The 55,275-nt window shown below is 63.7% G+C and carries 57 protein-coding genes (2 of these 57 cut by a window edge); 24 read left to right on the top strand and 33 right to left on the bottom strand.

Translation table 11 applies throughout. From position 1 onward, the window contains the following. Positions 1–1,401, top strand: the 3' portion of a protein-coding gene (locus FHW83_RS09885; RefSeq protein WP_176646194.1) for a CPBP family intramembrane glutamic endopeptidase. It extends 954 nt beyond the left edge of the window; 1,401 of the gene's 2,355 nt are visible here — the last part of the coding sequence; its start codon lies beyond the left edge, outside the window; it ends in the stop codon at positions 1,399–1,401. Here FHW83_RS09885 and FHW83_RS09880 read toward each other — a convergent pair. Then, positions 1,367–1,765, bottom strand: a complete 399-nt coding sequence (locus FHW83_RS09880; RefSeq protein WP_176646193.1) for a RidA family protein — start codon at positions 1,763–1,765, stop codon at positions 1,367–1,369. The genes FHW83_RS09885 and FHW83_RS09880 overlap by 35 nt on opposite strands. A gap of 111 nt (positions 1,766–1,876) precedes the next feature. Here FHW83_RS09880 and FHW83_RS09875 point away from each other — a divergent pair, with 111 nt between their 5' ends. The 5 genes from FHW83_RS09875 (at position 1,877) to FHW83_RS09855 (ending at position 5,470) form a co-directional block, all read left to right on the top strand. Further along, on the top strand, positions 1,877–2,797 hold the full coding sequence (locus FHW83_RS09875; RefSeq protein ID WP_176646192.1) for a LysR family transcriptional regulator: 921 nt from the start codon (positions 1,877–1,879) through the stop codon (positions 2,795–2,797). Between the two features lie 78 nt (positions 2,798–2,875). After that, positions 2,876–3,172: a hypothetical protein gene (locus FHW83_RS09870; protein ID WP_176646191.1), complete on the top strand. Its 297-nt coding sequence runs from the start codon at positions 2,876–2,878 to the stop codon at positions 3,170–3,172. Then, positions 3,153–4,094, top strand: a complete 942-nt coding sequence (locus tag FHW83_RS09865) for a T6SS immunity protein Tli4 family protein (protein ID WP_176646190.1) — start codon at positions 3,153–3,155, stop codon at positions 4,092–4,094. The genes FHW83_RS09870 and FHW83_RS09865 overlap by 20 nt, the downstream gene beginning before the upstream one ends. A 157-nt stretch (positions 4,095–4,251) precedes the next feature. Continuing rightward, entirely contained in the window at positions 4,252–5,193 is a 942-nt protein-coding gene (locus FHW83_RS09860; RefSeq protein ID WP_176646189.1) for a T6SS immunity protein Tli4 family protein, read from the top strand. Between the two features lie 10 nt (positions 5,194–5,203). Then, a complete protein-coding gene (locus tag FHW83_RS09855; protein WP_176646188.1) occupies positions 5,204–5,470 on the top strand; it encodes a PAAR domain-containing protein in 267 nt (88 codons plus the stop codon). Here FHW83_RS09855 and FHW83_RS09850 read toward each other — a convergent pair. Both FHW83_RS09850 and garD read right to left on the bottom strand, forming a co-directional pair. Further along, a complete protein-coding gene (locus tag FHW83_RS09850) occupies positions 5,467–6,273 on the bottom strand; it encodes an NAD(P)-dependent oxidoreductase (protein ID WP_176646187.1) in 807 nt (268 codons plus the stop codon). The two genes, FHW83_RS09855 and FHW83_RS09850, sit on opposite strands and share 4 nt — an antisense overlap. Before the next feature lie 20 nt (positions 6,274–6,293). Further along, complete coding sequence (gene garD / locus FHW83_RS09845; RefSeq protein WP_176646186.1) at positions 6,294–7,856, bottom strand: galactarate dehydratase; 1,563 nt, start codon at positions 7,854–7,856, stop codon at positions 6,294–6,296. Positions 7,857–8,136: 280 nt separating this feature from the next. On the opposite strand from garD, the gene FHW83_RS09840 reads away from it, so the two are divergent. The 7 genes from FHW83_RS09840 (at position 8,137) to FHW83_RS09810 (ending at position 19,149) form a co-directional block, all read left to right on the top strand. Further along, the gene (locus FHW83_RS09840; RefSeq protein WP_176646185.1) at positions 8,137–8,841 is read left to right on the top strand and encodes a FadR/GntR family transcriptional regulator; all 705 of its coding nucleotides are present in this window, start codon (positions 8,137–8,139) and stop codon (positions 8,839–8,841) included. Positions 8,842–9,047: 206 nt separating this feature from the next. Further along, positions 9,048–11,771, top strand: a complete 2,724-nt coding sequence (locus FHW83_RS09835) for a TonB-dependent siderophore receptor (protein WP_176646184.1) — start codon at positions 9,048–9,050, stop codon at positions 11,769–11,771. A 66-nt stretch (positions 11,772–11,837) separates the two neighbouring features. Next, positions 11,838–12,620: a rhamnogalacturonan acetylesterase gene (locus tag FHW83_RS09830; RefSeq protein WP_176646183.1), complete on the top strand. Its 783-nt coding sequence runs from the start codon at positions 11,838–11,840 to the stop codon at positions 12,618–12,620. Then, on the top strand, positions 12,617–15,295 hold the full coding sequence (locus tag FHW83_RS09825) for a pectinesterase family protein (protein ID WP_373997189.1): 2,679 nt from the start codon (positions 12,617–12,619) through the stop codon (positions 15,293–15,295). Before FHW83_RS09830 ends, FHW83_RS09825 begins: the two co-directional genes overlap by 4 nt. A gap of 10 nt (positions 15,296–15,305) precedes the next feature. Beyond that, positions 15,306–17,144 carry a glycoside hydrolase family 28 protein gene (locus FHW83_RS09820; protein ID WP_229224117.1) on the top strand — a complete coding sequence of 613 codons (1,839 nt, stop codon included), beginning with the start codon at positions 15,306–15,308 and terminating at the stop codon, positions 17,142–17,144. Then, a complete protein-coding gene (locus FHW83_RS09815) occupies positions 17,144–18,625 on the top strand; it encodes a pectinesterase family protein (RefSeq protein WP_218106234.1) in 1,482 nt (493 codons plus the stop codon). The genes FHW83_RS09820 and FHW83_RS09815 overlap by 1 nt, the downstream gene beginning before the upstream one ends. A 41-nt stretch (positions 18,626–18,666) precedes the next feature. Continuing rightward, positions 18,667–19,149, top strand: coding sequence for a hypothetical protein (locus tag FHW83_RS09810; protein WP_176646181.1), 483 nt, complete (start codon positions 18,667–18,669; stop codon positions 19,147–19,149). A gap of 211 nt (positions 19,150–19,360) precedes the next feature. On the opposite strand, the gene FHW83_RS09805 is transcribed toward FHW83_RS09810, so the two are convergent. The 7 genes from FHW83_RS09805 to FHW83_RS09775 all read right to left on the bottom strand — a co-directional run bounded on the left by FHW83_RS09805 (position 19,361) and on the right by FHW83_RS09775 (position 27,626). Then, positions 19,361–20,917, bottom strand: a complete 1,557-nt coding sequence (locus FHW83_RS09805; protein ID WP_229224116.1) for a glycoside hydrolase 43 family protein — start codon at positions 20,915–20,917, stop codon at positions 19,361–19,363. A gap of 2 nt (positions 20,918–20,919) precedes the next feature. After that, on the bottom strand, positions 20,920–21,798 hold the full coding sequence (locus FHW83_RS09800; protein WP_176646179.1) for an SMP-30/gluconolactonase/LRE family protein: 879 nt from the start codon (positions 21,796–21,798) through the stop codon (positions 20,920–20,922). Then, positions 21,786–23,366: an aldehyde dehydrogenase (NADP(+)) gene (locus tag FHW83_RS09795; protein ID WP_176646178.1), complete on the bottom strand. Its 1,581-nt coding sequence runs from the start codon at positions 23,364–23,366 to the stop codon at positions 21,786–21,788. Before FHW83_RS09795 ends, FHW83_RS09800 begins: the two co-directional genes overlap by 13 nt. 80 nt (positions 23,367–23,446) lie before the next feature. Then, the gene (gene kdgD / locus FHW83_RS09790; RefSeq protein WP_176646177.1) at positions 23,447–24,358 is read right to left on the bottom strand and encodes a 5-dehydro-4-deoxyglucarate dehydratase; all 912 of its coding nucleotides are present in this window, start codon (positions 24,356–24,358) and stop codon (positions 23,447–23,449) included. Positions 24,359–24,499: 141 nt separating this feature from the next. Further along, positions 24,500–25,243, bottom strand: a complete 744-nt coding sequence (locus tag FHW83_RS09785) for a FadR/GntR family transcriptional regulator (RefSeq protein WP_176646176.1) — start codon at positions 25,241–25,243, stop codon at positions 24,500–24,502. Positions 25,244–25,364: 121 nt separating this feature from the next. Further along, positions 25,365–26,183 carry an HDOD domain-containing protein gene (locus tag FHW83_RS09780; RefSeq protein WP_176646175.1) on the bottom strand — a complete coding sequence of 273 codons (819 nt, stop codon included), beginning with the start codon at positions 26,181–26,183 and terminating at the stop codon, positions 25,365–25,367. A 15-nt stretch (positions 26,184–26,198) separates the two neighbouring features. Continuing rightward, positions 26,199–27,626: an MFS transporter gene (locus FHW83_RS09775; RefSeq protein ID WP_176646174.1), complete on the bottom strand. Its 1,428-nt coding sequence runs from the start codon at positions 27,624–27,626 to the stop codon at positions 26,199–26,201. A 196-nt stretch (positions 27,627–27,822) separates the two neighbouring features. Between FHW83_RS09775 and FHW83_RS09770 the strand changes: the two genes are divergently transcribed. After that, a complete protein-coding gene (locus tag FHW83_RS09770; protein ID WP_176646173.1) occupies positions 27,823–29,142 on the top strand; it encodes a porin in 1,320 nt (439 codons plus the stop codon). A 64-nt stretch (positions 29,143–29,206) separates the two neighbouring features. On the opposite strand, the gene FHW83_RS09765 is transcribed toward FHW83_RS09770, so the two are convergent. From FHW83_RS09765 to FHW83_RS09750, 4 genes are all read right to left on the bottom strand, one after another. Beyond that, positions 29,207–29,788 carry a TerD family protein gene (locus FHW83_RS09765; protein ID WP_176646172.1) on the bottom strand — a complete coding sequence of 194 codons (582 nt, stop codon included), beginning with the start codon at positions 29,786–29,788 and terminating at the stop codon, positions 29,207–29,209. Between the two features lie 15 nt (positions 29,789–29,803). Further along, complete coding sequence (locus FHW83_RS09760) at positions 29,804–30,502, bottom strand: TIGR00266 family protein (RefSeq protein ID WP_176646171.1); 699 nt, start codon at positions 30,500–30,502, stop codon at positions 29,804–29,806. A 24-nt stretch (positions 30,503–30,526) separates the two neighbouring features. After that, entirely contained in the window at positions 30,527–31,102 is a 576-nt protein-coding gene (locus tag FHW83_RS09755; RefSeq protein WP_176646170.1) for a TerD family protein, read from the bottom strand. Between the two features lie 83 nt (positions 31,103–31,185). Next, positions 31,186–32,235 (bottom strand): DUF475 domain-containing protein, encoded by a 1,050-nt coding sequence (locus tag FHW83_RS09750; protein ID WP_176646169.1) that lies wholly within the window; start codon positions 32,233–32,235, stop codon positions 31,186–31,188. A 102-nt stretch (positions 32,236–32,337) separates the two neighbouring features. Here FHW83_RS09750 and nhaR point away from each other — a divergent pair, with 102 nt between their 5' ends. The 3 genes from nhaR (at position 32,338) to FHW83_RS09735 (ending at position 35,556) form a co-directional block, all read left to right on the top strand. Then, positions 32,338–33,240 carry a transcriptional activator NhaR gene (gene nhaR / locus FHW83_RS09745; protein ID WP_176646168.1) on the top strand — a complete coding sequence of 301 codons (903 nt, stop codon included), beginning with the start codon at positions 32,338–32,340 and terminating at the stop codon, positions 33,238–33,240. A 144-nt stretch (positions 33,241–33,384) separates the two neighbouring features. After that, positions 33,385–34,722, top strand: a complete 1,338-nt coding sequence (locus FHW83_RS09740) for a hemolysin family protein (protein ID WP_176646167.1) — start codon at positions 33,385–33,387, stop codon at positions 34,720–34,722. A gap of 30 nt (positions 34,723–34,752) precedes the next feature. Further along, positions 34,753–35,556: an ABC transporter substrate-binding protein gene (locus FHW83_RS09735; protein ID WP_176646166.1), complete on the top strand. Its 804-nt coding sequence runs from the start codon at positions 34,753–34,755 to the stop codon at positions 35,554–35,556. On the opposite strand, the gene FHW83_RS09730 is transcribed toward FHW83_RS09735, so the two are convergent. Beyond that, on the bottom strand, positions 35,553–36,590 hold the full coding sequence (locus FHW83_RS09730) for an AI-2E family transporter (RefSeq protein WP_176646165.1): 1,038 nt from the start codon (positions 36,588–36,590) through the stop codon (positions 35,553–35,555). The two genes, FHW83_RS09735 and FHW83_RS09730, sit on opposite strands and share 4 nt — an antisense overlap. A gap of 5 nt (positions 36,591–36,595) precedes the next feature. Continuing rightward, positions 36,596–37,189: an SCO family protein gene (locus FHW83_RS09725; RefSeq protein ID WP_176646164.1), complete on the bottom strand. Its 594-nt coding sequence runs from the start codon at positions 37,187–37,189 to the stop codon at positions 36,596–36,598. Positions 37,190–37,265: 76 nt separating this feature from the next. Between FHW83_RS09725 and FHW83_RS09720 the strand changes: the two genes are divergently transcribed. Next, positions 37,266–37,532: a hypothetical protein gene (locus FHW83_RS09720; protein ID WP_176646163.1), complete on the top strand. Its 267-nt coding sequence runs from the start codon at positions 37,266–37,268 to the stop codon at positions 37,530–37,532. 163 nt (positions 37,533–37,695) lie between these two features. Here the strand turns inward: FHW83_RS09720 and cyoE are convergent, their stop codons facing one another. From cyoE to FHW83_RS09700, 4 genes are read right to left on the bottom strand one after another with little or no spacing between them, the layout of a single operon-like run. Next, positions 37,696–38,592: a heme o synthase gene (gene cyoE, locus FHW83_RS09715; protein ID WP_176646162.1), complete on the bottom strand. Its 897-nt coding sequence runs from the start codon at positions 38,590–38,592 to the stop codon at positions 37,696–37,698. A 13-nt stretch (positions 38,593–38,605) separates the two neighbouring features. Further along, positions 38,606–39,760 carry a heme A synthase gene (locus FHW83_RS09710; RefSeq protein WP_176646161.1) on the bottom strand — a complete coding sequence of 385 codons (1,155 nt, stop codon included), beginning with the start codon at positions 39,758–39,760 and terminating at the stop codon, positions 38,606–38,608. Positions 39,761–39,764: 4 nt separating this feature from the next. Then, complete coding sequence (locus FHW83_RS09705) at positions 39,765–40,394, bottom strand: redoxin domain-containing protein (protein ID WP_176646160.1); 630 nt, start codon at positions 40,392–40,394, stop codon at positions 39,765–39,767. Continuing rightward, the gene (locus FHW83_RS09700; RefSeq protein ID WP_176646585.1) at positions 40,366–41,097 is read right to left on the bottom strand and encodes an SURF1 family protein; all 732 of its coding nucleotides are present in this window, start codon (positions 41,095–41,097) and stop codon (positions 40,366–40,368) included. Before FHW83_RS09700 ends, FHW83_RS09705 begins: the two co-directional genes overlap by 29 nt. 33 nt (positions 41,098–41,130) lie before the next feature. Here FHW83_RS09700 and FHW83_RS09695 point away from each other — a divergent pair, with 33 nt between their 5' ends. Beyond that, positions 41,131–41,337: a twin transmembrane helix small protein gene (locus FHW83_RS09695; protein ID WP_176646159.1), complete on the top strand. Its 207-nt coding sequence runs from the start codon at positions 41,131–41,133 to the stop codon at positions 41,335–41,337. Between the two features lie 41 nt (positions 41,338–41,378). On the opposite strand, the gene FHW83_RS09690 is transcribed toward FHW83_RS09695, so the two are convergent. From FHW83_RS09690 to FHW83_RS09665, 7 genes are all read right to left on the bottom strand, one after another. Further along, entirely contained in the window at positions 41,379–42,248 is an 870-nt protein-coding gene (locus FHW83_RS09690; RefSeq protein ID WP_176646158.1) for a cytochrome c oxidase subunit 3, read from the bottom strand. Positions 42,249–42,269: 21 nt separating this feature from the next. After that, positions 42,270–42,464 (bottom strand): DUF2970 domain-containing protein, encoded by a 195-nt coding sequence (locus tag FHW83_RS09685; protein WP_176646157.1) that lies wholly within the window; start codon positions 42,462–42,464, stop codon positions 42,270–42,272. Next, complete coding sequence (locus tag FHW83_RS09680; protein WP_176646156.1) at positions 42,464–43,000, bottom strand: cytochrome c oxidase assembly protein; 537 nt, start codon at positions 42,998–43,000, stop codon at positions 42,464–42,466. The genes FHW83_RS09685 and FHW83_RS09680 overlap by 1 nt, the downstream gene beginning before the upstream one ends. A gap of 2 nt (positions 43,001–43,002) precedes the next feature. Continuing rightward, a complete protein-coding gene (locus FHW83_RS30475) occupies positions 43,003–43,110 on the bottom strand; it encodes a cytochrome oxidase small assembly protein (RefSeq protein ID WP_218106232.1) in 108 nt (35 codons plus the stop codon). 2 nt (positions 43,111–43,112) lie between these two features. Next, positions 43,113–44,702, bottom strand: coding sequence for a cytochrome c oxidase subunit I (gene ctaD, locus FHW83_RS09675; protein WP_176646155.1), 1,590 nt, complete (start codon positions 44,700–44,702; stop codon positions 43,113–43,115). Between the two features lie 16 nt (positions 44,703–44,718). Beyond that, positions 44,719–45,942 carry a cytochrome c oxidase subunit II gene (gene coxB / locus FHW83_RS09670; protein ID WP_176646154.1) on the bottom strand — a complete coding sequence of 408 codons (1,224 nt, stop codon included), beginning with the start codon at positions 45,940–45,942 and terminating at the stop codon, positions 44,719–44,721. A 340-nt stretch (positions 45,943–46,282) separates the two neighbouring features. Then, positions 46,283–47,206, bottom strand: coding sequence for a methyltransferase domain-containing protein (locus FHW83_RS09665; protein WP_176646153.1), 924 nt, complete (start codon positions 47,204–47,206; stop codon positions 46,283–46,285). 96 nt (positions 47,207–47,302) lie between these two features. Here FHW83_RS09665 and FHW83_RS09660 point away from each other — a divergent pair, with 96 nt between their 5' ends. Continuing rightward, positions 47,303–48,121, top strand: a complete 819-nt coding sequence (locus FHW83_RS09660; protein ID WP_176646152.1) for a ComF family protein — start codon at positions 47,303–47,305, stop codon at positions 48,119–48,121. A gap of 19 nt (positions 48,122–48,140) precedes the next feature. Beyond that, on the top strand, positions 48,141–48,611 hold the full coding sequence (gene trmL, locus FHW83_RS09655) for a tRNA (uridine(34)/cytosine(34)/5-carboxymethylaminomethyluridine(34)-2'-O)-methyltransferase TrmL (RefSeq protein WP_176646151.1): 471 nt from the start codon (positions 48,141–48,143) through the stop codon (positions 48,609–48,611). Between the two features lie 115 nt (positions 48,612–48,726). Here the strand turns inward: trmL and FHW83_RS09650 are convergent, their stop codons facing one another. The 5 genes from FHW83_RS09650 to FHW83_RS09630 all read right to left on the bottom strand — a co-directional run bounded on the left by FHW83_RS09650 (position 48,727) and on the right by FHW83_RS09630 (position 52,490). Then, a complete protein-coding gene (locus FHW83_RS09650; RefSeq protein WP_176646150.1) occupies positions 48,727–49,680 on the bottom strand; it encodes a DMT family transporter in 954 nt (317 codons plus the stop codon). Positions 49,681–49,738: 58 nt separating this feature from the next. Beyond that, positions 49,739–50,476, bottom strand: a complete 738-nt coding sequence (locus tag FHW83_RS09645) for an AraC family transcriptional regulator (protein WP_176646149.1) — start codon at positions 50,474–50,476, stop codon at positions 49,739–49,741. A 65-nt stretch (positions 50,477–50,541) separates the two neighbouring features. Beyond that, positions 50,542–50,829 carry a hypothetical protein gene (locus tag FHW83_RS09640; protein ID WP_176646148.1) on the bottom strand — a complete coding sequence of 96 codons (288 nt, stop codon included), beginning with the start codon at positions 50,827–50,829 and terminating at the stop codon, positions 50,542–50,544. After that, on the bottom strand, positions 50,826–51,305 hold the full coding sequence (gene rfaE2, locus FHW83_RS09635) for a D-glycero-beta-D-manno-heptose 1-phosphate adenylyltransferase (RefSeq protein WP_176646147.1): 480 nt from the start codon (positions 51,303–51,305) through the stop codon (positions 50,826–50,828). The genes FHW83_RS09640 and rfaE2 overlap by 4 nt, the downstream gene beginning before the upstream one ends. 3 nt (positions 51,306–51,308) lie before the next feature. Further along, the gene (locus FHW83_RS09630) at positions 51,309–52,490 is read right to left on the bottom strand and encodes a PilT/PilU family type 4a pilus ATPase (protein WP_176646146.1); all 1,182 of its coding nucleotides are present in this window, start codon (positions 52,488–52,490) and stop codon (positions 51,309–51,311) included. Positions 52,491–52,599: 109 nt separating this feature from the next. Between FHW83_RS09630 and FHW83_RS09625 the strand changes: the two genes are divergently transcribed. The 3 genes from FHW83_RS09625 (at position 52,600) to FHW83_RS09615 (ending at position 54,858) form a co-directional block, all read left to right on the top strand. Further along, entirely contained in the window at positions 52,600–53,535 is a 936-nt protein-coding gene (locus FHW83_RS09625) for a hydrogen peroxide-inducible genes activator (RefSeq protein ID WP_176646145.1), read from the top strand. A gap of 56 nt (positions 53,536–53,591) precedes the next feature. Further along, positions 53,592–54,446, top strand: coding sequence for a 4-hydroxybenzoate octaprenyltransferase (gene ubiA, locus FHW83_RS09620; RefSeq protein WP_176646144.1), 855 nt, complete (start codon positions 53,592–53,594; stop codon positions 54,444–54,446). A gap of 73 nt (positions 54,447–54,519) precedes the next feature. Beyond that, positions 54,520–54,858: a YqjD family protein gene (locus FHW83_RS09615; RefSeq protein ID WP_176646143.1), complete on the top strand. Its 339-nt coding sequence runs from the start codon at positions 54,520–54,522 to the stop codon at positions 54,856–54,858. Here FHW83_RS09615 and prfH read toward each other — a convergent pair whose 3' ends face one another. After that, positions 54,859–55,275, bottom strand: the 3' portion of a protein-coding gene (gene prfH / locus FHW83_RS09610; protein ID WP_176646142.1) for a peptide chain release factor H. It continues 204 nt past the right edge of the window; only the last 417 of its 621 coding nucleotides appear in the window; its start codon lies off the right edge, out of view; the stop codon is at positions 54,859–54,861.

The raw sequence follows: 55,275 nt of genomic DNA, 5'->3' as shown, positions 1-55,275 counted from the left end.
AATTCCGGCACGCGGGAAAGCGCGCGCCGGGCGTCGAAAGTGGCGGCGCCCGCGTCCCGCCCGCAAGGCCTGCTCGCCCGGCTCACCGCCGGCCTGTCGCCCATCAAACGGCGCGAACTGCGCCTGCTGAGCCGCGACCGCAACTTCATGTTCCAGACCCTGCTGCTGCCTGTGATTATCATCGGCAGCCAGATGGTCTTCAACGGCAAGCTGAATAGCATTGGGGAGCTGGGCGAGCACCACACACTGGCCGCCGCCATCGCCTTTGGCCTGGGCGTCTACGTCCTGATGCTGTCGGCCTTCCAGACCTTGAACAACGAGGGCCAGGTTCTCTGGCTGCTGTACACCGTGCCGCGCCCGATCGAAAGCATATTGAGGGAAAAGGCGCAGCTGTGGGGCGTGCTCACCATGGCCTACCCCGCCGTGGTGTTGGCCATCACCGCACACTACACCACGCATTTCGAATGGAGCCAGCTGGTGCTGGTGCTGAGCGTCATCGCCGGCATCCCGATCTACTCCATGATCGCCGTGTCGCTGGGCGTATTCGCCTGCGATCCGCAAGCGGTCGACGTGCGCACGCGCGTACGGCCGACCTATGTCTACCTCTACATGCTGCTGGCCAGCTTCTACACCTGGTCGATCTACACCAGCGTGTGGTCGCAAAAACTGGTGGTGCTGGTGCTGACCGCGTCGATGGCGCTGGCGCTGTGGCAGAAGGCGCGCGACGCCCTGCCCTATCTGCTCGACCCGGCCGCGGCACCGCCAGCGCGCGTCTCCACCGCCGATGGCCTGATCGCCGCCACCGCCTTCTTCATCCTGCAAGCCTTCGTGCTGGTGTTTTTCGATCAGGTGAATATGCAAGCCATCACCGTCGCCTTCAGCATCGCCGGGCTGACCGTGTACGGCTTGATGCGGCTGGTGTACTGGCGCAGCAAGGCGGCCGGCGTGCCGGCCGTGCTGCGCGGCGTGCACTGGGGCGCGGCGTTGCGCAGCGCGGCCATCGCGGCGGTGATCGCCTGCGCCGCCGGCATGGCCTACATGGTAACGATCCGGCATACCGCGTTGTGGGCCGAAATCAGCAAGGCTGCGATAGCGGCCTCCGGCTCGCGCGCCTGGATACTGGCGCTGTCCGTGGTGGCCGCGCCACTGTGCGAAGAATTCATTTTCCGTGGCCTGATCTACGGCGGCTTGCGCCGCTCGATGCCGGCAGCGCTGGCCATGGTGATGAGCGCCGCCATCTTCGCGGTGGTGCACCCGCCGCTCTCGATACTGCCCGTGTTCGTGCTGGGCCTGTGCGCCGCGTGGACCTATGAGCGCAGCAAAACCCTGCTCGCGCCGATGCTGGTCCACGCCATTTACAACGCGGTTATTGTGAATTCGCAGCTCTGGCTATCACCTTGATTTCAAAGTCGAAGCCGTACAACCATGTCACGCCGACGGCGGTCACCGTCGGATGCGGCGGGCCGCCCCAGAACTCGCCGACCACGGACCAGATGCGCTCGAACTTCCCGACAGGATCGACAATGAAAACCGTGACGTCGACCACGTCATCGAAGCTGCTGCCGGCTGCGGCCAGGATCGCGTTCAGGTTCTCAAACGCCAAACGCACCTGCGCCTGCAACTCAGGCTCCGGCGTGCCATCCGGCAGACTGCCCACCTGACCGGACACGAACAGGAATCCATTGGAGCGCACAGCCGGCGAATAGCGATTGCGCTCATAGAGATCCTGGCGCCCCGGCGGAAATACAACGTCACGTACTGACATGATCAACTCCTTGCTGAATGAATGGGATAACGAGACTTTAAAAAAAACCCGCCTACCAATAAACAGGCAAGACGTACAATGACTGTTTGGCGATCCCAAACAATCAAGCATATGGACCGATTCGACACGCTACAGGCCTTTGCCCGGGTGGTGGAAGCCGGCAGCTTTACCAAGGCCGCGCAGACGCTCAACATGAGCAAGACCACGATATCGCAGCTGGTGCAGCAGTTGGAGACGCGGCTGCGCGTCAAACTGCTCAACCGCACCACGCGCCAGGTGAGAGTCACGCCGGAGGGCGCGGCCTACTACGACCGCGTGGTGCGTCTGCTGGCGGATCTGGAGGAAGCGGATAGCGTGTTGACGGGCGGTTTGGCGGCGCCGCGCGGACGGCTGCGCATTGACGTTCCCGCCCCATTCGCCCGCTTGATACTCATGCCGGCGCTGCCCGACTTCCATCGGCGCTACCCGGAGATTCAGCTCATCATGGGAGTGAGCGACCGCAATGTCGACGTCATTGGCGAAAACGTCGATTGCGTGCTGCGTGGCGGGGAAATCACCGTGCCGTCGCTCATCGCGCGCCGGATCGCCGACCTGCGGCTAGGTGCATACGCCGCGCCGGAGTATCTGCGCAGCGCGGGACCACCCGCACACCCCCGTGACCTGGACGAGGCGCCGCATCACATCGTTGGCTTCCTGCGCTCAAACAGCGGCACCATCGCGTCGATACAAATACGACGCCGGAGAAATGGAAAAGAGGAAGCCGTCGCATTGAAAGGCCGCTACGTAGTCGCCGCCGACGATGGCAATGCCTACCTGGCGGCCGGCCTGGCCGGCATGGGCGTGCTATGGCTGCCGCGCTACATGGCGGAACCGCATGTGGCGCAAGGCGAACTGACGCCGCTGTTCGAAGACTGGCAGCTCGACCCCATGCCGCTATATCTCGCCTATCCGCAAACGCGCCACCAAAGCGCCAAGCTGCGGGCGTTCATCGCATGGATCGACGAGCTGGTGTCGGCATCCAAGAGCTTGTAGCCACAGCTTGAGCAGCATCAAGAACTGACAAAAATCCCGTGACATCATCGGAAACTTGCGCCCCGATGGATGCCCACGATGGAAAACAACTTCTTCGACTTCATGGCACTGGCCAAGGAGCTGGTCACCGACAACCGTCCGTTGCGGCTGCGCCTCGACCTGCCGGGCGGCTTCAATGACGACCATCAAGGAGTTTACAACAACGCAGCAATGCTGGCGTTGACACAGCATCTCATTGTCAAACTTCTTCAAAAAAAATATGAGAGCACACCGCATAGCTGCGGTTTCGGTCGGCATTCTGAGTTTGTGCGCGCTTGCCGCTTTTGTGATGATTCATCAACCGAAGGTGAAAAAATTGGACGAAAAAATTGCTGAGATGCGGATGAGGTCAGTTTGCGTCGGCCGCTTCATTGTTGATGTACCAAAGAAAGCAGAAGTCAGCTTTCGCCCGGCGGTGGTCGCCGGTTGGAAGATTTCAACTGTTCAGGAAACTGATGAGGACTTCAAATATCGCATTCAGCAAAAAGAGGCCTTCCTCGCCACCAGTAAGAATGAACGCAACGGGGTTTCACTAGAGCTCGTGCGTGAAGTGAAAAACACCGAGGTGGCCGGGAGAATATTCTTGTTTGATCGTCGATGGATCGGTTTGATGAGAGGTGGTAGGGAAGTGATTTCGGAGTCGGTATCGATAGATGCAATGGTCCGGTCAAACGGCATCAGTTTTGATTTTACTTCAAAGCTCAGAGATCCTGAACGGCTTGGTTTTCTTGAAAAAATTGTGCAACAACTGCGTGGCGTTACTGAGGAAGAAATCCCTTCAGAGGCCGGATTCTGCTTTGACCACGGCCTCATTCTCGATCCGCTTACGGTGGAAAGTCATGAGTCCGTTTCTATTTTTGGAGGCACAGAAGAGAAGCCCGATGTAGCCATCTCATTGGCTACTTCCGCTGGACTCAACATCCAAAGAACCTTATTGCAGAGACATGAAAACAGCTTGGTACAGAGTGATCATCCATCAAACTTTCATGATTTCCATGTTGGTCCTCGGACGATAAATGGCGTTGCAGGAGAAGAAGTGCTTCAGCGGATACAGGAAGAAAACGGCACCAGGGCGCACGGCTTTATGTGGGAGTCTCTTGCTAGTAAACATGATGTTTACCTGCCAAGTTTGGTGTTGGAGCTTGACACGGGTCTCGGACGCCCCGGCGAACCTGTCAACTCAAGTTTATCTGATGCCGAAGTGTTGGCCCTATGGGGCCAAATATCATCTAGTCTGCGTCGCCGTCCCGTGCAATAACTCAAGCAGCTCCAGCGTCAGCAATTCAGCCGTGCTTACAAACTCACGCAGACGTATGAAAACTCGATACCGATATCGTTTTTGGGGTGCCGTTTGCATTCTTATTTGCTGCGCAATCGTATTGAGCCAAACCTTAAATTATCAGGAGAGAAAAAAAATGGAGCACCATATCGCAGCCATGAAAATGAAAACGGTATGCGTCGGTAGATTTCTGATGGATGTGCCGGAGAAAGCAATGGTGTCATACCGCGGAGCAACCGTAGATGGCTTCGACATCTCATCCTGGGTAGAGACTGATGAGGAGTTCTTGGCCAGAAATACAACGCAGGAAGTCAAACTGAGATCCGAAAAAAACGAAAAGGGTCAGGTCTCCCTGGAACAGGTGCGCGAAATTAAGAGCGAGTATCTTCATGGGCGCCTATTTGTCTTTAACCGGCAGTGGCTACCAAGCTTCTCGAACGGGGTGAAGGAAATTGAAGAGGTGATTACAACTAGTGCTTTCGTTCGCGCCCGAGAGGTGACCTACAAGTTCTATTCCAAGCTTCAGGATGACGCAGGAATTCTAGAATTGGAAAAACTACTCGGCCAGCTTCGCTGGAGAGGCGAGGAGGAACTTCCTTCCCAGCCAGGTTTTTGTTTCGACCGCGCGCTTCTGGTCGATCCTCTCAGCGCCGATGTGTCCGAAATTACAGGGATCTTTGTGGGCTTGAAAGACCCCCCTGACCTAGCCATCGCACTGAACACTTTTTCAGCTGCAAACGAAAATAAACCACTATTGCAGCGCGACGCCGAAAACGACATTAAGCAGGCATACCTCAATCGATTTCACACATTACGCGAGGGGCCCCGTGCATTGGCGGGAGTGCCGGGCGAGGAGTTACTGGAACGCGTGGATGAGCCCAATGGCAGCGTGCTGCACGGCTTCATGTGGGAATCGTTACGCAAGAAGAATGACCCTGCTCGGCCGCTGATGGTACTTGAACTGGACACGGGAAAAGGGCAGCCCGGCAAGCCTGTAAATTCCAGCCTGTCCGACACCGAGGTGCTGGCCTTGTGGGACAAAATGTCGAACAGCTTGCGCCGCCATCACGCGCTGTAAAGGACCCGAGATGCCAAACGTGATCCGACTAGGTGATCCCACCTCGCACGGCGGCAAGGTGATTGAAAGCGGCGCGCCGCATTTCACCGTCAGCGGCAAGCCTGTAGCGCTGGTGGGCGACAAATGCATCTGCCCGATGACCGGCCATCAAAACTGCACCATCGTGAGCGGCAACGACAAACACCAGATCAACGGCAAAGCCGTCGCCTACGATGGAGACAAGACCAGTTGCGGCGCCACGCTTGTCTCCACAATCAGCACGTTCGCTTCGACTTAATCCTTGTAGCGCACCTCGGCCAGCGCGAACGCGCCGCCGTGATAGGTGACCGAGGCATTCGGGTCCGGGTACTCGCCGCTGTCCGGGAACTTGGCATCGAACTGGGACGAGCTGTCCTTCGGCTTGTAGCCCAGGTGCGACGCCTTGCTGTTGTCCCACCACGCCACCTCGTTGTCCGACATGCCGAACAGGATGGTGAAGCCGACGCGCGTCGCGAACAGCGAGCGGCGCAGCGCTTCCACCAGGTCGTCATAGCTCAGCCACGTGACCATCATGCGGCGGTCCTTCGGCTCGGGGAAGGAGGAGCCGATGCGCAGGCTCACGGTTTCCAGGCCGGTGCGGTCCCAGTAGTAGCTGGCCAGCTGCTCGCCGAAGCATTTGCTCACGCCGTAGAACGAATCCGGGCGTGTCGGCGCGGTGGCGTCGATGTAGTCGGTGTTGCGGTAGAAGCCCACGGTGTGGTTCGAACTGGCGAACACGATGCGCTTCACGCCTTTCTTGTGCGCGGCCTCGTAGACGTTGGCGGTGCCGATGATGTTGGCCTGCACGATGTTCTCGAAGGTGTTCTCGGTCGAGATGCCGCCGAAGTGCAGCACCGCCTCCACGCCTTCCATCATCTTCAGCACCGCGGCCTTGTCGGCCAGGTCGCACTGCACGATCTCCTCGCCCTCGCGCGCCTCGCCCATGTCGGCGATGTCGGACAGCACCACCACATCGGCCCACGGTTTGATGCGCTCGCGCAGAACTTTACCCAGGCCGCCGGCGGCGCCGGTCAGCAGCAGTCGTTTGAATGGTTTTGCCATGTTTGTCTCTTCTCTTTTTATCAGGTCACCGGGGCCGGGTTGAACAGCACCAGTGCGTTGTGCAGCTTCCATTTTTCGGCATAGGTCTCGCGGCCGCTGGCCACGTCCAGCATCAGTTGGAACATCTCCCAGCCCACTTCCGCGATGGTGGCTTCGCCGCTGGCGATGCGGCCCGCGTTCACGTCCATCAGGTCATGCCAGCGGCGCGCCAGATCGTTGCGGGTGGCGACTTTAATCACCGGCACTTCGGCCAGGCCGTACGGCGTGCCGCGCCCGGTGGTGAAGATGTGCAGGTTCATGCCGGCCGCCACTTGCAGCGTGCCGCAAATGAAATCGCTGGCCGGCGTGGCGGCGTAGATCAGGCCTTTTTGCGTCAGCTTCTCGCCCGGCGACAGCACGCCGGAAATCGGCGCGCTGCCCGATTTGACGATCGAGCCCATGGCCTTCTCGACGATGTTGGACAGGCCGCCCTTCTTGTTGCCCGGCGTGGTGTTGGCGCTGCGATCGACGCCGCCGCGCGTCAGGTAATTGTCGTACCACTCCATCTCGCGGATCATGGCCTCGGCCACTTCCGGCGTGGTGGCGCGCGAGGTCAGTTGGTCGATGCCGTCGCGGACCTCGGTCACTTCCGAGAACATGACGGTGGCACCGGCGCGCACCAGCAGGTCGGTGGCAAAGCCCACCGCCGGATTGGCGGTGACGCCAGAGAAGGCGTCGCTGCCGCCGCATTGCACGCCCACCACCAGCTCCGAGGCCGGCACGGTTTCACGCTGGCGCTTGTTCAGTTCCGCCAGATTGGTTTCGGCCTGCTTCATGATCGATTCGATCATCGACATGAAGCCGACATGTTGCGCGTCCTGCAGGCAGACCAGGCCCGGATCGGCGCCGCCCGCGTTCTGGATCGGGATCGAGCCTTTCGGGAACAGGCGCGTTGGCTGCAGCTTTTCGCAACCGAGACTGACCACCATGGCCTGGCCGCCGAAGTTGGGGTTCAGCGCGATGTTGCGGATGGTGCGGATCGGGATGTTGGCGCCCGGCGCGTCGATCGCCACGCCGCAGCCGTAGGTATGCTCCAGTCCCACCACGTCGTCGACGTTGGGGTACTTCGGCAGCAGTTCCTTCTTGATGCGCTCCACCGCGAACTCCACCACGCCGGACACGCATTGCACCGTGGTGGTGATCGCCAGGATGTTGCGCGTGCCGACGCTGCCGTCCGGATTGCGGTAACCCTGGAAGGTGTAGCCCTCCAGCGGTTCCATCGGCGGCGGCTTGACGGTGGCGATCGGCAGGCCTTCCAGCTCGCGCGCGGCCGGCATCTCGACGTTGTGCTCGGCCAGCCAGCTGCCGGCCGGCAGGTCCTTGGCGGCGAAACCGATGGTGACGTTGTAGCGGATCACGCGGTCGCCCTTGGCCAGGTCGCGCAGCGCCACCTTGTGGCCTTGCGGGACCGCTTCCAGCAGCGTCAGCCCGTTGGGGAACACAGCGCCGGCCGGCAGGCCGCCGTCGTTGACGACAATCGCAACGTTATCGTTGTCGTGCATGAGGATGTAGCGCGGGGTGTTTGCGCTGGCGGGAGTGGTCATCTGGCTTTCCTACGTTGTTTTTTAGTCTCGAAAAGTGGTCTGACCACTTCTGTTATTGGCCGGCCATCTGTTGGTTGTGGCCTGCGCGCCACAGTCCGGAAACCGCATATTTCCTAGGGGAGAGACCTTGTAAACATGGGGCGCAGACAGCTGCTCGATGAATTCAGTATGCCATTTAAAAATTAATTTGGCTAGTCCACATTGCGTATTTGGTCTGACCACCTTAGAATGGCCTGACCAGATGGCAAATCAATAAGCCACACCGAGAGACGAGACACAAATGCTGAAAAAGACCGCATTTCCTGCCGAGAGCAACGCCCACGAACCGCGCCTGTACCGCGTGGTGGCCGACCGCATCCAGGAACTGATCCGCAACGAGAACATCGCCGCCGGCGAGCGCCTGCCGTCCGAGCGCGACCTGGCCACCAAGCTCAGCGTCAGCCGCGCCTCCCTGCGCGAAGCCCTGATCGCGCTGGAGCTGGGCGGCGTGATCGAGGTGCGCGGCGGCTCCGGCGTGTACGTCAGCGAACTGCCGGAACCGGCCGAGGCCGACCTGCCGGAAGTCGGCCCCGGTCCCTTCGAGGTGCTGTCCGCCCGCCGCCTGATCGAATCCGAGATCGCCGCCATCGCCGCCCGCGTGGCCACCGACAGCGCCATCGACGCCATCCTGCAGGCGGTGGTGGAGATGGAAAAGCACCACGCCAATTATTCAAGCAACGAGCAGGCCGACCGCAACTTCCACCTGGCCATCGCGCGCGCCACCGGCAACAGCGCGCTGGTCGGATCGCTGAACTACCTGTGGGACCAGCGCGGCCGCCTGTGGCACAAGCTCAAAGAACACTTCCAGACCGAGGAACTGCGTCAGGAAACGCTGAAGGACCACCGCCGCATCCTGGAGGCGATCGCCTCCCACGATCCGGCGGCGGCGCGCAAAGCCATGCGCGCCCACCTGGAACGCGTGACCCGCACCTTCTCGCGCGGATAACAGTATCGGTAGTAACGCAGGAGCGGCCTCGATGCCCTCCGCGAAATAAAGCAATCAAGTTATCGACCGACTCGACCTCGGCCCGGCTGCGCAGGCAGCGCAGCGGCCCTCGTCTTAGCGGCACGGAGTACGCGAGGTGCTCCACTCACGCAAGCGCTTTTCAGCGCAGCGTATAACTTTATTCAAGAGACGAAGGAGACAACACCATGAAGTCCGAGCACCCGGTCCAGAAACGTTCCGCACAACCCCGCCTGCTGCTGTCCGCCATTAGCCTGGCTGTGCTGACGCTGGCCAACCAGGCAGCCGCGCAAAACGCCAGCGACGACGCCAACATGACCCGCGTCGAAGTGACCGGTTCCAGCATCAAGCGCGTCGCCAACGAGGCATCGCTGCCTGTCACCACCGTCAAGGCCGAAGACCTGGTCAAGCAAGGCATGACCACCCTGGCCGACTTCATGATGGCGCTGCCGCAATCGGCCTCGCTGGCGCCGTCGAACGCCGGCTCCGGCACCAACATCAACCTGCGCGGCCTGGGCGTGAACCGCACCCTGGTGCTGCTGAACGGCCGTCGCCTGGCCAACGAGGCGATCGCCGACGGCTACGCCAACCTGGACGTGATTCCGATGTCCGCCATCGCCCGCGTTGAAGTGCTGCGCGACGGCGCCTCCTCGATCTACGGTTCCGACGCCATCGGCGGCGTGGTCAACTTCATCACCAAGACCCAGTTCGAAGGCACGCAGCTGACCGCGCAAGCCGTGCAGCCCGAGAAAAAAGGCGGCGGCGACGAGCAGCGCCTGACCGCCACCTGGGGCAAGGGCAACCTGGAACGCGACGGCTGGAGCTTCTACGCCACCATCGACGCGCACCAGCGTTCGCGCCTGGCCGCATCGGACCGCGCCTACCTGAGCTCCGTGGAAAAACTGACGGAGCTGGGCCGCGCACCAACCCTGGGCACCGGCGGCAACGCCACCCCGGCCAACTTCACCACGCCGACCAACAAGAACGCGCAGAACCCGTACGGCACCAGGGGCTGCCTGGCGCCGTACTCGATCCCGGGCCAGAAAGGCACCTGCGTCATCGACAACAACGAGTACGGCACCTCCTTGTACGCCAACCAGCAGGTCACCTTCTACGCCCGCGGTAACTACAAGGTCAGCGAAGATCACGTGATCACCGTCGACTACTCGCGCGGCGAGGAATTCATCAAGGGCACCCGCAACCCGACCAATGCGCTGGCCGTCAATGGCGTGGCGCCGATCCTGCCATCGACCAGCAAATGGTATCCAGGCGGCAGCGGCGGCGTGCCCGCCGTGGCAGGCCTGAACGGCGCGCCATTGACCCTGACCTGGGCCGTGGCCGACCTGGGCCTGGCTACCACCAAGGACGTGCAGCTGAACCAGCGCCTCGCCGTCAGCGACGAAGGCACGCTGGCGGGCTGGGACTACAAGGCCGGCCTGGTGATCGGTATCTCCAACCGCGACAATTACTACTACGACGGCTACGTCAAAGGCCAGGGCCTGCTGGACGGCCTGAAAAACGGCAAGCTGAATCCATTCGGCCTGCAGGATGCCGATGGCAAGGCTTACCTGGATTCGATCAGCGTGGACGGCGCCAAGAACCGCACCTCGAAATCCACCTTCACCGGCATCGACATCACCGCCAGCCGCGCGCTGACCGAACTGGCGGGCGGTTCGCTGGCACTGGCAATCGGCGCCGACCTGCACCGCGACACCACGGAAGACACCAAGCTGCCGATCGTTGCCGACGTCACCTACGCCAACACCAGCCCATCGCACGGCGAAGGCGGGCGTAACGTGGCCGCGCTGTTCACCGAGATCAACGCGCCGATCACCAAGACCCTGGAACTGAACGGCGCCGTGCGTGCCGACCATTTCAGCGACTTCGGCACCACCGTCAATCCAAAGATCAGCTTCCGCTGGGAGCCCACCAAGCAGCTGATGTTCCGCGGCTCGGCCAACACCGGCTTCCGCGCGCCGACCCTGTTCGACGCCTACGGCTACCGCCTGCCAGGCGCCACCGGCCTGACCGCCGCCAAGTGGGACGATCCGGTACTGTGCCCGGGCGGTACCCCAGGCGTGGCCGGCACCGGCACCGCGCTGCCAGGTTATGTCGCTTCGACCGTCTGCAACACCACCCTGCCCAAGCAGACCGGCTCCAACGCCGGCCTGAAGCCGGAGAAGTCGAAAGGCTACACGCTGGGCGTGGTGATGGAACCCGTCAAGAACAGCATGGTGTCGTTCGACTACTGGAACATCCGCATGACCGACATGCTGGCCAACCTGCCGGAGCAAGTGTACTTCCTGTACCCGCAGCAGTATGCATCGTACTTCGTGCGTAACGCCGACCGCACCATCAACTACATCAACAACACCACCATGAACCTGGGTGGCCAGAAGGCGGCTGGTGTGGACGTATCGGGCTCGTACTCGTTCCCTAAAACCGCGTACGGCGATTTCAAGGTGTCGATCGACGGTACTTACCTGACCCAGTTCGACAACCAGCTGTACGCAGGCAGCCCGTTCGTGTCGAACATCGGCCAGTTCGGCCTGGCCAGCAACGGCACCACGTCGAGCTTCCCGATCATCACCTACCGCTGGAAGCACACGGCAAAGCTGAACTGGGCCAATGGCAACTGGAACATGCAGCTGACCCAGAACTACAACTCGAAGTACACCGACCAGAATCTGGTGGCCAAGCAGTACTGGCGCAACATCAACTCGTACAAGCAGTGGAACTACACCGCGACCTACAACGGCTTCAAGAACATGCAAGTGGTGGCTGGCATCACCAACCTGTTCAACGCGCCGCCGCCAGCAACCAACAGCAGCCTGTATAGCTTTGGTTACCTGAGCAGCGCCGCCAGCCCGATCGGCCGCGCCTACAACGTGCGTGTAACCTACAACTTCTAATCCGCCTGAGTATGGGCGCCGGACCGGAACCACGGCCGGCGCCTTTTTTTTTACCGGGACCTCATCATGAAAACCCTGATTACCAGCCTCGCTGCCGCAACCATCTTGCTGGCCGGCGGCGTGCACGCGGCCGACAAGCCGGTCCGCTTCATCCTGGTCGGCGATTCCACCATGGCCAGCAACAGCGGTTACGGCGACGCCTTCTGCGCGCGCGTCAACCGCGCCAACACCTGCATCAACCTGGCCAAAGGCGGACGCAGTTCCGGCAGCTTCCGCGCCGAAGGCCGCTGGGACGAGGTGGAAGGCCTGCTGCGCGGTTCCGCCGCGTACCGCGCCACCTATGTGCTGATCCAGTTCGGCCACAACGACCAGCCGGGCAAGCCTGGCCGCTCGACCGACCTGAAAACCGAATTCCCCGTCAACATGGCACGCTATGCGCAGGAAGTGAAGGCGCTGGGCGGCGTGCCGGTGCTGGTCACGCCGCTGACGCGCCGCACCTTCAAGGACGGCGTATTGGAGAACAACCTTGGACCGTGGGCCGACGTAATCCGCGCCACCGCCACCGCGCAGAAAGTGCCGCTGCTGGACCTTAACGCGGACAGCTACGCGGCCGTGCAGGCCATGGGCCAGGACGAGGCGGACACGCTGGCCATGGCGCCGCGTCCGGCCGATTACGGCGTCGCGCCAGCGGCCGGCAAGGTGGAAGTCGCCGGCGCCGCCAAGACCGCCTTCGACCGCACGCACGTCGGCGCCAAGGGCGCGGCCTACTTCTCGCGCATGGTGATGGAAGAAATCAAGCGCACCATCCCTGAAGCGGCCGGCCAGTTCAAGCCGGAGAGCGAACAGTGACCAAGTTCCGCCCACGTCAGAAAAACGAGCCGCAGGTTCCCGCGTCGCGCCTGGCGCCGCGCACTCCTTCCCGGCGCGCGATACCCAGGCTGCTGGTGCGGCCGGCGCTCCCCACGCTGCTCACCGTCGCCGGCTTGCTCGCCGGCCCCGCGCACGCGCAGGACACGCGCAAGGTCAACGAGCCGGTGGCGCCCCCTTCCTGCACCGTGCTGACCGCGGCGGCGGGGAGCGTTGACGACACCGCGCGCATCCAGTCCGCCATCGACCAATGCCCCGCCGGCCGCGCGGTGCGGCTCAGCGGCAGCTTTGTTTCCGGTCCGCTCAAGCTGCGCAGCGGCGTCAGCCTGCTGATCGACCAGGGCGCCGTGCTGCAAGCGAGCGTGAATCCCAAGCTGTACGACCGTGGCGCCGGCACCTGCGGCACCATCGACAAGCTGGGACGCGGCTGCAAAACCTTCATCACCATCGACAACGCCAGATCCAGCGGCATCTACGGCGAAGGCAGCATCGACGGCCAGGGCGGCCGCGTGATCGAGGGCGGTGGCGAATCGTGGTGGCAGCTGGCGCGCCGCGCGCAGAAGGAAGACGCGCGCCAGAACGTGCCGCGCCTGATCGAGGTAACCAACTCGCAGGACATCACGCTGCACAAGATCACCTTGCGCAACTCGCCCAACTTCCACGTCACGCTGAACAAAGTGGACGGCTTCACCGCATGGGGCATGCGCATCGACACCCCGGCCACAGCGCGCAACACCGATGGCATCGATCCCATCTCCTCGCGCAATGTCACCATCGCCTACAGCCATATCCGCACCGGCGACGACAACGTCGCCATCAAGGCCGGCAACAGCGGCGCCACCGAGAACATCTCCATCCTGCACAATCGCTTCTACAGCGGCCATGGCATGTCCATCGGCAGCGAAACCAACGGCGGCGTGCGCCGCGTGCTGGTGGAAGACCTGAGCATGGATGGCACCACCTCCGGCCTACGCATCAAAAGCGATGTCTCGCGCGGCGGCGTGGTGGAGCAGGTCATCTATCGCAACGTCTGCCTGCGCAACGTGAAGACACCGATCGACATCGGCGCCCGCTACGACAACAAGGCCGAGGGCACGCTGGTGCCGGTCTACACCAACATCAGCTTCGACGACGTGCACAGCGTCACCCCGGGCCGCGTCAGCGTGCAAGGCTATGACGAACAGCATCCGGTGCAGGCCACGCTGCGCAACGTCAGCATCGCCGGCAAGGCGGATCACAAGATAGAATCCGCCCGTATGTCCGGTGATGCGATCAGCGCCAGCGATACCAGCACCTGCGCCAACCGCTTCGCGCCCTTCCCCGAGGCCACCGCCGGCCTGCGGCCGCAACTCACGCTGGAACAGGCGAAGCAATACGCCTACGGCGAGGTCCTGAAATACGTCGGCGTGGCCGGCAAGGAGACGGTGGATCCATGGGATCCGCTGTCCGACCCGCTGGCCAGGGGCGCGGCCTTCACGCCGGACTACATCGTCGACAAGGCCGCGCGGGCCGATGGCGTCCGCATCTTCAACACAGTTCAGGAAGCCGTCAGCCGCGCGGTGCGGGACAGCACCGGCAAACGCCTGTACATGCTGGTGAAGCCAGGCGTATATCCGGAGCTGGTCTACATTCCCGCCTCCGCCGCGCCGATCACGCTGTACGGCGAAGGCAAGGACGCCGCCGCCACACGCATCACCGCAAAACTGGATGCATCGATCACCGGCGCCGCCTACGATGCGCAGTACGGCGCGCAATTCGCCAGGGCCACGCCGGCGGTGCAGGCGATGTACGCCACCATCAAGGACCGCCCGCAGATCGGCACCTTCGGCACGCAAACCGTCTGGGTGCAGAACAACGGTTTCCAGGCGCGCAATCTGACCTTTGAGAATGGCTACAACAAGGACACCGGCAACGCCCGCGCCGAAGCGCTCCCCAACGTCAACAACATCCACCATCAAGCGCTTGCGTTGAGCGTGGATAGCGCCGACAAGGCGCAGTTCGAAAACGTGCGCCTGATCGGCTTCCAGGACACGCTGTTCCTGAAGTCGCCGCAACCCGGCAGCACGGTGCGCAGCTTCTTCAACAAGTCCTATATCGAAGGCGACGTCGATTTCATCTTCGGCGACAGCACCGCCTATTTTTACCAGAGCGAGATCCGCACCCTTGGCGACCGTGGCGTCTCCTACGTCGCGGCGCCGGACACGCACCTGAAGAGCAAGTACGGCTTCGTATTCGACAATGTCCGCTTCACCCACGAAGGCGCGAAGACCGGCAACTTCTACCTGCTGCGCCAGTGGTTCCATAGTTCGCGCTGCACGCCTTATGCGCCGTTGCCGGTGGAAGGCTACAGCTGCACCTACGGCCCGACCAACGGCTACAAGGCGCCCGCCGGCACGGTGGCGCGCGTGTCGCTGGAGGCGGTCGGCAAGATGGTGGTGCTGAACTCGCGCATCGGCGCGCACATCAACAAGCAGCAGCCGTGGTCCGACTGGAACAAGAAGGGCACCATCTCCTACCGCCCGGCCCAATACAACTCGGACGATCACTGGAACAACCTGATTAAAGCCGGCATCGATCCGGTCAAGGATCTCGGCTACACCAAACCTCCTTCGCCGCCCGATATCTTCCTCGGTGAGTTCAACAATTCAGATGAATAAGGAACACAGCATGACCATCAATCACCACCGCCGCAACCTGATGAAAGCCTTGCCAGCGGCGGGCCTGTCGTTCGGTCTTCCCGCCGTTGCGGCCACCGCGCCCGACCCATGGCTGCAGGCGCAGGCCATCATCGATCACGTATCGAAACCGCCCAAGTTCCGCAAGGAGGATTTCAACATCACCGCGTTCGGCGCCAAGACCTGCAAGCTGACCAAGGTGAAGGCATGGGTATCGCACGAAGACCAGGAAGACATTGGCACGCCGGCCGCCGATGCGCCGGACTGCTACGCCGCCATCAAGGCCGCCATCAAGGCCTGCCATGAAGCGGGCGGCGGCCGCGTGGTGATTCCGGCCGGCGACTGGTTCGTGGCCGGCCCCATCGTGCTGCTGTCGAACGTGAACGTCCACCTGAGCAAGGGCGCGCACGTCTACTTCAGCCACAACCCGGCGGACTTCGCCAAATACGGCGACATCGACTGCGGCAAGCACGGCAAGCTCACCATCTCGCGCTGGCAGAGCAATGACTGCCTGAACTACTCGCCGATGGTGTACGCCTACGGCCAGGACAACATCGCCCTGACCGGCGATGACTGGACCGCGATCCTCGACGGCCAGGGCGGCGTGCCGTTCAACGACGCCGGCGATTGCTGGTGGACCTGGAAAGGCAAGCAGAAAACCATCAACTCCATCGGCCAGGGCACCACGCCCAACTTCAAGGCCGGCAAGATGTCGGAAAACACCGTGAACCCGCTCAACGCGGAATCGCTGGCGACGGTCGCGCCGGCGCTGACCGAGGCGGAGCGCGTGCTGATTCAAGGCGCCGGCGACAAATGGCGCGCCGACGCCTCCTACCTGCCGGCGCTGTCGGAAGCGGGCGTGCCGCTGTCCAAGCGCATCTTTGGCATCGGCCACTACCTGCGCGCACCGATGATCCAGCTGATCGGCTGCACCAACGTGCTGCTGCAGGGCTATCGGGTGCAGAACACGCCGTTCTGGCAGCACCATCCGGTCCATTGCCGCAACCTCGTTATCCGTAACGTCGAGATGCACAGCCACGGCCCGAACAGCGACGGCTTCGACCCCGAAGCGTGCGACCACGTACTGGTGGAAGGATGCACCTTCGATACCGGCGACGACTGCATCGCCATCAAGGCCGGCAAGGATCTCGACACGCAGTACGGACCGTCGCAAAACATCGTCATCCAGAACTGCATCATGCATAGTGGCCACGGCGGCGTGACCCTGGGCAGCGAGATGGCTGGCGGCATCCAGAACGTGTTCGCGCAAAAGCTGGTGTTCGAGAACGCCAACTGGAAAACCAATCCGCTCAACACGGCGATCCGCATGAAGACCAATATGAATCGCGGCGGCTACCTGCGCAACTTCTATGTGCGTGACTGCACGGTGCCGAATGGCGTGCAGATCTCGCCGTCGTTCTATGCCTCGCTGCCGGGTTCCCCGATCCAGTCGAAGACGGTGGCCACGGCGGCCGGCGCCATTGTCACCTTCGATTGCGACTACACGCCGATCAGCGACAACGTGCGGATTCGCCCGCCGGTGGTGGACAACATCCAGATCTCCAACATCAAGGCCGGCAACGTCACCAAGGATGGCAAGACCGCCTCCTGCTTCCAGGCGATTGTGATTCTTGGCCCGGTGGCCTCGGACTACAACGGCCCGCAGCCCGCGCCGCCGGTGTTCCCGGTCACGAATGTGTCGATCAGCGACTGCGACTTCGGCACGCCGGTGAACAGCGCCTCGCCATGGTTCCTCTACAACGTCAAGAACCTGGCGCTGAAGAACGTCACCATTGGCGGCAAGGTGCACAACACGGTGTTGTCGGCGTAATGGCGACGCGCGCGCTGTGGGCGATGATGCTGGCTGCGGCCGCCGCCCCGGTGGGCGCGGCGGTGACCTCGGTGCTGCCCGCACCAGGCGCGCGCGAGGTCAATCCGGACACGCATCTGGTGCTGCGCTTCGACCAGCAGCCGGTACTGGGCACATCCGGCCTGATACGCATCTACGATGCCGCCAGCGGCAGGTTGGTGGACTCGCTGGACCTCAGCATCCCCGCCGGCCCGACCGAGCGCACCAGGCTGCCGGCCGCGCCGTATCTGGCCACGCCTTACGTCTACGCCGACGGCCCGCGCGCGACCAATGCCAACACCAAAGCCGGCACGCCATCCGCCGGCGCGCTGCCGGGAGACGACAAGTATCAACTGACCATCATCGGCGGCTTTACGGACGGCTTTCACTTCCACCCGGTGATCGTGCGTGACAAGACGGCGACGATTTACCCTCATAACAATCTGCTCGAATACGGCAAGCGCTATCGTGTGCGGATCGATGACGCGGTGTTCGGCCATGTCGTCGAACAGTGGGAGTTCAGCACCAGGCCGCGCGGACCTGCGGCGGATGCGCAGCGCGTGATCGTCAGCGCCGACGGCACGGGCGATTTCAGCACCGTGCAAGGCGCACTGGATCACGTGCCCGATCATCCAGCCCAACGCGTGACCATCTTCGTGCGCAATGGCGACTACGAGGAGATCGTCTACTTCCGTAACAAGTCCAATATCACGGTGCAAGGCGAACAGCGCGACAAGGTGCGCATCCATTACGCGAACAATGAGGTGTTCAACCCCCACCCGCCCAACATCAGCACCAACGAAGTGGCGGGCACCTTCCCTTCGCGCCGCGCGGCCTTCGCCGCCGACAACGTGAAAGGCATCCACCTGCGCGATCTCACGCTGCAGACCACGCTGCAGGGACAGGCCGAGGGGCTGCTGATCACCGGATCGGAAAACATCGTCGCCAACACCACCATCATCGGCTCGGGCGACGCCTTGCAGGTCAACGGCAGCACCTATCTGCCGGACGTCAAAGTGGTCGGCCACGGCGACACCATCCTCGGGCGCGGGCCGGCGTTCTTCGAGCGTTGCGAGATCCAGTCGCAGCATGCCTTCATGTGGATACGCAATCCCGCCACCAACCACGGCAACGTGTTTGTCGATTGCCGCTTTACCGCGACCGGCGGGCAAACCGAATTGGCGCGGCTGCCAGCCAACAAGGGCAAGAACTATCCCTATGCGGAAGCGGTGCTGATCAACGCCACGCTGAGCGGCATCAGTCCCGCGGGTTGGGGGCAGATCGATGGCGACACGAGCAACGTGCGCTTCTGGGAATACAACAGCCGCAATGCGGACGGCACGCTGGTGGACGTGAGCCGGCGCCATCCCGCATCGCGCCAGCTGACCATGGAAAAAGATGCGGAGACCATCCGCAACTACAGCAATCCGGCGTGGGTGTTGGGCGACTGGGCGCGGCGCTGAGATTGGCATATACTGGCCTCAATTAAACCGAGAGGCCTGCCATGCGTCCATTGCTCCTGCTGTTAATGCTTTCCTCTACCGCCGCACAAGCCGCACCCGCGGACGCGCTCAAGCCGATGGCCTTCCTCGCGGGGCATTGCTGGAAGGGCGAATTCCCCGGCGGGAAGCAGACCGACGAGCATTGCTTCTCCTGGGCGCTGGACGGCCAGGCGCTGCGCGACATCCACACCGTGCGCACGCCGGGCAAGCCGGACTACGTTGGCGAGACGCTGTACTACTACGACTCCGCCACCAAGCTTGTGACCTACCTGTACGTGGAAAACACCGGAGGCTTCAGCCGTGGCACCATGAAGCCCTCGATCAGCGGCCTGGAGTTCCCCGAGGCGCAGTACATCGCCGGCGGCCAAACCCTGCCCTACCGCGCCCACTGGACCATCCAGACAGACGCCTATGAAGCCTTCAGCGAAATGTACGTGAAGGACAAATGGGTCACCCAGTTCAAGATGACCATGAAGAAGCAGTAATCACTTCTTCGTTCCACAGTCCTGTTTTCGCCAGCTGCCGCTAAGTCATTCCCGCGCAGGCGGGAATCCATAGGGCGCGTGGTCATAAGTTCAGCATGGATTCCCGCCTGCGCGGGAATGACGGGTCTTAACTTAGCGGCATTGGAGTCGGCACGACGCACCCGCTCCCCCATCATCGTCAGCATATCCCGTTTGACGTAGGCCAAACGCATCAAGGGGTGACGCGGAAGAAGTCGATGTCGGCGTGGTCGGTGGGGCCGGCGCTGAAAAGGCCCATTTGGGCGCCGACCCAGCGCCCCATCTTCGCCGTGAATTGCGCGCCGATCGGGGTGTACTTGGCGCCATCGACGCTGTAGGAGAATTGCGTCACGCCGCCGGCCAGCACCTGCATGCGCAGCCAGACCTGCGTGGATGGCAGCTCCACGCCAGCCTCCTGCTGCTCGTGGCAGTTGGCGTCTGCCTTGTAGCAGCTCACCAGCGCCAGCTGGGTGCGGCCGTCACTGCGGCGCGTGCCCAGCCACGCATAATCGGAACCGTACATGACCAGTCCCGCCACGCCGCCATCGCCCAAGCCGGAGGCATCCAGTTTGGTGGTGACGGTGAAGGTTTCAGCCGGCAGCTTTTGCAGCAGCAGCGACGGCACGTCCCACAGATTGGTGCTGCGCGGCTGCGCGAACAGGCGCAGCTTGCCGTCCCCCAGCGCGTACCAGGACGGCTGCCAGTTGGCGTTCCACTGCCACTGCGGGCCGAGCTTCGCGCCGTTGAATTCATCGCTGATCGGTGGCGCGGCCGTGGCTTGGCCCGCCACCGGCATGCGGTAACCCGCCACCGGTTCGCCGGCGGCGCCGCCAACGTCCTTGCCGATCAGCGGCCAGCCGTCGCGCCAGATCATCGGCTGCAGGTGCACCACGCGGCCGTAGGCGCGCTTGTCCTGGAAGTGGATGAACCAGTCCTCGCCTTGCGGCGTCCGCACCCACGCGCCCTGATGCGGGCCGTTCACCGGCGAGCCGCCCTGGGCCATCACGATGCGGTCCTCATACGGCCCGTAGATGCTGCGCGAGCGGAACGCCGACTGCCAGCCGAACTCCACGCCGCCCGCCGGCGCGAACACGTAGTAGTAGCCATCGCGCTTGTAGAACTTCGGCCCTTCGAGCGTGGTGTACTTGGGCAGCTTGTTGCCGTCGATGATGACGGTGCCTTTGTCGTCCAGCAGGCGGCTGGCGTCCGGCGCCATGCGGCGCAGCGTCAGCACGTTGGCGAAGCCGGCCCGGCTCCTGGCCCACGCGTGCAGCAGATAGGCCTGGCCGTCGTCATCCCACAGCGGCGTCGGATCGATCAGGCCCTTGCCGGCGGCCAGCAGATGCGGCGTGCTCCACGGACCGGCGAAGTCTTTTGCCGTCATCACGTAGATGCCAAAGTCGGGATCGGGATAGAAGATCCAGAACTTGCCGTCGTGGTAGCGCAGGCACGGCGCCCACACGCCCTTGCCGTGCTGCGGTTTGGCGAAGACCTCCGTCGGCACCAGCTGCGGCAAGGCGTGGCCGACCAGGGTCCAGTTGACCAGGTCCGGCGACTGCAGCAGCGGCAGGCCCGGCGCGTTGTTAAAACTTGAGGAAACGAGATAATACTGATCGCCGACGCGGATCACATCGGGATCGGAGTAGTCGGCGTGGATGATGGGATTCTTGTATTCGCGCGGTGCGGTCGCGCAGGCGGCCAGCAGGGCCGCAAACAACAAGGGCAGACACCGTAGCAGTATCCGCCCCATGATCATGCTCCAAACGGCGTTTCAGCCACGCCTTTGACACCAACGGTCAGCATGACCACCGAACCGCCCCACTCCGCGTCCTCCGGCTTGCCGGAGACGATGGAGGTGACCAGCAGGGTGTCCAGATCCTTGCCGCCGAAGGCGCACATGGATGGCTTCAGCATCGGCACTTCCACACGGCGATCCAGCTTGCCCTGCGGCGTGAAGCGCGCGATGTAGCCGCCGTCGTTGCCGCACACCCAGTAGCAGCCGTTGGCATCGACCGCGGCGCCGTCCGGACGGCCGGTTTCGCCGGTCATGTCGGCGAACACGCGGCGGTTGCTTGGCACGCCATCAGCGATATCATAGTCGAACGCCCACACCATGCGCCGCTTCGGATGCGAGTCCGACAGGTACATGGTGCGGCCATCCGGCGAGAACGCCGTGCCGTTCTGCGTCAGCAGCTCGGACACGAAGGGAGCCGAGATGCCGCGCGCCGCGTCGTAGCGATACAGCTGGCCCACCGCGCGCGCCGCGCTCATGTCCATGAACATGGTGCCGGCCCAGAAGCGGCCCTGGCGGTCGCAGCGGCCATCGTTGAAGCGCATGCCCTCGCCCAAGCCGGAAGCCGGCGCCGCCAGCTTGAGCGCCGCCGCGTGTTGATCCGCGCCCAGCTCAAGACTGAAGATGCCGGTCTCCATGCCCGCGATCAGGCCCCCGCCAGCCTTGGCCGCCACACAGGCGACCATCTCGGCGTTGTCCCAATAGCGCGCGGCGCCGCTCGAACCGTCCAGGCGCCACACGCGCCGGGCCGGGATATCGACCCAGTACCAGGCGCCTTCGGCCGCGCTCCACGTCGGGCTTTCGCCCACCGTGCATTGAACGCCAGTTACGCGTTCCATACCACCAGATCGCCGTTCACAACGCGCGGGATCTTCTGCGGGTTGGCGTCCTGCAGCGATTCAGGCAGCAGGTAGGCCGGCACGTCCTGGTACGACACCGGACGCAGGAAGCGGTCGATGGCCGACGCGCCCACCGAGGTGGTGCGGCTGTCCGAGGTCGACGGGAACGGGCCGCCGTGGACCATGGCGTGCGCCACTTCCACGCCGGTGCCGAAGCCGTTGAACAGGATACGGCCCACTTTGCGCTCCAGGATAGGCAGCAGCTTGGTGGCCAGCGCCTTGTCGTCGGCGGTGGCGTGCACGGCGCCGGTCAGCTGGCCTTCCAGGTGCTCGGCCACAGCCAGCAGTTCCTCTTCGTTTTCCGCCACCACCAGCAGCGAAGTCGGGCCAAAGATTTCGCCCTCCAGCGCCGGGTCGGTCAGGAAGCGCTTGGCGTCGACCTGGTACAGGAACGCTTGCGCGCCGCATGGCAGATCGCCCGCCTGGCCCACCGCCACCTGCTTCACGCCTTCCACGCCAGCCAAGCCTTTGACGCCGCTGGTGTAGGCTTTGTGGATGCCCGGGGTCAGCATGGTCTGCGACGGCTTGGCGCCGATGGTGCCGGCGGCCGCGTCGACGAAGGCTTGCAGCTTGTCCGACTTCAGGCCGATCAGCAGGCCGGGGTTGGTGCAGAACTGGCCGGCGCCCAGCGTCAGCGAATCGGCGAACGCCTGCGGCAGCTTAGGATTGTCCAGCGCGCCCGGCAGCAGGAACACGGGGTTGATCGAGCTCATCTCCGCGTACACGGGGATCGGTTCCTTGCGGGCGGCGGCGGTTTGCATCAGCGCCACGCCGCCGGCGCGCGAGCCGGTGAAGCCCACGGCCTTGATGAACGGATGCGCCACCAGGTTCTGGCCGATGGTCTGACCGGAGCCGATCAGCATCGAGAACACGCCTTCCGGCAGGCCGCACTCTTCCACGGCTTTGGCGACCGCCTTGCCAACCAGTTCCGAGGTGCCCAGGTGGGCCGAGTGGGCTTTGACGATGACCGGGCAGCCGGCCGCCAGTGCCGAGGCGGTATCGCCGCCGGCCACCGAGAACGCCAGCGGGAAGTTGGAGGCGCCGAACACGGCGACCGGACCCAGGCCGATCTTGCGCAGGCGCAGGTCGGGGCGCGGTGCCGGCGCGCGGTCTGGCAGCGCGCTGTCCAGGGTGGCGGTCTGGAAGCGGCCGTCGCGCACGACTTTCGCGAACAGGCGCAGCTGGCCCACGGTACGGCCACGCTCGCCTTCCAGGCGGGCTTGCGGCAGACCGGTTTCCTGCATGGCGCGCTCGATCAGGGTCGGACCCAGATCCATGATGCGGTCGGCGATGGTTTCCAGGAATTTCGCGCGCTGCTCCAGGCCGGTGGCGCGGTACACGTCGAACGCCGCATTGGCCAGTTCGGCGGCGCGTTGCAGGTCGGCCGCGCTGGCCAGACCGAACGCTGGTTCGATTTCCACATTGCGCGATGGGTCGACGGCCTTGACAGTACCTTCTTTACCAACGAAGGCGGTGCGGCCAATAATCATTTCTCCTGCGACTTGCATTTTGCGGCTCCTCATGTGTGAAAAGCGCGGACGAGGCCGCGCTTGAATTTGTTTTTCGATTTAACTAATAGCTTAACCGATTATTGAGCGCCTTGCTTGAGCATCAGTTTATGCAGCATATCCGTTTCTTCGGCGGTCAGGTCGGTCAACGGTGCGCGCACCGGGCCGGCGTCGTGGCCGGCCAGCTTGGCGCCGGCCTTGACGATCGACACGGCGTAGCCGGCCTTGCGGTTGCGAATCTCCAGGTAAGGCAGGAAGAACTCGTCGATCATGCGGTTTTGCTCGGCGTGGTTGTCCGAAGCGACGGCGTGGTAGAAGTCCATCGCCAGTTTCGGCATGAAGTTGAACACCGCCGACGAGTACACCGGCGTGCCCAGCGCCTTGTAGGCGGCGGCGTAGACTTCGGCGGTCGGCAGGCCGCCCAGGTAGCTGAAGCGGTCGCCCAGCTTGCGCCAGATCGACACCATCAGTTCGATGTCGCCGATGCCGTCCTTGAAGCCGATCAGGTTCGGGCAACGGTCGGCCAGGATGGCCAGCGAGGTTGGGCTCAGGCGGCAGTTGGCGCGGTTGTAGACCACCACGCCCAGATTGGTGGCCTTGCAGACCTCTTCCACGTGGGCGATCAGGCCGTCCTGCGACGCCTCGGTCAGGTAGTGCGGCAGCAGCAGCAGGCCCTGGGCGCCGGCCTTCTCGGCTTCCTTGGCGTAGGCGGCGGCCACGCGGGTCGGGCCACCGACGCCGGCCAGGATCGGCACCTGGCCGCGGCAGGTATCCACGGCGGTCTTGATGATCTCGGGGTATTCCTGCGGGGTCAGCGAGAAGAACTCGCCGGTGCCGCCGGCGGCGAACAGCGCGCTGGCGCCGTACGGGGCCAGCCATTCCAGACGCTCAATGTAGGTCGACTTGCGGAAGTTGCCCTCGGCGTCAAAGTCGGTGACCGGGAACGACAGCAGGCCGGAGGAAAGGATTTTTTTCAGGTCATTCGGTTGCATTACAGTCTCCAATATTGACGTCTGGTGAGGATGGGGACGACATTTCGTGTCGTGTTGTATGACATCGTACAACTAGATACGGTTGGAAGCAAGCGATTTAACGCAAACTGTCCGATCGCCGCCGCAAGCGTTGTTTAAGCGTTACTGCGTGGTGCTGACCTCTTGCTGGGCGCGGCGCAGGCGCTCGCGGCTGTTGCTCAGATGGGTGCGCATGGCCGCGCGCGCCGCCTCCGCGTCCTTGCGCAGGATGGCGTGGTAGATGTCGTCATGCTCGCGGTTGACGCGCTCCTGGTAGGCCACCGGGTCGTCATGCGCCAGCTGCGCCGAGTCCAGCCGCGCGCGCGGGATGATGGTGTTGCCCAGGTCGCTCAGGATGTCGACGAAATAGCGGTTGCCGGTGGCTTGCGCGATCAGCAGGTGGAAGGCCTTGTCCGACTCCACCGCGCCCTGGCGGTTTTGCGAGGCGACGATGCGCTTGAGCGCGGCGTCCATCTGCTCCACCTGCTCGTCGCTGCGGCGGGTGGCGGCCAGCCAGGCGGCCTCGGTCTCCAGGCTGATGCGCAGCTCCAGGATGGACAGCACGTCGCCGATGGTGCGGATGGTGTCGGCGGCGAAGATGTTGGCCGGCTGCGGCTCCAGCACGAAGGTGCCGATGCCGTGGCGGGTCTGCACCAGGCCGGCGGCCTGCAGGTGCGAGATCGCCTCGCGCACCACCGTGCGGCTGACGCCGTGCATTTCCATGATCACGGACTCGGTCGGCAGTTTTTCGCCCGGTTTCAGGGTGCCGGCCTGGATGCTGTTGGTGAAGCTCTCCACCACGCCCTGGGCGAGGTTGCGGTGCTTCTTCTTGGGCGCGGCGGCGGCCACGGAAACGGTCTGGTTCATGGTTTTCTACTGTTGTATGACGACATTAGGATACACGCTATCACGCGCAAAGCGATGCGCATATTGCCAGATTTCGCGGTCCAATTGTGTCTTCAACATCATTTTCGCCACAGATTGTGGCTTAAACCAGCAAGGCGGCGCTCATGGAGGCGGCCTCGTCGGCAGATTCCAGCAGAATCTGGTCGAGCAGCGCGTTGTCGTCGATGAAACCGGCCAGCGACGGGCTGTCCTGCCCGGCCGGCAGCGGCGAGCGCACCGGCGCCAGCCGCTTGGCCAGCAGCAGCGTGTCGCGCAGGCCCAGCGGCGGCGGCGTCAGGGTGGCGCCGCGCAGCGAGACGATGGCCTGGCTGACCGGCTCGGGGATGTGCATTTTCTTCATCATCTCGCGCGCGATGATTTCCTGCGCCGCGCCCATCCACTCGGCCGGGTCGTCCAGCAGCCCCGGCATCTCGTCGGCGCGCGACAGCAGGTAGAAGCCGCCGGCCTCGTGCACGATGCCGGCGAACAGCGCGGTGTCGGGATCGGTGGAGGTCAGCCGGGCGCCGATCACGCGCGCCAGCGCCGCCACGTGGGCCGTGTGGCGCCACAGCTGGTCGGCCTGGCGGCGCAGGCGCTCGTCGCGGATGCGGGCGCCGAACTGGCGCACCACCATGGCGGCGGCCATGGTGTAGAGATTGCGGTAGCCGACCCGCTGCACCGCCGCGCGCACGCTGGTGACCGGCACGCCGCTGCGGTTGAACACGGCCGCGTTGGCCAGCGCCACGGTGCGCGCGGCCAGCTGCGGCTCGCCCAGCACCTTGCGGATCACGTCGTCCGTCTCGCAATCGGGGTCGGCCAGCGCCAGTTGCAGGCGCAACGCCGCGTTCACGCTGGTAGGAAAGACCAGCTCGCCGCGAGAGGCGAGCCTGACGATTTCCGAGAAGTCTCTTAGTTTTTCCATGGAAACATTATAGCGCTAACGCGCGCCGCCTTTGGCAACTTGTTCGCCGGCGTTGCTAGCAAGCCGCAACGCATCGGCCAATCCCAGCAGGCTGACCAGCGCCACCAGCAGGAAAGCCAGCCGGTAATCGATGGCCGGGTTCTCGGCGATCCCCAGCAGTTGCGCGCTCCAGTGGCCCAGCCGCACGCCGCTGGCGCCCAGCGCGACGCCCAGTCCCAGCGCCACCTGGAACGCCGTGCTGAACAAGGTGTTGGCCGCCGCCATGCGCGCTTGCGGCACGTCGGCGAAGGCGATGGTGTTGAGGGCGCTGAACTGCATCGAGCGCGTCAGGCCGCCGGCGAACAGCACGGCCGCGATCAGCCACACCGGCGTGGACGGCGTCAGCAAGGCGCAGGCGGCCAGCGCGCCGACGTTGGCCAGGCCGTTCACCAGGATCACCGGCTTGAAGCCGAAGCGGCGCAGGATAGGCGTGGTGGCCGGCTTCATCATCAGGTTGCCGGCGAACACGGCGATCACCAGCAGGCCGGAATGGAAGGCGTCCAGCCCGAAGCCGAGCTGGAACATCAGCGGCAGCAGGAAGGGCACGGCGCCGATCGCCATGCGGAACAGCGAGCCGCCGACGATGGTGATGGCAAAGGTGGGAATCGCGAACGCGGACAGGTCGATCAGCGGGCGCGCGGCGCGCCTCAGGTGCCAGCCGAGCGCGGCCAGCAGCAGCGCGCCCAGCGCCAGGCAGACGCCCGCCTCGCGCCAGTCCGGCTGTTGGCCGCCGACCACTTCCGCGCCCCAGGTCAGCAACAGCAAGGCGCTGCTGCTCAACAGGAAGCCGGGCCAGTCGAACGGCCGTTTTTCAGCCGCAGGCTGATCGGGAATCAGCCGCCACGCCAGCGCCAGCGCGATCAGGCCCAGCGGCAGGTTGAGATAAAAAATCCAGCGCCACGACGCATAGCTGGTGATGAAGCCGCCCACCGGCGGCCCCAGCACCGGCGCCACCAGGGCCGGCCAGGTCAGGGTCGCGATCACGCCGATCAGCTTGTCCTTGGGCGTGTTGTTCAACACCACCAGGCGGCCGACCGGCACCATCATCGCGCCGCCCGCGCCTTGCAGCACGCGCAGCCAGACGAACTCCGCGAGGCTGTGCGCCATGCCGCACAGCACCGACGCCAGCGTGAAGATCGCCAGCGCGGCGGCGAACACGCGGCGCGCGCCAAAGCGCTCGGCCACCCAGCCGCTGATCGGAATGAACACGCCCAGCGTCAGCAGGTAGGCGCTGACGCCGACGTTGAGCGCCAGCGGCGCCACGCCGAACGAACGCGCCATGTCCGGCACCGCCGTCGTGATGACGGTGCCGTCCAGATTCTCCATGAAGAAAGCGCCCGCCACCAGCAAGGCGATCCACTTGCTGTCGACCGGAGCGCGCGCCGTGTTTGTACCGCTTTGCATAAGCCGCCCTTGCCGCGTTGCCCGAACGCGCATTTTGCCGCACGACCGAAATTTCCGCACGCTCACTTTCAAAACGCTAGTGCGCGTACAAATTGGCAAGTGTGTATTTCCAGCCACGGATTGCGATGAACACTCGTGCTAATTTTGGCGCGCTGCTATAGAGTCGAGCTACAACATAACAACGGAGACACACCACATGAAGAGAACTGCCGCCTACGCAGCCTGCCTGTCCGCGCTTGCCCTGCTGTCGGGCCACGCCGTCGCGCAATCTTCCGTCACCATTTACGGCACGCTCGATGTAGGCCTCGATCGTATCGACAAGGGCGAGGGCAATGTACAGGGCACCCTGTTCGGTGTCAGCGGCGGCACCCCGGTGCCGAACCGCATCGCGGCGCCCGCCACCATCACCACCCGCCTCACCCCGTCGCACACGCGCCAGAGCAATATCGGCTTCCGCGGTGTGGAAGACCTGGGCGGCGGCTATCGCGGCCTGTTCGTGCTGGAAGGCGGCGTGACCATCGACAACGGCGGCCTGGCCAACGACAACCGCCTGTTCGGCCGCCAGGCCTACGTCGGCCTGACCACGCCGGTGGGCGAGGTCAAGCTGGGCCGCCAGGCCAGCCCGATGCTGATCTCCTACTACCTGGTGACGCCGGAAGCCATCGGCAGCACCGACCTGCTGGCCGCCGGCCTGGTGGTCAACACCGTGCAGACCTGGCAGGACAACCAGATCAGCTACGCCATCAAGCAAGGCCCGTGGACCGCGATCGCCTCCTACGCCACCAACTCCGGCATCGGCAGCGGCATCAGCGCGGCGCGCTCGGTGGCCACCTCGTCGACCCCGGTCGCCACGGGCACCACCGGCCAGATCGTCGGCGGCCTGACGGCCGGCGCGGAAACCGCCAGCGGCCGCGGCAAGACCGCCGGCGCCATGATCGCGTATCGTACCGACGAGCTGGTGGCGCTGGCGTCCTACCACCGCAACAACTTCGACAACGTGCCGATCGGCGTGGTGTCGGGCACCACGCTGGTGCCGCTGTTCTTCGGCGAGCGCTTCACCTCCTTCATGGCGGCGGCCAAGTACACCTTCCCCGGCATCGGCACCTCGATCGCGGTGGCCGGCCACAACGCCCAGTTCTCGCTGCGCGGCAACACCGATCCGGAAGTGCGTACCTGGACCGCCACCATCAAGCATCCGGTGGGCGCGTTCGACCTGACCGCAGCCTTCCTCAACACCTACTTCACCAACTACACCAAGGGCAAGGATCGCGGCCTGATGCTGGGCGTGGACTACAACTTCTCCAAGCGTACCGCGCTGTACACGCGCTTCGGCGGCATCAAGGACAAGCGCGGCAACGTGGTCGTGAGCAGCGCCACGCCGCTGCCGCTGGCCGGCGGTCCCGGCTCGATCCTGATCCCGCTGGGCACGCAGGAAGTGCCGCTGTTCTCCGGCGCCGGCCAGAACATCGACGCCCGCACCACCATGCTCAGCCTGGGCATTCGTCACTCCTTCTGACGAAAAAAAAGCGGGGCACTGCCGGTACAGTGCTCCGCTTAAAACACACAGCGCGAAACTCGTTTTACAGGTGGGTGGCTATCTGCGGCAGCAGATCGTCAAAGGTGCGGCCGTTGCCGTTCTCGCCGATCGCGTGCATCTTCCACTCGCCGTTGTGGCGATACAGCTTGGCCATGATCTGCGCCGAATGCGGCCCCTGCACCGACAGGTTGAAGCGCGCCACCTCCTTGCCGCTGCCGGCGTCCAGCAGACGGCAATACGCGTTCTCCACCTGCGCGAAGGTCTGGCCGGTGAAGCTGTTCACCGTGAACACCAGGCTCTTGATGTTCGACGGCACGGCGTTCAGGTCGACATTGATCTGCTCATCGTCGCCGTCGCCGGCGCCGGTGCGGTTATCGCCGGTGTGGACCACGCTGCCGTCCTTGCTCTTCAGCTGACGGAAGAAGATCACGTCCACCGGACGGTGGCCCTCGTCGAACAGCACGCACGAGGCGTCCAGGTCGACCGCTTCGGTCTTGGCGCCGAAACCGAGGAAACCCTTGGTCTTGATGGCGTCCCAGCCCAGGCCCATGGTCACGCGGCCCAGTGCGCCGCCGGCTTCCTTCTCCAGAGAGATTTTCTGGCCCTTGCTTAAATTGACTGACATAGTTACTCCTATTGATTACTGTGCGCTTTGGCGCATCAGGAACGATTGCAGCGCCGCGCTGTTGCGCGAGCAGATCAGGATCTTGCCCTTGCCCGAGAAGCGCAGCACCATGCCCTCGCCGCTGGTCTGGCTATTCACCAGATTGCTGAGGAAGCCGCCGCTGCCGCTGGTCGTCATCGAAATGTCGTAGCGCAGACGGCTGTCCCAGGCCACCACGTGGGCGTTGTCGATGATCACGTCGCGCCCCGGTTCCACCTCCAGTTCCGAGATGCCCCCGAAGCCCGACACCGCCACCTGGCCGACGCCGCTGGTTTCGGTGATGAAGAAACCGCCGCTCTGCGCAAACAGCGCGTTGCCGACGTTCTCGGTGCGCACCTTCAGCTCCACGCTGTCGGAGGCGGCCACGAAGCAGCCGTCGCTCAGCATGTACTGGTTGTGGCCGACGTCGAGGATCTGCAGCGCGCCAGGCAGGGTGGGCGCCAGCAGGCAATCGCCGTCGCCGCGCACCGCCTCGATATGCTGCTGGAAGAAGGACTCGCCGTTGGCAAAGCGCCGCATGAGCGCCGCGCCGATGCCGCCGGTCATCTTGCCCTTGAGTTCCAGCGCCTCTTCCATCATCACCATCGCGTTGGATTCGCAGTAGATTTTTTCTCCCCGGCGCAGCGACACATGGAGGAAGGGATCGAAGTCGCCGGTGATCGTAAATACAGGCATGATTAACGAGTCCTTTACCGTGAATTAAACGCCGACGCCGAACGAGCCGGCCAGCGGACCGAGGCCGCCCTTGAAGCCCTGGCCGACGGCCTTGAACTTCCAATCGCCGTTGTTGCGGTACACCTCGCCGAAAATCATGGCCGACTCGGTCGAGCTGTCTTCCGACAGGTCGTAGCGGGCGATCTCGGTGTTGGTGGCGCCGTTGACGGTGCGGATGTACGCCTTCTGCACCATGCCGAAGTTCTGGCGGCGGGCGTCGCCCTCGTGGATGGTGGCGCACACCGCGATGCGCTCGACATCGGCCGGCACCTTGGTCAGGTCGATGGTGACGGTTTCATCATCGCCATCGCCGGCGCCGGTGCGGTTGTCGCCCGAGTGGGCCACCGACTGGTCGGCCGACTTCAGGTTGTTGTAGAAGATGAAGTCGCTGTCGTTGCGCACCTTGCCATCCACCTTCAGCAGGAAGGCCGAGCCATCCAGGTCGAAGGGGCTGCCGTCGGTGCTGCGCGCGTCCCAGCCTAGGCCGACCACGATCTTGGTCAGGCCGGGAGCTTCCTTGCTCAGATTAACGTTGCCACCTTTTTGCAGACTGATTGCCATTTGTAATGCTCCTTAAATGAAAACCGGACTTGGGTACTACAAGGGGCGGGCCGTTGTCCGTATAAAACGGCCCGCCGGATTCTTTACGCCGTGACGGCGAGCGCTTCCTGCTGGCGGCGGTGGCGCACCGAGGACCACACCGATGCCGCGATGAACGCCACGCCAATCAGGCCGGTGAAGATCTCGGGCACATGGAACTTCATGCTTGCCAACATGATCGCGGCCAGGATACCGATCGCGTAGTGGGCGCCGTGCTCCAGGTACAGGAACTTGTCCAGCGTGCCTTTCTTCACCAGGTAAATCGTCATCGAGCGGACAAACATCGCGCCAATGGCCAGGCCCAGCATGATGATCACAACGTCGGTGGTGATCGCGAAGGCGCCGATCACGCCGTCGAAGCTGAACGAAGCATCGAGCACCTCGAGGTACAGGAAGCCGCCGATACCGCCGCGCTTGACCATGTCACCCACATTGCCGCCGCCCTCTTCCTCCTTCTCCAGCAGGCTGCTGATGCCGTCGACGCCGACGTAGATCAGGATGCCCCACAGGCCGGAAATCAGCACCACCAGCTTCTGACCCTCTTCCACCAGGCCCATCGAGGCCAGCAGCACGCCGATGGCGATCATCACCGAGATCGAGGACATCTTGCCCAGCGAGCCCAGCTTCTTCTCGAAATTGCCGAGCCAGTGGGTTTCCTTCTCCGCGTCCAGCAGGAAGTTCAGGAACACCAGCAGCAGGAACATGCCGCCGAATGCCGCCACCTCGGCGTGGTGATTGGTCAGGTGGGTCGAATAAGTCTTCGGATCGTTGAGCGCCAGCGTCCACACATCGACGATGCTCATGTCGGCCGCGACCGCCACAATCACCAGCGGGAACACCAGCCGCATGCCGAACACCGCGATGATGATGCCGACGCCGAGGAACAGCTTCTGCCAGTACTCATCCCAGCCCTTCAGCACCGAGGCGTTCACCACCGCGTTGTCGAAGGACAGCGAGACCTCCATCGCGGCCAGGATCAGCGCCACGCCGAAGGCCGACAAGGCGCCGCCCCATCCGGCCAGCTCATAGCCCCACCAGCCCGCCAAGCCAAGGCAGATCAAGCTGACGAGGAAAGAAATTCTGAAGTGCTGCATCGTCTTCTTTCATAGTTATCGATCAATGGAGCGCAGTGTAAAGAAAACCGACACTTTGAAAAATAGAAGATAATTGAAGTATTACTTCGTAAAAATAGAACAATGAAAAACAACGGACTCAACTTCAGGCACTTGTATTTCTTCTGGATGGTGGCCAAGGAAGGGGGCGTGACGCGGGCCGCGGAGCGTCTGGGGCTGGCGGTGCAGACCATCAGCATGCAGCTCGCCTCGCTGGAACAATCGATCGGCAAACAGCTGCTCGAACCGCAGGGGCGGCGGCTGGTGCCGACCGAGGCGGGCAAGCTGGCGCTCAGCTATTGCGAGCAGATCTTCGCGCTGGGCGACCAGTTGCAGGACGCGCTGGAAGAAGCCGAGACCGGCAAGATGCGGCTGACGGTGGGCATCTCCGACTCGCTGCCCAAGCTGATCGCCTACCGCCTGCTGCAGGCGACCCAGCGCATGGGCACGCAGGTGCGGCTGGTATGCATGGAGGACGAATTCGAGAACCTGCTGGCCGACCTGGCGCTGGGCAAACTGGACGTGGTGCTGACCGACCGCACCGTGCGCGCGGGGGGCAGCCTGAAAGTATTCAGCCACCTGCTGGGCGAAAGCGACATGAAACTGTTCGGCGTACCGAGGCTGGCGCGCAAATACCGGCGCAACTTCCCGGCCAGCCTGGACGGCGCGCCGCTGCTGGTTCCGACCCGCAACAATGCTTTACGCGGACGCATCGACGCCTGGCTGGTGCAACACAAGGTACGGCCGGAAATCGTCGGCGAGTTCGAGGACAACGCCATGCTAAACACCTTCGGCCGCAACGGCCTGGGATTGTTTTTCGCGCCGTCGGCGCTGGCGCAGGACATCGAAGACCAGTTCGGCGCCGTACTCGTAGGCAACGCGCCCGAGCTGCGCGAGCACTTCTACGCCATCTCCAACGCCCGCAAGATCACCCACCCGGCGATCGAGGCGATCATGAACGAAGTCCACGCGGGCCTGTTCGCCTAACTCCGGGGTCAGGTCCTCCATTTCTACACGCGCTCTGCAGTAGGGCCCGTCCTACGGCAGAGCGCGTGTAGAAATGGAGGACCTGACCCCGGATTATCGTTTAAGATGCAGGTTTCAATTACGGAACTCCGCCGCTCGGCCCCTATGCAAAACTTCCTGCTTGTCGTTCTCGCCATCTTCCTGGTTGCTTTGAACGGTTTCTTCGTCGCTGCCGAATTCGGCATCGTCACGTTGCGAAAAACGCGGGTGCGCGCCATCGCCAAGACACAGGGACTCAAGGGGCGCATCCTCGGCAAGGTGCACGGCGAGCTGGACGCTTATCTGTCCGCCTGCCAGCTCGGTATCACGCTGGCGTCGCTCGGCCTCGGCTGGGTCGGCGAGCCGGCCTTCGCCAGCCTGCTGGAACCGCTGCTGACCTTGGTCGGCATCACCTCGCCCGAGCTGGTGCACGGCATCGCCTTCGTGTTCGCGTTCGGCGTGATCTCTTTCCTGCACATCGTGGTGGGCGAGCTGGCGCCGAAGTCGATGGCGATCCGCATGCCCGAAGTGGTCAGCCTGTGGAGCGCGATTCCGCTGTACGCTTTTTACTGGGCCATGTACCCGTTCATCTATCTGCTCAACGCCAGCGCCAATATGGTGCTGGGCCTGGCCGGCCTGTCCGGCAAGGGCGGCCATGACAGCCATTACTCGGTCGATGAGCTGAAGCTGATCCTGCGCACCAGCCAGCCAGGCGAGAAGTTCAATCAGGACGAACGCAACATCCTGGCCCATTCGCTCGATTTCAGCGACCTGGCGGTGTCCGACCTGATGCGCCCGATTAACGAGGTGATCAGCCTGCACGCCGCCCGTTCGCTCAACGACAACCTCGACACCATGCTGCGCAACCGCTTCAGCCGCTACCCCTACTACGACAAGGATGGCGAGACCGTGCTGGGCGTGGTGCACCTGAAGGATCTGTTCTTCGCCATGCAGTCCGGCAAGCCGATCAACGACCTGGTGCCCTTCCTGCGCCCGGTCGAGACGATCTCCGCCCGCACCCCGGCGCTGGAACAGTTCCGCCGCTTCCGCGACGGCGCCCCCCACTTCGCCCTGATCGGCGAAAAGGGCAAGCGCCCGGTCGGCTTCATCACGCTGGACAATCTGCTGGGCGCCATGGTGGGCGAGATCCACGACGAGTTCCGCCTCAACGAGAACGATTGGCTCAAGCAGCCGGACGGCACCCTGATCGGCAAGGCCAGCCTGCCGATCTTCTCGCTGGAGCGCACCCTGGGCATCGACATTGAAAATGAAGAGCTGGGCCTGGAAGAGGTAGAATCGGTGGGCGGCCTGATCATGCTGAAGCTGGGCGATATCCCGAAACAGGGACAACGCATCAGCTTCCGCGGTTTTGACATCGTCGCCAAGAAAATGAACGGTCCGCGCATCCTGCTGGTCAAGGTGATCCCGAAAGACGATACCGAGGACAACGCCGACCAGGACTGACCGGCGTCCCGGGGGCGCCAGGGAGGAGACATGTTAGCCCGATTGATCCTGTGCGGCGCCCTGCTCGGCCTGAGCGGCACGGCGGCCGCCGAGCACCATCCCGCCTGCGGCCACCTGCGCAGCGCTTTCTACGAATACGGCGCGCTCTACTACAAGGGCGCCGACGGCCGCTGGACCGGCATCGACAAGGACGTGGTGGACGAGGTGGCGCGCCGCATGGGCTGCACCATCGACGCCTCGACCGATTCGCGCGTGCGCATCTGGGCCGGCCTGAGCGGCGGCACCATCGATATGTCGGTGTCGGCGGTGTCGACGCCGGAGCGGGAGAAGTTCGGCCGCGTGGTGCCCTATCTGTCCGAGCGCAATTACGTGCTGCTGCAAAAGGACGTCAATCCCAACATCCGCAGCATGGACGATTTCCTGGCCGATCCCGGCGTCAAGATCGGCGTGATCAAGTCCTTCAAGCATGGCAAGGCATACGATGCCTGGCTGGACCGCCTGCGCGCCAAGGGCCGGGTGTACGAGGCGCCCGATTACGAGGCCATGCTGCGCCTGTTCAAGGTGGGACGGGTGCAGGCGGTGATGGCGATCAGCACCGGCTGGTATCCGCTGCTGAAACAGGAGCAGATGAGCGGCAATTACCGCATCATGGACTGGGCGCCGCCCAAGGATGCGGTGGTGGGCGGCCTGATCCTGTCACGCCAGCACGTCGACGAGGCGCTGGCGACGCGCTTCAGCCAGACCATCCGCGCCATGCGCGAGGACGGCACGCTCAGGCGCATCTTCGAGCGCCATCTGGACGCCGAGCTGGCCGCCAAGCTGTTGAACTTTTAAAGTTCGTTGGCGGTCCAGTTGCGCAGCAGGCCGAGGCCGACCGCCAGCAGGGTCGGGCCGATGAACAGGCCGACAAAGCCGAACGCCAGCACGCCGCCCATCACGCCCAGCAGCACCAGGATGAACGGCAGGCTGCTGCCGCGCGAGATCAGCATCGGCTTGACCACGTTGTCGACCCCGCTGATCACGAACATGCCCCACACCAGCATGAAGATGGCCCAGCCGGTGTCGCCGTGGTTGAACAGCCAGATGGTGGCGCCGCCCCAGATCAGCGGCGGGCCGACCGGAATCAGCGAGAACAGGAAGGTGGCCACCGACAGCAGCGTCACCGCCGGCACGCCGGCGATCAGGAAACCCACCGCCGCCACCACCGCCTGCGCCAGCGCCGTGCCGAGCAGGCCATACATCACGCCGCGCACGGTGCGGCTGACGGTGTCGGCCACGGTGACGCTTTGTTCTCCGATCAGCTTGTCCATACCGCTGGCCAGCGCCCGCAGGATGGCCGCGCCGTCGCGGTACAGGAAGAAGCTGACGAACACGGCCAGGCTGACCTGCGCCACGCCGCTGCCCAGCACCATGCCGCCGCCCAGCAGGACGCGACGGCCAGGCTCCAGCAGGTTGCGCGCCGCGTTCAGCAATTCCTCGCGGCTGTGCAGCAGCTTGCCGAGGTAGGTGTAGGCGGCCTCGCCCACCACCGGGATGTCGCGCAGCCAGGCCGGCGGGTCCAGCGTGCCGCTGCCGAGGCCGGCCTTGACCTGGTCGTAGACGTCGGAGGCGTTGTCGGCGATGTTCCAGGTGACCAGGGTCAGCGGCACGATGATCAGCAGCGTCAGGCCTATGCTCATCACCAGCGCGGCGACTGTGCGGCGCTGCTTGAGGCGCGCCAGCAGGCGCAGGTACAGCGGCCAGCTGGAGATGGTGATGGCGGCGGCGAACAGAATCGCGGCCAGGAAGGGCCGCAGCACGATCAGGCAGCCGATCACCAGCAGGATGATGGCGGCCAGCCGGGTGAAGGGTTGGAAGCGCTGTTGCATGCGGATCAGCCCAGCAGCAGTTTGATGTCATGCACGGCCGGCGCCACGCCCTGGCCCGAGCGCAGCAGCAGGCGCAGCTTGCCCTGCTTGTCGAACACATAGCTGGCGGCGGTGTGGTCCATGGTGTAATTGCCCTTGGTGCTGCCCTCCACCTTGTTGTACATCACCTTGAATTCCTTGGCGACGGCGGCGGTCTGCTCCGGCGTGCCGTACAGGCCGAGGAAGCGCTTGTCGAACACCGGCACGTATTCGGCCAGCAGCTTTTGGGTATCACGCTCGGGATCGACGGTGACGAACAGCACCTGCACCTGGTCGGATTGCGGGCCGAGCTCCTTCATCACCTCCGACATTTCGGCCATGGTGGTGGGGCAGACGTCGGGGCACTGGGTATAGCCGAAGAACATCACCACCACCTTGCCTTTGAAGTCGGCCATGGTGCGCGGCTTGCCGTTATGGTCGGTGAGCGCGAAATCCCTGGCGAACGTGGCGCCGGTCAGGTCGGTGCTCTGAAACGCCGGCTTGGGCGCCTCCCCCTTCTTCTCGCCGCAGCCGGCAAGCAAGGAAACAGCGATCAAAGCAAAGGCGAGAACTTTTTTCATCAGCGGTGGTCTTTCGGTTGAACTTGTTGAGCTTGAACTGAGTCTAACCAGCATGATACCGCTAGAGGGGGCCATCATGGACGAACGCGACGCCAAAGAAAAAATCCGCACCGCCATCCGCGAATCCAAATACGTGTGGCGTACGGTGAAAGGCATCTCCGATGAGACTGGGATAGCGCCAGAAACCATTGTGAACGTCCTTGAAACAGCCGACGGTTTTTTGCGCGCTTATCGTCCCAACCCAAAGGGCCAAACGCTCTACACAACAACAGAAAAATATCGAAGAGACGCTCCTTGGACTCAAAAGCTACTGGATGCACTCACGAACAAAGTTGGAGTATGAAATGCCTCCCATTGATCCCATTACCACCACGCAGCTCGTCTTCATCGCGGGAGCAGGAGGTTTCGTTTTGGCTTGCAGGCAATGATTTCAAGGTCTGCGACCGTTCCGGGCCCAACGGCGAAATCAGCATCGGAGTAATACCGTTTAAGCTACCTGATCCGCGTCAGATCTTGAAGTAATGGTCTACCAGCAGGGCCAGGAACAGCAGGCCGAGGTAGATGATGGACCAGGCGAAGGCTTTGCGGGCAATCAGGTCGGTGTAGTGGCGGTAGACTTTCCAGGCGTGGCGCAAGAACACGGCGTTCAGTACGATGGCGCTGATCAGATAGATCAGGCCGCTCATGCGCACCGCGTACGGCAGCAGCGTGGTCGCCGCCAGGGCGATCGAGTACAGCCAGACGTGGAACTGGGTGAATTGCATGCCGTGCGTGACCGGCAGCATCGGCAGGCCGGACTTGGCGTAGTCATCGCGGCGGTACAGCGCCAGGGCCCAGAAGTGCGGCGGGGTCCAGACAAAGATGATCAGCACCAGCAGCCACGCCTCCATCGGCACGTCGTTGGCCACCGCCGCCCAGCCCAAGGCCGGCGGCATCGCGCCCGACAGGCCGCCGATGACGATGTTCTGCGGCGTGGCCGGCTTCAGTATCATGGTGTAGATGATCGCGTAGCCAAGGAAGGTGACAAAGGTCAGCCACATGGTCAGCGGATTGACCAGGGTGTACAGCACCCACATGCCGGCGCCGCCGATCACCAGCGCGAACACCACGGTCTGCGGCACGGAAATATCGCCCAGCGCCATTGGCCGGCGCGCGGTGCGCGCCATGCGCGCGTCGATCTCGCGCTCGGCCAGGCAGTTAACGGCGAACGCCGCCCCGGTCAGCAGCCAGATGCCCACGGTCGCGTACAGCACCAGACGCCAGTCCGGCAGCCCATCCGGCGTGCCGAGGAACATGCCGATGACGGCACAGAACACGGCCAGCTGGGTGACGCGCGGTTTGGTCAGCGCCCAAAATTGCGAGGCGCGGCTCTGGTGTTTGGTGGTTACGGTTTGCGTGGTCATGAGGGAAACTTATTCAATGCCGTACCGTCGACGCGGGAGGATGCGAAGCGCCTGAAGCTGCTTTTTTTGCAATATCGTACTGGTACTTAGCCTTGTAGTTTAACATGGTCAGCAAAAGTACCAGCAGCGCCGCCCCGGCGTTGTGCAACACCGCGATGGTCAGCGGGAAGCTCAGGTAGATGGTGGCCACGCCGGTCAGGATCTGCGCCGCCAGCGTCAGGGCGATGTAGCGGGCGGTTTTATGCAGGGCGTCATGGCCCCACGCCCGCCACGCCGCGTAGCCCGCCACCACGGCCACGATGAAGCCGAAATTGCGGTGCACCCAGTGGATCGCCGTCAGCGCCGAGAATGGCAGGTAGTGGCCGGCAGCGGTCTTGCCCAGCTCGCGCCACAGGGTGAAGCCGTGCTCGAAGTCCATCTCCGGCACCAGCTTGCCGCCGCACAGCGGGAAATCGGTGCAGGCCAGCGTCGCGTAATTGGTGCTGGTCCAGCCGCCCAGCGCCAGTTGCACTAGCAGCAAGGTCGCGGCTACACCGGCCAGGATGCGGATATTGCGCATGGCCGGCGGCGAGGCGCTCACCAGCGTGCGCGGCGCGATCAGGTGATTCTGGCGGCCGCCGTACCACACCAGCATGGACAGCAAGCCCATGCCCAGCAGCAGGTGGATGGTCACAATAACCGGCTGCAGCTTCAGCGTCACCGTCCAGGCGCCAAACGCGCCCTGCAGGCAGACAAAGAAGAACAGCGCGGTCGGCATCCACGGCGCGTATTCAACGCGCCGGGTCTTGCGCCACTGATACCAGGACTGCGCCATCATCGCCACGATCAGCACGCCGATGCACATGGCCAGGTAGCGGTGGATCATCTCGATCCAGGCCTTGACCACAGTGACCGGGCCGGTCGGCATCAGGGTTTCGGCGGCAACAATCTGCTCATGGGCCAGGAAAGGGTTGGCCGCGCCATAGCAGCCCGGCCAGTCCGGGCAGCCGAGGCCGGAATCGGTCAGGCGCGTGAAGGCGCCAAACACGATCAGATCAAACGTCAGGAATACGCTCACCCACACCAGCTTGCGGTATTTATTGGCGTCCGACGAGGTCCAGACGATGGTGGCCGGCAGCAGCGCGATCAGCAGCGCCGTGATCGCCATTTGAGCGAGTGTGAGATGCATAAAACTAACCTATTGCAGATGCCTTCAACAATTTGGCGATGTCCTTGTGGACCCGCTTCACTTTTTCAATATCGCTGGACACCGCTCCTTTCGGGAAGCGCATCATCAGATTGCCCAGCGGGTCGATCAGATACACATGGTCGGACGCCTTATCCGCCACGCCGCTCTCCAGCGGCAGCCACTTCTCCAGCACGTCGGCCGGCGCGCGCAGCATGCGGGTACCGTCGTTCACGCGCAGCAGCATGGTATCCAGCGGCTGGTTGTCGGTGATCATCCAGACCCGCTCGATGCGGCCCATCTCCTTGCCCTGCATGGTGCGCAGCTGGCGCATGGCGAACAGCTGATCCTGGCAGTCCTGCTGGCAGTCGGACGGCCCCACCTTCAGCATGATCCACTTGCCCTTGTAATCCTCCAGCCGTGCGGGCTTGCCGTCCAGCGTGGTGCTGGCCATGGCGGGGATCGGATACTGGCGCGGATCGATCAGCGCGCCGTAATTGGTGACGCCGCCCTTGGGCTTGATGACGTAATAGGTGAAGTATGACGCAATCAGCGGCGCCGCGCACACGGCCAGCACCGCGAACAGTTTCCAACGACCACGGCCCTGCTTACTTGGTTTTTCCACGTCTGAATCCATTCGCTACAAAAAAGATAACCGCCATCGCCGCCAGCGCATACCACTGGAAGGCGTAGCCTTGATGTTTTTCCACGCCCAGCGCCGGCGCCGGCCAGTCGCGCACCATCTGCGCATCGTCGCCGGCCGGCTGGGCCGGGGCGCCCTGCTCCACCACAAACGGCTGCATGGTCAGGCCGCTGTCCTTGGCCAGTTGCAGGGGATCGGCATTTTGCACGATGGCGTTCGGCGTCAGCGGCGGCGCGCTGCCCAGCTGCATCACATGGCCGGCGTTCAGGCGCGCCACGCCCTGCAGGGTGACCTCGCCGTCCGGCGTGGCGTAGGCCGGCAGCCTGTCGCGCACGGCCGGATCGCGCGGCAGCCAACCGCGCGCCACCAGCACGTGCATATTCGATCCGGATATTTTAAACGGCATCAGCAGGTAGAACCCGGCCCGGCCCTGATACGGGCGGTTGTCCAGATAGACCGGCCAGTCGCGCACGAAGGCGCCGCGCACGGTCACGCGGCGGTAAGCCACCGCGTCGGCCGCCAGCGGCGCGCCGTCCAGCACCAGCGGCGCGGCCTGGGCGCCCTGCGCCAGCTTGTCCTGCAACGCGATTTTCTGTTCGGCACGGCGGGTTTGCCAGTTGCCGAGCTGTATGCCGAGGGCCACCACCAGCACCGTGGCCACGAAAGGAATCAATTTAAAGCGGAACGCCATTACAATGGAACCTCGATCAAATCACCGCTCCTTCATGCCATGAAAATTGCCGTCGCCATCGCGTTCATCCTGATCATCGGCAGCCTGGGGGCAGCGTTCTTTTTCCTGATGCGCGACAAGGGCCGCAGCAACAACACCGTGCGCGCGCTGGCGGTGCGCGTGGCGCTGTCGATCACCCTGTTCTTGCTGATACTGCTGGCCTACCGGCTCGGCTATATCCACCCGACCGGCATCCGCACCGGATAAAAAAAAGCCGCACCGGAGTGCGGCTTTTGTGTCTCTGGATCTTACAGCCAGTAGACCACGACGTACAAGCCCAGCCAGACCACGTCGACAAAGTGCCAGTACCAGGCCGCGCCCTCGAACGCGAAGTGGTGGTCCGGCGTGAAGTGGCCGCGCAGCACGCGGTACAGCACCACCGACAGCATGATCGCGCCCATGGTCACGTGGAAGCCGTGGAAGCCGGTCAGCATGAAGAAGGTGGAACCGTAGATGCCCGAGGTCAGTTTCAGGTTCAGTTCGGTGTAGGCGTGGTGGTATTCATAGGCCTGGAAGCCCATGAAGATCGCGCCCAGCAGGATGGTGGCAAACAGCCAGATCGCGGTTTGCGCACGATGGCCGGCACGCAGCGCGTGGTGGGCGATGGTCAGCGTCACGCCCGAGGTCAGCAGCAGCGCGGTGTTGATGGTCGGAATCGGGAACGGGCCCATGGTCTTGAACTCTTCCACCGTGCCGGCCGGGCCGACATTGCCCCAGTGGGCGGCGAAGTCCGGCCAGATGAACTTGTGGTCCAGGTCCGACAGCCACGGCATGGTGATGGTGCGCGCATAGAACAGCGCGCCGAAGAAGGCGCCGAAGAACATCACCTCCGAGAAGATGAACCAGCCCATCGACCAGCGGTAGGAATGGTCGATGCGCTGGCTGTACAAGCCACCCTCGGATTCCTTGATGGCGTCGCCAAACCAGAAGTACAGCACGATCAGCGTGGCCACGATGCCGGCAAGGTTTGCGGCCGGGCCCCACGATGCGTCATTGACCCAGCCGGAGGCGCCGGCCATGGTCACCAGCAGGGACATGCCCGCCAGCAGCGGCCAGCGCGATGGGCCGGGCACGAAGTAATACGGTGCAGTGCCGCCGTGCGTATGTGTGGAACTCATCTTCATCTCCCTAATCAACTTTTATTGAGCTACTACGAGTTTGACGATAGTTATCAGTAAACCTATGAACACAGCCACCGCCAGCAAGGCCGCGACAATGATGTGGAGCGGGTTCATGCCCTGCTGGTCCTCATCGAAATCGCGCTTGCGGCGCAGGCCGACAAACGACCACAGCACGGCCTTGACCGAATACAGGAAGCCGGGCTTCTTGCTCATCAGTTGGCCGCCGTCTTGACCAGGCCGCCGCCCACCTCGAAGAAGGTGTACGACAGCGTGATCGTCTTGACGTCCTTCGGCAGTTTCGGATCGATGTAGAACACCACCGGCATCTGCCGCGCTTCATTCGCTTTCAGCGTCTGCTGCTTGAAGCAGAAACACTCCACTTTCAGGAAATACGGCGTCGCGCTTTGCGGCGCGTAGCTGGGAATGGCTTGCGCATTCATCTCGCGCTTCTGCGTGTTGACCACCTCGTACATCACCGTGGTCAGCTCGCCCGGATGCACCTTCATGCTGTTGACCGTGGGGCGGAAGCGCCACGGTCCCTGGGCATTGCCGTCGAACTCGATGGTCACATCGCGGGTCTTGTCCACCTGCGTGTTCTTGTCGAATTCCACCGTGCCATCCTTCTGCGTCAACACGTTCAGCCCCAGCGCCTCGCAGATCTGGCGGTAGAACGGGTTGAGCGCATACGCAAAGCCGAACATCACCACCGCGATGATGATCAGCTTGCGCAGCAGGACGCGATTTTCCATTTTCAGCTCAGCCAGATCCGTTTGACAAACACCGACACAAAGAAGAACAAGGCCAGCCCGCCCAGGATCAGGGCGGTGCGCACATTGTTCGGTTTATTCCGGCTGGCCATGATTATTTGAACTGCGGTGGCGTTTCAAAGGTGTGGAACGGCGCCGGCGACGGCACGGTCCACTCCAGGCCTTCCGCGCCCTCCCATGGCTTGGCTTCGGCTTTCTTGCCGCCACGGATGGTCGGGATGATCACGCCAAACAGGAAGAACACCTGCGACAGGCCGAAACCGAAGGCGCCGATGGTGGCAATCATGTTGAAGTCGGTAAACTGCGCCGAGTAATCGGCGTAGCGGCGCGGCATGCCGGCCAGACCCAGGAAGTGCATCGGGAAGAAGGTGATGTTGAAGGTGATCAGCGACAGCCAGAAGTGCGCCTTGCCCATGGTTTCGTTGTACATGTGGCCGGTCCATTTCGGCGACCAGTAGTAGAAGCCGGCGAACAGCGCGAACAGCGAGCCGGCCACCAGCACGTAGTGGAAGTGCGCCACCACGTAGTAGGTATCCTGCAGCTGGATGTCGATCGGCGTCACCGCCAGGATCAGGCCGGTGAAGCCGCCGATAGTGAACACGAAGATGAAGCCGACCGCGAACAGCATCGGGGTTTCAAAGGTCATCGAACCGCGCCACATGGTGGCGATCCAGTTGAACACCTTCACGCCGGTCGGCACCGCGATCAGCATGGTGGCGTACATGAAGAACAGCTGCGAGGTCACCGGCATGCCGGTGGTGAACATGTGGTGGGCCCAGACGATGAACGACAGAATCGCGATCGAGGCGGTGGCGTACACCATGGAGGCGTAGCCGAACAGCTGCTTGCGGGCGAAGGCCGGCAGGATCTGCGAGACGATGCCGAACGCCGGCAGGATCATGATGTACACCTCCGGGTGGCCGAAGAACCAGAAGATGTGCTGGTACATCACCGGGTCGCCGCCGGCGGCCGCGTTGAAGAAGGTGGTGCCGAAGTGGCGGTCGGTCAGGGTCATGGTGATGGCGCCCGCCAGCACCGGCATCACGGCGATCAGCAGGTAGGCGGTGATCAGCCAGGTCCAGCAGAACATCGGCATCTTCATCAGCGTCATGCCAGGGGCGCGCATGTTGAGGATGGTGACGATGATGTTGATCGAGCCCATGATCGACGACGCGCCCATCAAGTGCATGGCGAAGATACCCATGTCCATGCCCGGGCCCATCTGCGTCGACAGCGGCGCGTACAGCGTCCAGCCGGCGGCGGTGGCGCCGCCCGGCACCAGGAAGGACGTCGCCAGCAGCAGCGCCGCCGGCGGCAGCAGCCAGAACGAGAAGTTGTTCATGCGGGCGAACGCCATGTCCGAGGCGCCGATCTGCAGCGGGATCATCCAGTTGGCGAAGCCGACGAAGGCCGGCATGATGGCGCCGAACACCATCACCAGGCCGTGCATGGTGGTCAACTGGTTGAAGAACTCCGGCTGGAAGAACTGCAGGCCCGGCTTGAACAGCTCGGTGCGGATGCCCAGCGCCAGCACGCCGCCCGACAGCAGCATGACGAAGGAGAACCACAGGTACAGCGTGCCGATATCCTTGTGGTTGGTAGCGAACAGCCAGCGCGACAGACCGTGCGGATGGTCATGTGCGTGATCGTGGTCGTGTGCGTGATCCAAAGTGCTCGTGCTCATGTTGTAACGCTCCTGATTACTTACGTGCAGCCACGATTTCGGCTGGTTGAACGATGTTCTCGGCGGCCTTGTTCGACCAGCTATTGCGGGTGTAAGTGATCACAGCCGCGATATCCGTATCCGACAGTTGCTTCCAAGCTGGCATTTCGGCGGGATATTTCCCGCTCTTCTTACCGTGCAGCAGAACGTTGATCTGTTCCGCCTTCGGACCAGTCACCACTTCCGAGCCGTCCAGCGGCGCGAAGGCGCCGGCCACACCCTTGCCGTTGGCCTGGTGGCAGACCGCGCAGTTGGTGTTGTAGACTTTCTCGCCCTTGGTTTTCAGCTCATCGATGGTCCAGGTCTTGTTCGGATCATCGGCCAGCGCGGCCATTTCTTTCTTCTTGCCGTCGACCCAGGTCTTGTACTCGGCGTCGGTCACCACGCGTACCACGATCGGCATGAAGGCGTGCTCCTTGCCGCACAGTTCCGAGCAGTAGCCGCGGAAGGTGCCGGTGTGCTCGGCCTTGAACCAGGTGTCGCGCACGAAGCCCGGAATCGCATCCTGCTTGACGGCGAAGGCCGGGATCGACCACGAGTGGATCACATCGTTGGCGGTGGTGATCAGGCGGATCTTGCGGTGCACCGGCACCACCACCTCATTGTCGACTTCCATCAGATAGTTGTCGCCGCGCTTCTCGGTCGGCTCGAAGCCCGGCGCGCCCACTTGCGAGCGCGGGGTGGACAGGTTGGACAGGAAGGAAATACCCTCGCCCTCGCCCTTCAGGTAATCGTAGCCCCACTTCCACTGCATGCCGGTGACCTTGATGGTGATGTCGGCGTTGGAGGTGTCCTTCATGCCGACCACCGTGCGGGTGGCGGGCAGCGCCATGCCGATCACGATCAGGAAGGGCACGATGGTCCAGGCCACCTCGACGGCGGTGGATTCGTGGAAGGTGGCCGGCTTGTGGCCGAGCGACTTGCGGTGCTTGAAAATGGAATAGAACATCACGCCAAACACAGCGATGAAAATGACCAGGCAGACGCCCATCATCCAGTTGTGCAGGCTATAGACTTCGGTAGCGATTTGGGTGGCGGGAGGTTGCAGGTTCAGTTCATTGGCGATAGGTCCGCCTGTGCCGCCGGTGGCGGCGGCGTAGGTGCCACCGCTTGCCGCGGTCTCAGCCGCCCACGCTGGCATACCGGCCGCCAGCATCGACAAACCGAGCATCAACGCTTGAAGTCGCTTCGCATGTTTCATGTTTTCCCCAACTGCCCAAGAAATTAAAATATTTTTTTAACGTCTTACCGGCTATCGGTGAACTGAACCGGCGACGCTCCTTAAACAACTGACGCCAGTGTGTGCCGCAACCTGCCACGGGACAACGCCGACGCTCGATTCTGCTTAATTCAACTGCTCGTTCGTGCTCGATGTAACCTGATTTTGCCGGGCGTCGCGGGTTTATAGCTGGCGACGTGACATGCTGGCAAAATTAGTGAATGATTATATAGAACAAAAACGAGCCACATCAAGAAATAATCGATTTCACAACTAGGGTGTGCCACAGGGGCTTACGCCGCATGGCAACATACCCATCCCCTCAGCGCGGCTTGCGCGGCGGATCGAAGCGGATGATGGCCTCGCCCTTGGACGTGACCTTGGGCGCGGGCCGGAAGGCGTGACCGTAGATAACTTCAAAGGTCAGGCCGAGTTTCCCGTCGGAACGACGACCACGCTCCAGCGCGTCCAGCATGCGGCGCCAGGCCGCCTTGCCCATCATGCTGCGCCGCAACGTCGTGAGCGGATTGCCGCCCAGGGCGCGCACGTCGGCCAACAACGCTGTGGGGGTGTCATAGGTCACCGTGATGGTTTCCATATCCAGCACCGGGGTGGAAAAACCGGCCTCGACCAGCTGATCGCCAAAGTCATGCATATCGACGAAAGGCAGCACATGGGGCGCCAGATCGGCCTCGGCAAACGCGTGGCGCAGCTCGCGCAGCGAATCGGGGCCGAAGCAGGAAAACATCAGCAGACTGTTCACGCGCAGCACGCGGCGCCACTCGGCGAACACGCGGTCGGGCTGCGGGTGCCAATGCAGCGCCAGGTTGGACCAGACCAGATCCAGCGAGTTCGGCCCCAGCGGCAGCTCGGCGAAATCGCCGCACAGCAGATCGACGCCGCTCTTCGACGGCAGCAGCTTGCTCAGCAGCTGATTCAGCGACGAGGATTTGGCGCCGGGCCCCTGGGCGGCGCGCAGCATGGCCTCGGCGGCATCCAGGCCCAGGATCTGGGCGGCGGGATAAGCTTTTTGCAACAACGGCAGATCGGCGCCGGCGCCGCAACCGGCATCGAGAACGCGCTGCGGCGCTATTTTAATCAATTCCAGCCGGTCGAACATGCGGGAAGATACCTCACGGCGCAGGAAATCGGCGGGCGCGACGCGTTCGGGGCGGGAAAACAGCTGGCGGACGCGCTCCAGATCGATGGGCGCGCTCAATTTGGGCGGATGAGCGGGGACTTGCATGATGATAAATCAATGTAATGCGATAATGTCGGCAGTGTACATGGTTGCACGCCATCGCGACGGCCGCCGGCCCGGTTTTCGGCGCGCGAGTGTGGCATGAATGACAAGATAGCCCGCGTGACAAGCTGGCGCCGCGCGCTGCTGGGGCGGCTGCTGCCCAACGGCTGCGCCCTGTGCGGCGGCGACAGCGACGAAGCGTTGTGCGGGGGCTGCGCCGCGCAATTCTTCGGCCCGGCCGCCGCCGTCGCCCGCTGCCCGCGCTGCGCCAACCCGCTGCCAGCCACAGAAAATTCGGGGTCAGCTCTGACATTCGGACACGGCCCCAACAGCACTCCGGGGTCAGGTCCGCCATTTCTACACGACCTCGGCAGTAGCCTGTGCGGAAAATGCCTGGCCGAACCGCCGGCGTTCGACCGCACGCTGGTCGCGGCCGATTACGTTTTACCTGTCGACCAACTGGTCTTGCAGCTAAAATTCGGCCACCGCCTGGCGCTGGCCCCGCTGTGCGCCCGCTTGCTGCGCGACGCCGTGCTGTCCCACCCGGACTACACGCTGCCCGCCCTGCTGTGCCCGGTGCCGCTGGGGCCGCGCCGGCTGGCCGAGCGCGGCTACAACCAGGCGCTGGAAATCGCCCGGCCATTGGCGCGCAGCATGGGCGTCCCCCTGCACGCGCGACTGGCGGTGCGCGTGCACGACACCGCCGCCCAGAGCAGCGTCACGCCCGAGCGGCGCCGGCAAAACATCGCCGGCGCCTTCGTGGTGCCGGACGCCGCGCTGGTGGCGGGCCGCCACATCGGCGTCGTCGACGACGTCATGACCAGCGGCCAGACATTGAACGAACTGGCGGCCACATTGAAGCGCCACGGCGCCGCGTGCGTGAGCAACCTCGTGTTCGCGCGCACGCCGCCGCATTGATTTAACAAAGGAAAACAGCATGTTCCACGTCGTCCTGGTCCATCCAGAAATCCCGCCGAACACCGGCAACGTCATCCGCCTGTGCGCCAACACTGGAGCGCAGCTGCACCTGATCGAGCCGCTGGGCTTCCCGCTGGAGGACTCCAAGCTCAAACGTGCCGGCCTCGACTACCACGAGTACGCGCGCATGAAAGTGCACAAGGACTGGGACGCCTTCCTGGCCGAAATCCAGCCCGATCCGGCGCGCATGTACGCCATGACCACGCATGGCTCGTCGCCGTTCGCGCAGTGCGCCTTCCAGCCGGGCGACGTGTTCGTGTTCGGTTCGGAGACCGCCGGCCTGCCGGTGGCGCTGCGCGAAAGCTTCCCACCGGCCCAGCGCATCCGCCTGCCGATGCGGCCGGACAACCGCAGCATGAACCTGTCAAACACCGTCGCGGTGGTCGTGTTCGAAGCCTGGCGCCAGAACGGCTACGCCGGCGGCGCCTGAATTCGGGGTCAGCTCTGACATTCGGACACGCAGCGCATAAGCTTGATGCGCCTCAAGGCAAACAACTGACCGCTCAACTGCGCCGGCTATCTCGGGTATTGAGATCGCTCAAAGATCATGCGTGCGTGTCCGAATGCCAGAGCTGACCCCGAAGTTTTGGGCGCGCGTGCAACCAGACTGAGCCAGCGACGCCAGTAATCAGCAGCATGATCGCCATCCATTCCAACGGACGCGGCATCTGACGCTGGTAGATAAAGCCGTAAAGCAACCCGAACAAGGTTTCAAACAACAGCAGTTGACCGGACAGGGTCACCGGCACGCGCCGGCTGGCGATGTTCCACAGCTGATTGCCGATCACCGACGCGCCCAGCGCGACCACCGAGACGATCATCCAGAAACGCAGCCAGTCGCGCGACGCATCGGCCGCACCGCCGATCGCCAGCACCGCCGCGCCCAACACCAAAGCCACCAGCCCGGTGCTGATACCGTAAAGTCCCGACCACTCGGCCCCGCTGAAATGCGGGTTGCGCTTGAGGAAGCGCGCATTGTCCACCGCATACCACGTCCAGCACAGCAGCGCGCCAGACGCGCACAGCATGCCGGCGGCCACCAGCGGCCAGGCCGCGTGCCGCGCCGCCGCGTGCGTGAACACATCCACATTGATGCAGACGATGCCCGCCACCACCAGCGTCAGCGGCCACGCCAGCCGGCGCAGCGGCAACGCGCCATGATCGCGCCGCCCCAGCAAGGTAACGCTCAAGGGCAGCAAGCCGATAATCAGGGAAGCCGCCGCCACGCCAGCCAGTTGCACGCCGGTCGACAGCAGCAGGTAGTAGACGATGTTCCCCGCCAGCGCATGCCGCAGCAGCACCAGGCAATCATTGCGTGTCAGCCGGCGCAGCAGCGGACGCAAACGCGGCAACAGCAGCATCAGCGTAATCAGTCCATACGCCAGATAGCGCCCCAGCGCCAGCTCCACCGGCGAGAATTCGGCCAGCCAGCGCGGCATCACAAAGATCATGCCCCAGAACGCGCCGGCCGTCAGGCCGCATAAAATTCCATACCACATGTCAGTCTCCTTTCGACAGACAGTGTGGCGCCAGGCGGCCGGCAGGGATTGTGCAGGACTAGCGGATTTTTGTTTGATTCTGCTGTCGGTAGGCCAGCGGCGTGGTGTCCATGGCGCGGCGCATGGCGTGCGTCAGCGCGCTCTGATCGGCGTAACCGGCCAGCGTGGCCAGTTGCGCGATCGGCAGCGCCGATTCCACCAGCAGGCGGCAGGCGTACCGCAGGCGCATGGCGTTCAGCCAGGCCAGCGGCGTGGTGTCGAGCTCCTCGCGGAACACGCGATGCAGGCGGCTCACGCTCAAGCACGCCACTTTCGCCATGCTTTCGGTATTCCAGGACTGGGCGGGCGCCGCCTCGATCTGCGCCAGCGCGGCCTGCAGGCGCGACGCTGGACGCATCGGCTGGCGCGTGAGCGATTCCAGCAACAAGGGCGTCCAGTTGGCCAGCACGCTGGCGCCGGCCGGACCTTGCGCGCGCAGCATGCCCATGAAGTCGATCAGCTTGGCGCTGGCGGCATCGATCGGCGCGAACGGCCGCTCGGCCAGCAGGCCGGCGGTGTCGGGCGACACGGTGGACAGGTCGAAGTCCAGTATCAGCGATTGGTTCGGCTCGCGGGAGAACTGGGTATGCACCAGCCCCGGCGCGATGAACGCGGCGCGCAGCGGGTGCAGCACGTCGCCATGACCGTTGATGTCCAGCGTCAGCTTGCCTTTGAGCGGCAGCACCATCTGGGCGAAATCGTGCGCGTCCGAGAACGGAACGTCGTAGCTGCGCAGGTCGATATCGGAAGTGGCCATGGCGACAAGTGTAACGCTAAAGCCCAGCCCGTGTAGAAATGGAGGACCTGACCCCGGATCACGGATCAGCGGCGGGCGGACCAGGTGGCCAGCAGCGCCAGCAGGCCCGCGCCCAGCAGGCCGACCAGGAGGGTGGCGCCCGCCATCAGCGCGGCCGGGTTGCGCAGGCCCGAGAATTCGGCCGCGAACGCCAGCGTCACCGCCGCGATCAGCTGCGCCGGCAGCACGAAGCGCAGGTTGCGGAACGCCCACGGATTCTCGCGCAGCCAGTATTTGCGCGCCACCATCAGCGGCGGCCCCCACAGCGCCAGCAGGAAGGCCAGCACCGCCACCAGTATCAGGATGATCCTCATTTGAACGACCGCACCTTGGCCAGCAGTTTGGTGGTCGAGCGGTCATGCTCGAAGTCGATCGCCACCGCTTCGCCGCCGTAGGCGATGACGGCCTTGCCTTCGGGGATGGCGTCCATCTGGTAATCACCCCCCTTGGCGTAGATTTCCGGACGCGCTTCCTGTACCACTTCCAGGGCCGTGTCTTCGTCGAAGTCCACCACCAGGCTGACCGATTCCAGCGCCGCCAGCACCGCCATGCGGTCGCCGCAGGTGTTCAGCGGCCGGTCGTCGCCCTTGCCCAGCCGCCTGACCGAGGCGTCGGTGTTGGCCGCCACCACCAGCGACGCGCCCAGCGCGCGCGCCTGCGCCAGATAGGTCACGTGGCCGCGGTGCAGGATGTCGAATACGCCGTTGGTCAGCACCACCGGCTTGGGCAACGCGGCCACGCGCGCGGCCAGTTCGGCACGGGTACAAATCTTGTCTTCAAATTGAGGCATATGTTAAGTCTTGGGTTCTTCGTCTTCAGGTTGGTCTTCTTCGATGCTCAGCGCGCCGAACGCGCCGCCGCCCTCGCCCGGTTCCGGCCGGCCGCCTTGCAGCTTGATCTGCAGCCGCAGGCCGTTGGCCGAGTCGGCGTTGCGCAGCGCCTCTTCGTAGGCGATGTAGCCCTTATTATAAAGTTCGTACAGCGCCTGGTCGAAGGTGCACATGCCCAGCTCGCGCGATTTCTGCATGATTTCCTTGATCGACTGGAAGTTGCCCTTGAAGATCATCTCGGCGATCGTCGGCGTGTTGAGCAGGATTTCAATCGCCGCCTTGCGCCCCTTGCCATCCTCGGTGCGGATCAGGCGCTGCGATACGATGGCCCGCAGGTTGGACGACAGGTCCATCAACAGCTGATTGCGTCGCTCCTCCGGGAAGAAGTTGATGATGCGGTCCATGGTCTGGTTGGCGTTGTTGGCGTGCAGCGTGCCCAGGCACAGGTGCCCGGTCTCGGCGAACGCGATCGCGTGCTCCATGGTCTCGGTGTCGCGGATCTCGCCGATCAGGATCACGTCCGGCGCCTGGCGCAGCGTGTTTTTCAGGGCGTTGTGCCAGGAGCGCGTGTCCACCCCCACCTCGCGGTGCGTGATCAGGCAGCCCTTGTTCTTGTGCACGTACTCGACCGGATCCTCCACCGTGATGATGTGACCGGCCGAATTGGCGTTGCGGTAGTCGATCATGGCCGCCAGCGTGGTCGACTTGCCGGAACCGGTCCCACCGACCACCAGCACCAGCCCGCGCTTGGTCATGATGATGTCCTTCAGCACCTCCGGCAGCGCCAGCTTCTCCAGCGACGGGATCTCGGAGGCGATGGTGCGTATCACCATCGCCACATTCTGCTGCTGCACGAAGACGTTGACGCGGAAGCGACACACATCTGGTAGCGAGATGGCAAAGTTGCATTCCAGCTCAGATTCGAACTCGGCCTGCTGCTTCTCGTTCATGATCGACAGCGCCAGCGCGCGCGTCACGCCACCGGTCAGCTTCTGCTGGCTCAGCGCCTTCATCGCGCCCTGCGATTTCATGCTGGGCGGGAAATCGGCCGAAATGAACAAATCCGAGCCCCCCGTGTGGTGCATGACCTTGAGCAGCTTGTGCAGATACGCCTGCGCTTCTTCCGGACCGAATGTGGAGGACATACGTCGCCTTTCAGGTTTACGCTGCATTATATCGACAGCATTCCGCTACAATAGCTCAACTTGGCGTTCCATTATTGCATCCCAGCATCGCCTGTGTTCAAATACATTCATGACACTGACCGAACTGAAATATATAGTCGCCGTCGCACGGGCGAAGCACTTCGGACATGCGGCCGAGGCTTGTTACGTCGCCCAGCCGACGCTGTCGGTCGCCATCAAGAAGCTGGAAGATGAACTGGGCGTGGTCCTGTTTGAACGGGGCGGCGCCGAGATCTCGGTCACCCCGCTGGGCGCGCAGATCGTCGCCCAGGCCGAGCGCGTGCTCGAGCAGACCGCCGCCATCAAGGAACTCGCCAAGCAGAACAAGGACCCGCTGGCCGGCCCGCTGCGCCTGGGCGTGATCTACACCATCGGCCCCTACCTGCTGCCGCCGCTGGTCAAGGGCATGATCGACAAGGTGCCGCAGATGCCCTTGATCCTGCAGGAGAACTTCACCGTCAAGCTGCTGGAGATGCTGCGCCAGGGCGAGCTGGACGCCGCCATCATGGCGCTGCCGCTGCCGGAGCACGGCATGGCCATGCAGGTGCTGTACGACGAACCGTTCGTGGTGGCCATGCCCTCGGCCCACCCGTGGACCAAGCGCAAGACCATCCCCGCCGACGACCTCAAGACCGAGAACATGCTCCTGCTCGGCAACGGCCACTGCTTCCGCGACCAGGTGCTGGAGGTGTGCCCCGAGATGGCGCGCTTCTCGGCGCCCGGCAACGGCATGCAGCGCACCTTCGAGGGTTCCTCGCTCGAGACCATCCGCCACATGGTGGCCAGCGGCATCGGTCTGACCGTGCTGCCGCGCGCCTCGGTGCCGGACATGGCGGCCAAGGACGGCATGCTGCAGTTCCGCCCGTTCGACGAGCCGGTGCCCTCGCGCCGCGTGGTGATCGTGTGGCGTAAAAGCTTCACCCGCAAGGCCGCCATCGACGCCGTGTGCGAGGTGGTGGCCTCGTGCAACCTGCCCGGCATCACCACCCTCTGCGCCGACCAGTGACGGCCGGCTTCAGGATTTGCGATAATCACCGCTTTCCTGTCTCCTGAAGTCGCCTTATGAACAAGCTGCAGCTCTACTTCCGCCTGATCCGGCTGGACAAACCCATCGGCACCGTGCTGCTGCTGTGGCCCACGCTGTACGCGATGTGGCTGGCGGCCGACGGCGTGCCGGACTGGCGCTTGCTGCTGATCTTCACGCTGGGCACCTTCCTGATGCGCTCGGCCGGCTGCGCCATCAACGACTACGCCGACCAGGACTTCGACAAGCACGTCAAGCGCACCGCCCAGCGCCCGCTCACCAGCGGCCGCATCAGCGGCAAGGAGGCGCTGGCGATCGCGGCCGTCCTGTCCATCATCGCCTTCTGCCTGATCCTGCCGCTCAACGCGCTGACCAAGCAGATGTCGGTGGCGGCGGTGATCATCGCCGGCACCTATCCCTACTTCAAGCGCTTCTTCGCCATCCCGCAGGCCTACCTGGGGATCGCCTTCGGCTTCGGCATCCCGATGGCGTTCGCGGCGATCCAGAACCAGGTGCCGCCGCTGGCCTGGCTGCTGCTGGTCGGGAACATCTTCTGGACCCTGGCCTACGACACCGAATACGCCATGGTCGACCGCGACGACGACCTGAAGATCGGCATCAAGACCTCGGCCATCACCTTCGGCCGCCACGACGTGGCCATCATCATGCTGTGCTACGCGCTGCACCTGGCGATCCTGCTGGTGTGCGGCTGGCAGCAGGGCTTGCGCTTCTGGTTCGTGGCCGGACTGGCGGCGGCGGCCGGCATCGCCTGCTACCACTACACCCTGATCCGCCACCGCGAGCGCGACGCCTGCTTCTACGCCTTCCGTCACAACAACTGGCTGGGCGGCGTGATCTTCGCCGGCGTGGCGCTGGATTACGCGCTACGCTGAGCACAATTGAGCGCGCGCAAAGCGGAGACATCGTCGATACTTACACTGGCTAATTTTTAACGAGGTCACCACCATGGAACCAACCAGCACCGTCGCGGAGGCCCAGGCCGCCAGCGGCACCGTACGCGACCGCCTGATGGACGATCTGCAGCACACCATCGGCGAAGCCGAGAAATGGCTGCAAGACAGCGCCGGCGAGGAAGCCGGCGTCCGCAGCGACACCCGCGCGCGCTTTGACGACACCCTGCGCACCGCCCGCAGCGACCTGCGCAAGCTGGAGGACAGCTTCCTGGCCCACAGCCGCGACGCCGCCGACAGCGTCAACACCTTTGTGCGCGAAAACCCGTGGCAGGCGGCCGGCATCGGCGTGGCGCTGGGGGTGGTGGTGGGCATGCTGCTGTCGCGCAAATAGTCAGCGCCGCTCGACAAAACCGGGGCCGACAAAGGTCCGCTGCGCGTTTCCCCGCTCCGCCTGGCGATGCTGCGAATGCCGCTCGGCGCGGCTGCGCGCCCCCGCCGCCGACGCCAGCTCCGCCAGCTTGATCGCCAGCAGCTGCGCGGCCAGCTTCTTGTTGGCGTGCTGGCTGCGCTGCGACTGCACCTTGACCGACAAGCCGGTCGCGACATGGGTGGCACGGATGGCGCTGTCGGTCTTGTTCACATGCTGGCCGCCGGGACCGGAAGCGCGCGTCGCCTCGTAGCGGATCGCCCCATCGTCGGGCGGCGTGGCGGGCGGCGCCAGGATCGCGCCTTGCAGGAACCAGTTCTTGCGCCGGTGCTGCCGCCGGTACGGGCTTGCGCAAACCCAGAGGATGCTGCCGCTCCAGCG

This window comes from Duganella sp. SG902 (assembly GCF_013376005.1).
Taxonomy (GTDB): Bacteria; Pseudomonadota; Gammaproteobacteria; order Burkholderiales; family Burkholderiaceae_D; genus Rugamonas.
Note: the sequence above shows the minus strand (reverse complement) of the source record. Positions and strands in the feature narration are given on the sequence as shown.

What these genes read in the sequence shown, in the direction of transcription:
- FHW83_RS09820 (WP_229224117.1), top strand. Translation starts at nt 15,306, where the DNA reads ATGACCATCAATCACCACCGCCGCAACCTGATGAAAGCCTTGCCAGCG.
- FHW83_RS09705 (WP_176646160.1), bottom strand. Translation starts at nt 40,394, where the DNA reads ATGGATTCAGACGTGGAAAAACCAAGTAAGCAGGGCCGTGGTCGTTGG.
- FHW83_RS09815 (WP_218106234.1), top strand. Translation starts at nt 17,144, where the DNA reads ATGGCGACGCGCGCGCTGTGGGCGATGATGCTGGCTGCGGCCGCCGCC.
- FHW83_RS09685 (WP_176646157.1), bottom strand. Translation starts at nt 42,464, where the DNA reads ATGAGCAAGAAGCCCGGCTTCCTGTATTCGGTCAAGGCCGTGCTGTGG.
- FHW83_RS09730 (WP_176646165.1), bottom strand. Translation starts at nt 36,590, where the DNA reads ATGCAACAGCGCTTCCAACCCTTCACCCGGCTGGCCGCCATCATCCTG.
- FHW83_RS09835 (WP_176646184.1), top strand. Translation starts at nt 9,048, where the DNA reads ATGAAGTCCGAGCACCCGGTCCAGAAACGTTCCGCACAACCCCGCCTG.
- FHW83_RS09805 (WP_229224116.1), bottom strand. Translation starts at nt 20,917, where the DNA reads ATGGGGCGGATACTGCTACGGTGTCTGCCCTTGTTGTTTGCGGCCCTG.
- FHW83_RS09860 (WP_176646189.1), top strand. Translation starts at nt 4,252, where the DNA reads ATGGAGCACCATATCGCAGCCATGAAAATGAAAACGGTATGCGTCGGT.
- FHW83_RS09785 (WP_176646176.1), bottom strand. Translation starts at nt 25,243, where the DNA reads ATGAACCAGACCGTTTCCGTGGCCGCCGCCGCGCCCAAGAAGAAGCAC.
- FHW83_RS09625 (WP_176646145.1), top strand. Translation starts at nt 52,600, where the DNA reads ATGACACTGACCGAACTGAAATATATAGTCGCCGTCGCACGGGCGAAG.
- FHW83_RS09755 (WP_176646170.1), bottom strand. Translation starts at nt 31,102, where the DNA reads ATGGCAATCAGTCTGCAAAAAGGTGGCAACGTTAATCTGAGCAAGGAA.
- FHW83_RS30475 (WP_218106232.1), bottom strand. Translation starts at nt 43,110, where the DNA reads ATGGCCAGCCGGAATAAACCGAACAATGTGCGCACCGCCCTGATCCTG.
- FHW83_RS09725 (WP_176646164.1), bottom strand. Translation starts at nt 37,189, where the DNA reads ATGAAAAAAGTTCTCGCCTTTGCTTTGATCGCTGTTTCCTTGCTTGCC.
- FHW83_RS09680 (WP_176646156.1), bottom strand. Translation starts at nt 43,000, where the DNA reads ATGGAAAATCGCGTCCTGCTGCGCAAGCTGATCATCATCGCGGTGGTG.
- FHW83_RS09800 (WP_176646179.1), bottom strand. Translation starts at nt 21,798, where the DNA reads ATGGAACGCGTAACTGGCGTTCAATGCACGGTGGGCGAAAGCCCGACG.
- FHW83_RS09765 (WP_176646172.1), bottom strand. Translation starts at nt 29,788, where the DNA reads ATGTCAGTCAATTTAAGCAAGGGCCAGAAAATCTCTCTGGAGAAGGAA.
- FHW83_RS09750 (WP_176646169.1), bottom strand. Translation starts at nt 32,235, where the DNA reads ATGCAGCACTTCAGAATTTCTTTCCTCGTCAGCTTGATCTGCCTTGGC.
- FHW83_RS09880 (WP_176646193.1), bottom strand. Translation starts at nt 1,765, where the DNA reads ATGTCAGTACGTGACGTTGTATTTCCGCCGGGGCGCCAGGATCTCTAT.
- FHW83_RS09870 (WP_176646191.1), top strand. Translation starts at nt 2,876, where the DNA reads ATGGAAAACAACTTCTTCGACTTCATGGCACTGGCCAAGGAGCTGGTC.
- trmL (WP_176646151.1), top strand. Translation starts at nt 48,141, where the DNA reads ATGTTCCACGTCGTCCTGGTCCATCCAGAAATCCCGCCGAACACCGGC.
- FHW83_RS09760 (WP_176646171.1), bottom strand. Translation starts at nt 30,502, where the DNA reads ATGCCTGTATTTACGATCACCGGCGACTTCGATCCCTTCCTCCATGTG.
- FHW83_RS09780 (WP_176646175.1), bottom strand. Translation starts at nt 26,183, where the DNA reads ATGGAAAAACTAAGAGACTTCTCGGAAATCGTCAGGCTCGCCTCTCGC.
- FHW83_RS09830 (WP_176646183.1), top strand. Translation starts at nt 11,838, where the DNA reads ATGAAAACCCTGATTACCAGCCTCGCTGCCGCAACCATCTTGCTGGCC.
- FHW83_RS09640 (WP_176646148.1), bottom strand. Translation starts at nt 50,829, where the DNA reads ATGAGGATCATCCTGATACTGGTGGCGGTGCTGGCCTTCCTGCTGGCG.
- FHW83_RS09710 (WP_176646161.1), bottom strand. Translation starts at nt 39,760, where the DNA reads ATGCATCTCACACTCGCTCAAATGGCGATCACGGCGCTGCTGATCGCG.
- FHW83_RS09735 (WP_176646166.1), top strand. Translation starts at nt 34,753, where the DNA reads ATGTTAGCCCGATTGATCCTGTGCGGCGCCCTGCTCGGCCTGAGCGGC.
- FHW83_RS09665 (WP_176646153.1), bottom strand. Translation starts at nt 47,206, where the DNA reads ATGCAAGTCCCCGCTCATCCGCCCAAATTGAGCGCGCCCATCGATCTG.
- FHW83_RS09740 (WP_176646167.1), top strand. Translation starts at nt 33,385, where the DNA reads ATGCAAAACTTCCTGCTTGTCGTTCTCGCCATCTTCCTGGTTGCTTTG.
- rfaE2 (WP_176646147.1), bottom strand. Translation starts at nt 51,305, where the DNA reads ATGCCTCAATTTGAAGACAAGATTTGTACCCGTGCCGAACTGGCCGCG.
- FHW83_RS09720 (WP_176646163.1), top strand. Translation starts at nt 37,266, where the DNA reads ATGGACGAACGCGACGCCAAAGAAAAAATCCGCACCGCCATCCGCGAA.
- FHW83_RS09775 (WP_176646174.1), bottom strand. Translation starts at nt 27,626, where the DNA reads ATGCAAAGCGGTACAAACACGGCGCGCGCTCCGGTCGACAGCAAGTGG.
- cyoE (WP_176646162.1), bottom strand. Translation starts at nt 38,592, where the DNA reads ATGACCACGCAAACCGTAACCACCAAACACCAGAGCCGCGCCTCGCAA.
- FHW83_RS09770 (WP_176646173.1), top strand. Translation starts at nt 27,823, where the DNA reads ATGAAGAGAACTGCCGCCTACGCAGCCTGCCTGTCCGCGCTTGCCCTG.
- ubiA (WP_176646144.1), top strand. Translation starts at nt 53,592, where the DNA reads ATGAACAAGCTGCAGCTCTACTTCCGCCTGATCCGGCTGGACAAACCC.
- FHW83_RS09855 (WP_176646188.1), top strand. Translation starts at nt 5,204, where the DNA reads ATGCCAAACGTGATCCGACTAGGTGATCCCACCTCGCACGGCGGCAAG.
- FHW83_RS09615 (WP_176646143.1), top strand. Translation starts at nt 54,520, where the DNA reads ATGGAACCAACCAGCACCGTCGCGGAGGCCCAGGCCGCCAGCGGCACC.
- FHW83_RS09840 (WP_176646185.1), top strand. Translation starts at nt 8,137, where the DNA reads ATGCTGAAAAAGACCGCATTTCCTGCCGAGAGCAACGCCCACGAACCG.
- kdgD (WP_176646177.1), bottom strand. Translation starts at nt 24,358, where the DNA reads ATGCAACCGAATGACCTGAAAAAAATCCTTTCCTCCGGCCTGCTGTCG.
- FHW83_RS09690 (WP_176646158.1), bottom strand. Translation starts at nt 42,248, where the DNA reads ATGAGTTCCACACATACGCACGGCGGCACTGCACCGTATTACTTCGTG.
- coxB (WP_176646154.1), bottom strand. Translation starts at nt 45,942, where the DNA reads ATGAAACATGCGAAGCGACTTCAAGCGTTGATGCTCGGTTTGTCGATG.
- FHW83_RS09850 (WP_176646187.1), bottom strand. Translation starts at nt 6,273, where the DNA reads ATGGCAAAACCATTCAAACGACTGCTGCTGACCGGCGCCGCCGGCGGC.
- ctaD (WP_176646155.1), bottom strand. Translation starts at nt 44,702, where the DNA reads ATGAGCACGAGCACTTTGGATCACGCACACGACCACGATCACGCACAT.
- FHW83_RS09650 (WP_176646150.1), bottom strand. Translation starts at nt 49,680, where the DNA reads ATGTGGTATGGAATTTTATGCGGCCTGACGGCCGGCGCGTTCTGGGGC.
- FHW83_RS09630 (WP_176646146.1), bottom strand. Translation starts at nt 52,490, where the DNA reads ATGTCCTCCACATTCGGTCCGGAAGAAGCGCAGGCGTATCTGCACAAG.
- nhaR (WP_176646168.1), top strand. Translation starts at nt 32,338, where the DNA reads ATGAAAAACAACGGACTCAACTTCAGGCACTTGTATTTCTTCTGGATG.
- FHW83_RS09875 (WP_176646192.1), top strand. Translation starts at nt 1,877, where the DNA reads ATGGACCGATTCGACACGCTACAGGCCTTTGCCCGGGTGGTGGAAGCC.
- FHW83_RS09645 (WP_176646149.1), bottom strand. Translation starts at nt 50,476, where the DNA reads ATGGCCACTTCCGATATCGACCTGCGCAGCTACGACGTTCCGTTCTCG.
- FHW83_RS09695 (WP_176646159.1), top strand. Translation starts at nt 41,131, where the DNA reads ATGAAAATTGCCGTCGCCATCGCGTTCATCCTGATCATCGGCAGCCTG.
- FHW83_RS09660 (WP_176646152.1), top strand. Translation starts at nt 47,303, where the DNA reads ATGAATGACAAGATAGCCCGCGTGACAAGCTGGCGCCGCGCGCTGCTG.
- FHW83_RS09810 (WP_176646181.1), top strand. Translation starts at nt 18,667, where the DNA reads ATGCGTCCATTGCTCCTGCTGTTAATGCTTTCCTCTACCGCCGCACAA.
- garD (WP_176646186.1), bottom strand. Translation starts at nt 7,856, where the DNA reads ATGACCACTCCCGCCAGCGCAAACACCCCGCGCTACATCCTCATGCAC.
- FHW83_RS09795 (WP_176646178.1), bottom strand. Translation starts at nt 23,366, where the DNA reads ATGCAAGTCGCAGGAGAAATGATTATTGGCCGCACCGCCTTCGTTGGT.